The organism is Parendozoicomonas verongulae (assembly GCF_009711465.1).
In the GTDB taxonomy this organism is placed as follows: Bacteria; Pseudomonadota; Gammaproteobacteria; order Pseudomonadales; family Endozoicomonadaceae; genus Sansalvadorimonas; species Sansalvadorimonas verongulae.
Genome location: NZ_SMME01000844.1, coordinates 1 through 42,054, shown reverse-complemented (window position 1 = coordinate 42,054; position 42,054 = coordinate 1). Strand labels below are relative to the sequence as shown.

Genomic DNA, 42,054 nt, shown 5'->3' with positions numbered 1-42,054 from the left:
CATTTGCTCTACCAACTGAGCTATCGGGGATCTGTCTTGCATGTGCGTGATGCAGTCTACTGACCACGCACTCCCCGGTCAACCACCAGATTGAAAAGAACCCTGTTTTTTAAGGCTATTTCGCAAGAAAAGCCTCCAGACGATCCAGAGCCTTGTTCAGATTCTCCATGCTCGTGGCAAAAGAGAGACGCATATGTCCTGGCGCACCAAAAGCCGAACCCGGCACCAGGGCCACCCCCGCCTCCAGAACAGCCTCTGCATAGTCAACATCCGTCTTATACCCTGCGTCCGCAATCGCTTCACTGAAATCAGGGAAGCTATAGAAGGTGCCATCTGCAGGTAAAGCCTTCACTCCCGGCAGCGTATTCAGGCGATTGAGCACATAATCATGGCGTTTTTTAAATTCCACAACCATCTCACGTACACATTCCTGAGGACCTGCCAGTGCTTCTTCCGCAGCCGCCTGTGCAATAGAACAGGGGTTGGATGTACTCTGGGACTGAATCTTCTTCATATTTTTCACCAGCCATTCAGGCCCGCCGATATAACCAATTCGCCAGCCGGTCATGGAGTACGCCTTGGAGACACCATTCATCACAATGGTGTGTTCATAGAGTTCAGGGCACACATTCAGGATATTCACGAAACTCCCCTCATCCCAAAGAGTGTGTTCGTACATATCATCCGTGGCAACCAGCACATCAGGATGCTCCAACAATACCTCACCCAGAGCCTTCAGCTCGTCGCGGGAATAGGCTGTACCGGTTGGATTGGAAGGACTGTTAATGACCACAAGGCGGGTTTTATCGGTTATCGCTGCACGCAGCTGGCCGGCAGTCATTTTAAAATTCTGATCTGCGCCTGCCTCCACTATCACCGGCACACCTTCCGCAATGCGCACCATATCCGGGTAAGACACCCAATAAGGTGCAGGGATTATCACTTCATCCCCTTCATCCAGAAGGGCAAGAGAGAGATTAAAGAAGCTGTGCTTTCCTCCGGCGGACACAAGAATCTGGGAAGCCGTGTAAGTCAGACCATTGTCCCGTTGGAACTTATCAATAATGGCTTTTTTCAGGGAAGGTGTTCCATCAACCGCTGTGTATTTTGTCTGACCATTGTCAATGGCTTTTATGCCGGCTTTTTTAATATGTTCGGGAGTATCAAAATCAGGCTCCCCAGCCCCCAGCCCGATAATATCTTTTCCGGACGCTCGCAGCTCTGCGGCTCGATTCGTCACGGCTAATGTAGGAGAAGGCTTTACGGCCTGTACTCTACGGGAAAGTCGCTGATCCACATCTCTCTCCTCTTTATTTCCCACGCCACCCCATGCAAACTGCTGTCATCATAACCCACCACGATGACAGCAGGAACCCGATGATTCAGAACTCACCACCTCTGAAGGTGATTTCCCCCTTTCAACCCGCAGGCGATCAGCCCACAGCCATCAAACAGCTGGTTATGGGCGCCAAAAGCGGACTGGCCTGCCAGACCCTGCTGGGGGTGACCGGCTCCGGTAAAACCTTTACCTCAGCTCATGTCATTGCCGAGCTGCAGCGCCCTACCATGATTATGGCGCCCAACAAAACGTTGGCCGCCCAGCTTTATGGGGAATTCAAAGAGTTCTTCCCGAACAACGCGGTTGAGTATTTTGTTTCTTACTACGACTACTACCAGCCGGAAGCTTACGTGCCCGCTTCCGATACATTTATTGAGAAAGATGCATCCATCAATGAGCACATTGAACAGATGCGCCTCTCGGCAACCAAGGCCCTGCTAGAGCGGAAAGACGCCATCATCATCGCCACAGTCTCTGCTATTTATGGTCTGGGAGATCCGAAGTCTTATCTGGAAATGATGATGCACCTGGATCGCGGCGACCGCATTGACCAGCGAGCCGTACTGCGCAAACTGGCGGAGCTTCAATACACGCGCAACGACATGGAATTAAAACGCGCCACCTACCGCGTACGTGGCGATGTTATTGATGTATTCCCCGCTGAATCCGAGAAAGAAGCCATTCGCCTGGAGCTCTTCGATGACGAGCTGGAAAACATCAGCTGGTTCGATCCACTCACCGGTGAAGTGCTGCGCAAAGTGCCTCGCGTAACTGTTTACCCTAAATCTCATTACGTGACACCACGGCAAACCATTCTTGATGCCGTTGAAGCGATCAAGGTGGAGCTGGAAGAGCGACTGAAGTTTCTGCGAGACAATAATAAACTGGTAGAGGCTCAGCGTCTTGAACAGCGCACACGCTTTGATGTTGAAATGATGCTGGAGCTGGGTTACTGCACAGGCATCGAAAACTACTCCCGTTACCTGTCGGGCGGCAAACCGGGTGAACCACCTCCCACCTTGTTTGATTACCTGCCAGACGACGCTCTGCTTCTTATTGATGAATCACACGTCACCGTTCCCCAAATCGGTGCTATGTACAAAGGCGACCGCTCCCGAAAAGAGACACTGGTGAACTTCGGTTTCCGCCTGCCATCAGCACTGGATAACCGCCCCATGATGTTTGAAGAGTGGGAAAGTAAACGACCACAAACCATTTTTATTTCAGCGACACCCGGTAACTACGAGAAAGAGAACCAGGACCATGTCGTCGAACAGGTGGTTCGCCCAACCGGGCTGGTTGATCCTGAAATCGAGGTACGCCCAGCGACTACTCAGGTCGATGACCTGCTCGGCGAGATTCAGGATCGCACCCGCCGTGGCGACCGTGTTCTTGTGACCACTCTGACCAAACGTATGTCAGAAGACCTGACCGAATACTTGGGTGAGAATGGTGTCAGGGTTCGTTACCTTCACTCCGATATCGACACAGTAGAGCGTGTGGAGATTATTCGTGATCTTCGCCTGGGGGCTTTCGATGTACTGGTAGGCATTAACTTACTGCGGGAAGGTCTGGATATGCCGGAGGTTTCACTGGTCGCCATCCTTGATGCCGACAAGGAAGGCTTCCTGCGCAGTGATCGCTCACTGATCCAGACCATTGGTCGTGCGGCTCGCAATCTGAATGGCAAAGCCATTCTCTATGGCGACAATATCACCGGCTCCATGCAGCGTGCCATCGATGAAACAGAACGGCGCCGCAAGAAGCAGCAAGAGTTCAACGAGACGCACAACATCACTCCAAAAAGCGTACGCAAAAACGTTATAGATATTATGGAAGGGGCTGTGCCCGGCGGTCGTGGACGACAGCGGCAGAAGGTTGCTGAGAAGAAAGCGGCATACAGCACCCAGAAAAACGCACACCACACACCTCAGGACATTGCCAAACTCATCAAATCACTGGAAGAGAAGATGCATACCCATGCACGGAATCTGGAATTTGAAGAAGCCGCTCAGGCACGGGATGAGATCACAAAGCTAAGGGAGGAGCTCAAAAGCTTATAGGCTGGACGGTTGGGTTATACCACTTGCTGGCTAACCCAACCTGAAAATCAGACCACTTATGCCGTGATATCCAACAGCCTGGCTTCCACCTCGCGCTGGCTATTCAAAATACTCAGCAAGACCATACAGCGGTCTTCCCCACGACTGGACAAATAAACGGCCGGCAAGTTTTTATAGGCCCCTTCGGTAAACACAACAGGCTGACCAGCCTTAAAGAGCTCTTCCACACTGCCCACTTTTTCATTGTCCCGAAAGCCTTCAACCAGCTCATCAGATACCCGCGCATACATAGTGCCAAACCGGATAAACCCGGTTACCCCACGGGTCGAACGCACCTTATCCCAGCGCACACCACCTACATGACTTTCATCAAGAAGGAATATATAGCCGGGAAACAGAGCCCCAAGCTTACAGCTTTCACGTCTTCCTGGCTGCTTGCGTTTATGCAGCATCACCGGACAATAGGCTGCAAAGCCTTGATTCTCAAGATTTTCAACAGCTCGCTGTTCTTGTCGAGGCTTGGTTTTCACCACAAACCACTCTTCCATAAGTCTCCACCAACAGCACTAACATAAAGCTGTTATTATATCTTGTAGTTTCAAACTCGGATTATCGGATTGGGTGACAGGACGCCCCACTACCAGATAATCACTACCATTCTGCATGGCTTGCGCTGGCGTTACAATACGTCGCTGGTCACCTTTATCGTCCCCTGCCGGGCGGATACCTGGTGTTACCAATACAAACTCCTGCCCAATTTCACGCTTAAGCAGGTTTGCCTCCTGAGCAGAACAGACAACGCCATCCATACCACTCTTGTGAGCCAGGTTTGCGAGGCTCAAAGCCTGTAGCTCTGGAGAAGAGAGCCCTAACTCAGCCATATCTTCAGGAGCCATACTTGTGAGCACAGTCACTGCAATCAACAGCGGCTGATGACTGGCTTGATCCAGCACTTCCCGGCAAGCTTCCATCATACGACGACCACCAGATGCATGAACATTCACCATCCATACACCTAAATCCGCTGCAGCTTTTACAGCCTTACTGGTGGTATTGGGAATATCGTGAAACTTGAGATCAAGAAAAACATCAAAACCCTTCTTTTGCAGGGCTTCGACAACAGCAGGCCCAGCAGAGGTAAATAATTCCTTTCCAACTTTTACCCGACACAATTCAGGGGCGAGCCTGTCAGCCATAGCCAGAGCTTGATCTGCAAAGGGATAATCAAGAGCAATAACAAGTGGGCTTGTACAGGTCATGACATTTTCCTTTTTAATGTAAAGAGATCTGTAGGGGCGCGACGATTCTAATGATTACAATCAGAAATACAACTTCGTCTGACTTACGAAAGGACTACTCTCCCTCAAGCCCCATAATAGGTTTGATCGTGCTCCACTCATGGCACTTCGGGCAACTCCAATGCAGTTCTTTCCCTTCAAAACCACATTGGCCACAGCGATACACGGGCTTGGAACGTTCCAGTCGCCCTGTGAGACCTCGCAGCATCGACAGGTTCTGTTTCGCCCGCCCTTCCGACATTTGTAAATGAAGGTCAATCAGCGCATTCAAACCTTTTAGGGAGGGGCGCCTAACAATCTGTTCCGCCACAAATCGGCCTGCTTCTTTATCTCCCTGCTGCATGGCCACCATTCGGGCAGAAGCCATCACCACGGCAGAGGACGGCATCTCCTTCAAGCAACGGCCAAGGTAAGCGCTTAAACCGCGAAGAGAGCGAAGATGGGAATAGGCTTCTTCCAGCAGAGGGATACTTTCGGAAATATAGTTTTTATCCTGCTCAGCAATTTTTTCAAAAGCACGTACAGCATCACGATAATTACCAGCCGCCATTTCCAGACGCCCGGAGAGTAGAGAAACACGGGCATTGGAACGATAGCAGCTACTGGCCTGCCTCAGATATTTTCGCGCGACCAGCACATCGGACTGCCCCATAGCCATCTCAGCACGCTCACAATAATAATGCGAAAGCCGCAAGGCATAACTATCGGCTACCTGTCCCCGTAACTGTCCGACAAGTTCAATCGCCCGCTTCCACTCTTTCTCTTTTTCATAGATAGACAACAGAGTATTGAAGCTTTCCCGCCAGCCACGCCAACTCTGTCGTACAATATCCTTAAGCAGAGCTTCGGCACGATCAAACAAGCCCGCCATCATATAATCTTTGGCCAGCTCCAGTTGAACGTCGAGCATCTGTTCGCGAGTCAGGCTCGGACGAGCCAGTAAATCCTGATGTGCCTGAATGGCTTTATCCAATTCACCCCGCTGTCGAAACAGTCGCCCCAGAACCACAAAAGTTTCAACCGTATCGCCATTCACTTCCAGGGCCCGGATAAAACTCTCAATGGCTTCATCCGTCTGCTCATTAAGGAGGTAGTTCAGACCAACGAAATACTCGCTGCTCAGGGTATCTGTGCTTTCAGCAATTCGACGGCGACGTTTATCCCTGCGTCCTGAGAGATACCCAATACCCAGCGCAATAATAATCAGGAGAAGTAGAGCAAAATCAGGCATTCAGGATGATAGCCCCCGCAGCGAGTTCACTCTCAGTTTTTGAAGCTCTGCATCTCGGCGTTTCAGCTTGCGCTGTAAACTCTGATTTTTCAAAGTCAAGCGAAATATATAGAAAATACTCAGCACTACACCCAAAGCACAGCCAAGAAAAAAGGCAAGAAACAGAATAAAAGACACTGACAGGGGAGGAGTTGTCCAGTTCCAGAAACCGATAACAAGACTCTCGTTATTAGCCAGCATCAGACCAGCAAAAACAACGAGAAAAAAACCGGAAGCCAGCAAATATCCCAAGAAACGGAGAAACTTTTGAAGCCTGATCAACATGAAAGTCAGCCAAATTAGAGAGGCCAGCCTTTATAGCTGCCCGACACGAGTGTAAATCAACGATTCCGCAGTCGCATCTCTGCCAGCAATGAATCATTCACCCTCTCCTTCAGCTCTTTACCAGGCTTGAAGTGGGGAACATGTTTGCCCGAAAGGTCAACGGCATCACCAGTTTTTGGGTTGCGTCCAACCCGTGGAGCTCGAAAGTGCAGAGAAAAGCTGCCAAAACCTCTGATCTCGACACGATTTCCAGAGGCTAGCGCCCCGGACAATTCATCAATAATCACTTTCACAGCAAGCTCAACATCTTTAACAACGAGCTGGCCTTGCCTTTCTGCCATTCGCTCAATCAATTCTGACCGGGTCATCGCTTATCCCCCTTCTGTCTGCACAGAAAAAGCATCCTTTTTAAATATCTCCCCAATGCTGCATAACTGATACAGACTTTATTATTCTCGACAACTTTCCACTAAAGGGTTTTGATAATCAGCCTGTAAAACGAATTCATACACAGCTGCTCCAAATTAGCTAATCCTGCCACAGGAATCAAGCGCCGCAAGGACAAGAGTCCTAAGCAATCCTTTGAAAGTATTGAGAAAAACACAGACAAACGCGAGCCATAAAAAAACCGCAGAGGCTCTACCTTACGGCTTTGCGTCTGCGGTTTTTCAGAACACCACCCGCTTACACAGGTGGTGAGAAAGCAATATTACTTGCCTTCCATCTGCGCCTTGATCAGGTCGCCGATGGTGGTAGGACCACCAACTTCAACGTCCTGCTTAGTGCGCAGTTCTTTCATAGCAACTTTCTCGTCAGCTTCGTCCTTCGCTTTGATAGACAGGCTGATAACGCGGTTCTTACGATCAACGCTTACGATCTTAGCTTCCAGCTCTTCGCCAGCTTTCAGCAGAGTGGTTGCATCTTCAACGCGGTCACGGCTGACTTCAGAAGCTTTCAGAGTACCTTCAACTTCGTCGGCCAGAGTCACGGTAGCAGCCTTAGCGGTGACTTCCTTGATAACACCCTTAACGATGGTACCTTTCTGGTTTGCGTCAACGTAGTTGGCGAAAGGATCGTTTTGCAGCTGCTTGATGCCCAGGGAGATGCGCTCACGCTCTGCATCAATGGACAGAATAACAGCTTCAACTTCGTCACCCTTCTTGAAGTTGCGTACAGCTTCTTCGCCAGGCTCATTCCAGCTGATGTCGGACAGGTGAACCAGACCGTCGATGCCGCCAGGCAGACCGATGAAGATACCGAAGTCAGTGATGGACTTGATAGTACCCTTCAGAACGTCGTTCTTGTTGCTCTGAGTAGCAAACTCTTCCCATGGGTTTTGCTTGCACTGCTTAACACCCAGAGAAATACGACGACGCTCTTCGTCGATATCCAGAACCATAACTTCAACTTCATCACCCTGGTTAACAACCTTGGATGGATGAATGTTCTTGTTGGTCCAGTCCATTTCGGAAACGTGTACCAGACCTTCAACACCTTCTTCCAGCTCAACGAAGCAGCCGTAGTCAGTCAGGTTGGTTACGTGGCCAGTGACCTTGGAACCTTCTGGGAAGCGTGCCTTGATAGCAACCCATGGATCTTCACCCAGTTGCTTCAGACCCAGGGATACACGGTTACGCTCACGGTCAAACTTCAGAACCTTAACGTTGATTTCGTCACCAACGTTAACGATTTCGCTAGGATGCTTGATGCGCTTCCAGGCCATATCGGTGATGTGCAGCAGGCCGTCAACACCGCCCAGATCTACGAACGCGCCGTAGTCGGTCAGGTTCTTAACGATACCCTTAACTTCCAAACCTTCCTGCAGGGATTCCAGCAGCTGCTCACGCTCAGCGGAGTTTTCAGCTTCCAGAACGGCACGACGGGAAACAACAACGTTGTTACGCTTCTGATCCAGCTTGATAACCTTGAAGTCCAGCTCTTTGCCTTCCAGGTGCGCGGTGTCGCGTACTGGACGAACGTCAACCAGAGAACCAGGCAGGAACGCACGGATAGTGTTAACGTCAACGGTGAAACCACCCTTAACCTTACCACTGATAACACCCTTAACGATTTCTTCGGATGCGAAGGCAGCTTCCAGACCTTTCCAGGACTCGGCGCGCTTGGCCTTTTCACGGGACAGCTTGGTTTCACCGAAGCCATCTTCTACTGCATCCAGAGCAACCTGTACAGTGTCGCCAATCTGAATGGTGATCTCGCCGCTTTCGTCACGGAACTGATCTGCAGGGATAACACCTTCAGATTTCAGGCCAGCGTGAACGATAACCCAGTCACCGTCGATATCAACCACGATACCATCAATGATGGAACCTGGTTTCATTTCAATTTCTTTCAGACTCTCTTCAAAGAGTTCGGCAAAGCTGTCAGTCATTATAAATCCTGTTAAATACGACAAAAGAGCACCTGCGCCATCCTCCTGCTGGAGGATCACAAAGGTGAAAGTAGTGCCGTAATTTGCTCCACACCACCAGCCTGTGTGGTCAAACAATATACTGATCAGTAACCCGCTGCTGGCTTAAAAAGCTACTGACCACCTAAACACCCCTCCAGTGCACCACAAGGGAAAACCAGAGAGCTATTTCTCATTTGCAGCCCCCTGCTAAAAAGCAGAAAGCTGCGGCATTCTTTACATAAGGCCTTTAGATGATGCCACGCTCACGCATAACATCCATCACCTGCCCCAGCACTTCCTGAATGGTTAGTTTAGTGCTGTCCAGCACAATTGCATCATCAGCAGGCTTCAATGGGGCAACGGCACGACTCATGTCTCGCTCATCGCGAGCACGGATATCTGCCAAAAGGCGCTCGATGCTAACATCCGCTCCCTTGGCTTGCAACTGCCCCTTTGCCTTCAACTGAAAGTACCGACGTTTTGCCCGCTCTTCTGCGCCCGCTGTCAGGTAGATTTTCACAGGCGCATCGGCAAATACCACCGTACCCATGTCACGACCATCTGCCACCAGCCCGGGAGCTTCGGCAAATGCACGCTGACGGGACATCAGTGCATCACGCACAGCAGGCAGGGCTGCAATACGGGAAGCGCTGATACCTACGTCTTCCTGACGAATCGCCGCCTCTACATGCTCGCCTTCCAGAATAATGCCGGACTCATCGCCGTCGGTTTCCGCGGCAATAAACTGCACATCCAGATGGGCAGCCAGCACGTCCAGAGAGGCTTCATCATCAAGGGCAACACCGTGGTTCATGGCGGCCAGAGCCGTCAGGCGATACAGCGCGCCGCTGTCCAGCAGGTGCCAGCCCAATTCCCGAGCCAGCAGGCCTGCTATTGTTCCTTTGCCGGAACCGCCCGGACCATCAATGGTTACAACCGGGATAGTATTCTCAATCACAATCTTTCTAGCTTTCCGTTTCACTCAGATTCAGCCCGACAGAATGGGCCAGATCAATAAAATTAGGGAAGGATGTTGCGACATTCGCACAATCCAGAATACGGATTTCATCGCGGGCACGCAGGGATGCCACCGCAAAGGCCATAGCAATACGATGGTCGCCATGACTGTGAACCACACCACCGGCAAATACGTCTTGCGCTCCAGCAGCACAGCCGGGGATTTTCATACCATCGGGCAGAGCCACGGCATCCACACCCAGAGCGTTCAAACCATCGGCCATGGACTGAATACGGTCACTCTCTTTCACCCGCAGCTCTTCTGCACCTTTGAGTACAGTTTCGCCCTCAGCACAGGAGGCTGCGACAAACAGAACCGGAAACTCATCAATTGCGAGGGGCACCAGGTCTTCAGGAATCTCTATGCCTTTCAGCTGGGCAGATTTTACTCTGATATCCGCCACAGGCTCACCACCCACTTCCCGCTCATTTTCAAGGGTAATGTTCGCCCCCATAAGGCGGAGAATATCGAGAACGCCGGTACGAGTCGGGTTAATACCCACATGGGTCAGCAGCAGTTCGGCATCCTTTGCGATAGATGCCGCCACCAGGAAGAAAGCTGCAGAGGAAATATCCGCAGGCACCTCAATCAGGCTGGCACTGGTGAGTGTACCACCGCCCTGCACAGACACCCGGTTACCGTCTGTTTTTACTGGATACCCCAGACCTGTCAGCATCCGCTCGGTGTGATCACGAGTAACGCCCGGTTCAACCACAGCGGTTTCCCCCTCTGCATACAACCCCGCCAAAAGCAGGCAGGATTTTACCTGAGCCGAAGCCATAGGCATATTGTAATCAACACCAGACAGTGAACGTCCACCACGAATCACCAGCGGCGGCTTGCCTCCTTCGGAGGTTTCAATGTCAGCACCCATATCCAGCAGGGGTTTTACAACGCGGTTCATGGGGCGGTTGGAGAGGGACTCATCACCGGTCAAAGTCACATCAAACTTCTGCGCGGCCATCAAACCTGCCATCAGGCGCATGGCTGTACCGGCATTACCGAGATACAGCGGGCCGGGAGGCTGTTGCAGACCATTCAGACCCACACCATAAATGGTGACACGGCCATCGTGGGGGCCTTCAATCACAACCCCCATATCCCGGAAAGCCTGTAAGGTAGCCAGGGCATCCTCACCTTCCAGAAAGCCTGTCACTTCTGTGACACCATCCGCCAGAGCACCCAGCATAATGGAACGGTGGGAAATGGATTTATCGCCGGGTACTCGCAGCGTACCCGTAGCTGTGCCGCCGGAGCGGGCAAGAAAAGTATGGGAAGACTGATGACTCATAGCTTTCAGATAAGACTGGCTTTCCAGCATGCGGGTAAAATGTTCACGGGCTGATTTGGCACGGGTAATAATGCCCGTCATCGCCCGACTGTCGCCCTGCTCCACGGCTGCATACATCTGCTGCAGGCCCTCAGAGAATTCATCCAGAGCTTCAAGCAAAGCATTACGATTGGCCACAAAAACATCGTGCCACATCGTAGGATCGCTGGCCGCGATCCGGGTAAAGTCCCGAAATCCGCCGGCAGCATAGCGGAAAATATCCTGACTGTCGCGATCACCGGCCAGAGTATCCACGAGAGAAAAGGCAAGGAGATGGGGAAGGTGACTGGTGCGGGCCAACACCTGATCGTGGTGCTCAACGTCCATTTCCAATACCAGTGCGCCCACCCCCTCCCAGAGGCTTCTTACCAACTGGGACGCAGCAAGAGTATTTTCCGGAAGCGGCGTAACAATCACCTTGTGAGCTTCGTACAAATCCGCTTTCGCAGCAGTGATACCGCTTTTTTCGGAACCGGCAATGGGGTGACCGGGAACAAATCCGGAGAGGCTATCTCCGAGACACTCTCTGGCTACTTCAACGACATCGCTCTTGCAACTGCCTACGTCGGTGACCACCTTTCCGGCAAGATCTAACCGGGCAACGTCCCGCACCATGGCCGACATAGCCAGTACCGGCACCGCCAGCACCACAATGTCTGCATCAGCCACACCGTCTTCAAGGGAGCAGGCAGCCCGGTCAATCACATCCCGCTCTCTGGCAAGAATCAGGGACTGCGGGTCGCGATCCCAGGCCAGCACTTCGCGGCAACCATTACGGGCTTTCAGGGCAGCAGCCAGAGAGCCACCAATCAACCCCAGCCCAACAATGAGAACACGACAACTGTCGAGTTTTTTTACACCACTCATGTTGCACAGCCCGCTTCTGCAAGAGCATCAGGCAGCGCATCGAGAAACGTCTGATTTTCTTCTTTGGTGCCAATAGAAACACGAAGATGGTCAGGCAGGCCATATCCTGTAATCGGACGGATAATCACACCCCGTTTCAGCAGCGCTTTATCCACAGCTTCCCCGCTCATTCCGGTATCAAAGGTAATAAAGTTGCCAAGAGAAGGAATAAAGCGAAGATTCAGCCTGGTCAGCCCCGCTTCAATCTGTGCCATACCTTCACGGTTCACAGTGCGGCTGCGCTCAATGTAATCCTCATCACCCAGCGCCGCTTCAGCCGCTGCCAGCGCAATGCTGTTTACATTGAACGGGTGTCGTACACGATTCAAGATATCCGCAATAGCCGGGCTGGAAACGCTGTACCCCACCCGCAGGCTGGCCAGGCCATAAATCTTGGAGAAGGTACGGGTTATGATCACATTCGGGTACTGACTGAGATACTCAAGACCATCAGGATAGTCCGGCTCTTCAATATATTCGCAATAGGCTTCATCAAGCACCACCAGCACATCGTCGGGTACTTTCTTGAGGAAACTGTCTACCGCTTCACGCCCCAGCCAGGTGCCTGTGGGGTTATTAGGGTTGGCAATGAAAATGATACGGGTTCTGTCTGTCACAGCCGCAGCCATGGCATCCAGATCGTGGCCATAGTCTTTGGCAGGAACTTTGACTGGCTTGCCACTGGAAGCCAGTGTCGCGATGGGGTACACCGCAAAGGCATGCTCCGAGAACACCACCTCATCACCGGGGTTGATCCAGCCACGTACAATCAAATCCAAAACATCGTTGGAGCCATTACCGAGAGTAATCGCCTCAACGTTCACACTCAGTTTTTCAGCAAGTGCCTGCTTGAGGCTATAACCGCTGCCATCGGGATAACGGGTCAGCTCAGCCAGCTCTTTATCAATCGCCTTGAGCACAACCGGCGAAGGCCCCAGTGGGTTTTCATTACTTGCCAGCTTTACAATATTCTTTTCATCCAGCCCCAGCTCTCTTGCCAGTTCCGACACAGGCTTGCCGGGCTGATAAGGCTGCAGGGTTTGCACACCATCTACAGCCTTTTTAATAAAGTCACATGCCATTTCTGCCCACTCCTTCTTCTCATTCTGCTCGGGCACTTACAGCACACCTTTGGGGTAAGAGCCTAACACCTTTAACTCTGCTGCTAAATCTTCCACTTCCCGAAGCACATACCTTACCCTGGGGTCATCCTGATGGCCGGAGAAGTCAATAAAGAACACATAGTTCCAGGTTCCGCTGCGGGCCGGGCGGGTTTCGATACGGGTGAGATCAATATCATGACAGTGGAACGGTGCCAGCAGTCGATGAAGACTGCCGGGTTTGTTGCGCATAGAAACAACAACCGACGTTTTATCTGCACCACTCGCCGGCACTTTCTGGTTACCGATAATCAGAAAACGGGTAGAGTTATCCGGCTCGTCTTCGATTTTCTCCGCCACTATTTCCAGATCATAAAGGTCTGCAGCCATATCACCGGCAATAGCCGCAGAGTTCCACTCGCCCCGAACACGCCGGGCAGCTTCTGCGTTACTGCTCACCGCCACCTTCTCCACCATGGGAAGGTGTGCATCCAGCCACTTACGACACTGGGCCAGTGACTGGGCATGGGAATACACCCGGGTAATTTTGTCTTTACGGGTATTTTCGCCACACAGCAGGTGATGATGGATACGCAGTACCACTTCCCCGCAAATATTCAAAGAGGAATTCACAAAAGTATCCAGCGTGTGGTTGACCACTCCTTCTGACGAGTTCTCAACGGGTACCACACCATAATTCACCGCACCCGCTTCCACTTCCCGAAAGACTTCATCAATAGCGCTCATAGGTACACTCACGGCAGAGTGACCAAAGTGCTTGAGCGCCGCCTGCTGGGTAAAGGTGCCTTCAGGCCCGAGGTAGGCCACCCGCACTGGCTGCTCAATGGCGAGACAGGCCGACATAATTTCCCTAAACAGCCGGGCCATTTCTTCATCATCCAGTGGCCCGTTATTTTTTTCCATAATGGCTCGCAGCACCTGAGCCTCGCGCTCAGGGCGATAAAACAATGCGCCACCACCTTCGGCAGCCTGCTTCACTTCTGCAACCTTCTGAGCCACGCTGGCCCGCTCACTGATCAACTGCAGAATCGAGGTATCCAGCTGATCGATGCGTTGGCGCAACCCGTCGAGGGGGTTTCCCTGATCCTTATCCTGTGTACTCATGGTTCGCGACACCCCATCACTTCATTTTGCATGCTGCTGTTCGAAATCCGCCATAAAGCTGATCAGCGCATCCACAGATTCTTCCTGAACCGCATTGTAAATACTGGCCCGCATACCACCCACAACCCGGTGGCCCTTCAAATTCAACAACTCATTGGCTTTTGCCTGTTTGAGGAACTCGGCATTCAGAGCGTCGTCCGCTAAACGGAAAGGTACATTCATAATGGAACGGTAACGAACATCTACCGGGTTACTGTAGAGGTCACTGTTGTCAATCGCCCCATACAGCTTGCTGGCTTTGCGCAGATTGATCGTTTCCATGGCCTTCAGGCCGCCCTGCTGTTTCAGCCATTTGAACACCAGCCCGGCCAGATAAATGCCAAAGGTAGGCGGCGTATTCAGCATGGAATCGTTATCCGCAACATTCTGATAGTTCATCAGGGTTGGGCAGGCATCAACGGCCTGACCTAGAAGATCATCACGAACAATCACAAGGGTGAGGCCTGCAGGGCCAATGTTTTTCTGGGCACCGGCATAGATCAGACCAAACCGGCTCACATCCAGCGGACGGGAAAGAATATTGGAGGACATATCCGCCACCAGGGGCACATTGCCAACCTCGGGAATGGCATCAAACTCCAGACCACCAATAGTTTCATTGGGGGTGTAGTGGACGTAGGAGGCTTCTGGGTCGAGGTTCCAGGTGGCACGGTCTGGAACGGTCATGAACAGGCTGTCTTCACTGCTGGCAGCCACATTCACATGACCAAAGCGATGACCTTCCTTTATTGCCTTGGTAGACCAGTGTCCGGTATTGATATAGTCGGCCCGGCCGTTAGTGCCAATCAGGTTCAGGGGCACCATGGCAAACTGGGCGGTGGCACCGCCCTGCATAAACAGCACCCGATAGTTATCGGGGATAGACAGCAAATCCCGCAAGTCCTGCTCTGCTGCTACAGCAACAGCCATAAACTCAGGGCTGCGATGGCTGATTTCCATCACAGATGTACCCATTCCCTGCCAGTCCAGCAAGTCTGCTTGCGCCTGTTCGAGAACAGCCTGAGGCAGAGCAGCTGGCCCTGCGCAAAAATTATGTGCTCTAGCCATGTTAGAGTGGCACCACCTTTTCATTCGTTATTGCGCCCCACCACCTGCGGTGACAGATCGATTGTAGCGAAAACCATAAGGGGGGGATACGACCCATGTACGCTCAAAAGGGCATTTTTTAAGCAAAAATTCATAAAAAATGCTTTTCTGCAAGCGCCTCGGGAGAAATTGGCAAAAAATTACCTTTTCTGATAAATAGACTGAACCTCAAAAGACAGCACTTATACACCTCTTTCATAGCAATGGTTTTGCTTTCATTCTGCTTAAAGCACTAACCCAAAGCCCACCGTAAACTCACTCAGCCTTCCCTGCATACAGACACACCATTCACATGCTGCTCACACTTTGCCGGGCGCGCTGATCAACTTATAACTCGCCAACTCACATATGTATTCTCCGCAATATCACTGAGACAAGCCGCACAATACATTCATAGGCGAGACCTTCCCTCTCACTCACGAGGCATAACAATGAAAACCGTGATAAAAGTCGCCGCAACCGGCGCAATGGCTCTCGCACTGGCTGCCTGTGGTGGCCCGGAACAAAACACCGGCGTCAAAGACTCTCTGGTGGTCGCCCAAGGTGCCGACGCCAAAACCCTTGATCCTCACCGCACCAACGACCAGCCCTCTTCCCGTATCGCTGCACAAATCTATAACCAACTGGTTGAAACTGACCAGGATATGAACATCATTCCGGGGCTGGCAGAGTCCTGGACGAACGTTGATGCACTCACCACCGACTTCAAACTCCGTGAAGGGGTCATGTTCCATAACGGTGAGGAAATGAAGGCATCTGATGTCAAGTTCACCTTCGACCGCATGATCGCCTCCCCAACCGTGGCCCACATCACCAATGCCATTGATACGGTTGAAATTCTGGATGAATACACCATCCGCATAACCACCAAGGCTCCCTTCGCACCACTGCTTTACCACCTGACACATACAGCGTCGTCCATCCTGAGTGAAAAGGCGGTAACGGAGTTCGGCAGCGATTACGGGCAAAACCCTGTTGGCACAGGCCCTTACAAGTTTATTGACTGGGCCGCTGGCGATCGCATCAACCTGCGCGCCTTTGGTGACTTCTATGAAGGCAAACAGGTCATCGAGAACGTCACCTTCCGCAACATTGTCGAAGGCACCAACCGTGCTATTGCCCTGGAAACCGGTGAAGTGGATATCTCCTACGATATTTCTCCCATCGACAAGGACAATATCGCCAACAAGGCGGGCCTGAAGCTGATTGAAGAAGAGGCGCTATCCACCTCTTATTACGGCATCAACGTCACCAAGGCTCCGTTCGACAACCTCAAGGTGCGTCAGGCGGTTGCCTATGCCATCAACACCGACGACATCATTGATGCTGTAGCCATGGGTGCTGGCCGGGCATCCAACTCCCCCATTGGCCCTAAAGTGTTCGGCTACAGCCCCGATGCGAAGCTGTATAAGCAGAACATTGAGAAGGCGAAGCAGTTAATGGCTGAATCTGGTGTAGCGACACCTATCAATACCACCATCTGGACCAACGACAACCCCGGACGTATTCAGATTGCCCAGATCATGCAGGCGCAGCTGCGTGAGATCGGCATCAATATGTCTATTGAAGTGCTCGAATGGGGAGCATTCCTGGACGGTATCTCCCGTGGCGACCACGACACCTTTATGTTTGGCTGGGTAACTGTAACGGGTGATGCAGACTACGGTCTGTACGCCCTGTTCCACTCTGATACCCACGGTGGCGCAGGTAACCGCTCCTTTTACAGCAACCCCCACGTTGATAAGCTGCTGGAGCTGGGCCGCACGTCTACCGACAGCGAGCAACGTCTGGCAGCCTACAGTGAGCTGCAGGCCCTGCTGCAGGAAGAGGTTCCTACCGTATCCCTGTATAGCCAGTTCCATAACGTGGGCATGAAAGACAACATTGGTGGCTTCCAGCTGGCTCCTGCTGGTCACCATAAACTGAAGGGTGTGTATTTCGTAGAAGGTTAATCTTTAAGCGTTTGCAAAGCTTGTTAAACCCCACAAAGCCCCGAAAACCTTCGGGGCTTTTGTTAATTTGAACACAGAGTATCCAGTTATTCTTGTTAAGCACAGAGTGCCTGATCAAAGTTCATGCAAGCCATATTGGCAAAGAGATCGTTTTTTAGGCAGAAATCCACAGAAAAGGTTTTTCTGCAACCCTCTCAACAGTGAGAATCAAATATTTACCAACTGCAAACGATAACCCGGCATCCAATACCAATTCATTACATATACCTTTCATAAAGCATTTTTGTTGACGTATCCCTAAACAAACTGACACTCCCTAAGCCAGATGCATGCACACATTTTCCTACAAATAGACACACTACAAACAAAAACAACACACTTCCATACGCACAGTGAGCACTTTATAACCCGCTGATTTATATGAGTATTTTCCGCAATACAGTAAGAGCCAGCCGTAGCATACATTCACTACCGAGCTATCCCCTCTCACTCACGAGGCATAAAAATGAAAACCGTGACTAAGATTGCCATGACCAGTGTTATGGCCATTGCTTTAAGCGCCTGCTCGGGTACACCAGAACAAGATACTAATACCCTTGTTGTGGCACAGAACTCTGATGCCAAGACTCTGGACCCACACACAACCAACGACAACGCCTCCTCCCGGGTTGCAGCACAGATCTACAGCCAGCTGGTTGAAGCCGATGAGGACATGAATATTGTTCCCGGCCTTGCCGCCTCCTGGACTATCGTTGATGAGAAAACCACCGACTTCAAACTGCGCCAAGGCGTGAAGTTCCACAACGGCGAAGAGCTCAAAGCCTCTGATGTGAAATTCACTCTGGAGCGCATGATCGCCTCTCCAACCGTGGCACACATCACCAACGCCATTGACACCATAGAAGTGCTGGACGACTACAACGTTCGTATCACCACCAAAGAGCCTTTCGGCCCACTGCTGCACCACCTCACCCACACCGCCTCTTCCATCCTGAATGAAAAGGCCGTACTGGAAGCCGGTGCGAACTATGGTCAGAACCCTATTGGCACTGGCCCCTACAAGTTCACCGACTGGGCTGCAGGTGATCGTATTAACCTGACCGCCTTTGGTGATTACTACGATGGTAAACAGTCCATCGAAAATGTTGTGTTCCGCAACATTGTTGAAGGCACCAACCGTGCCATCGCACTGGAAACCGGCGAAGTGGATATCTCCTACGATATCGAGCCCATCGACAAGCAAAACATCGCCACCAAAGATGGCCTGCGTCTACTGGAAGATGAAGCTCTGTCCAACGGCTACTTCGGCATGAACGTCAACAAGGCACCGTTCAACGATCAGCGCGTACGTCAGGCGGTTGCCTACGCCATTAACTCCCAGGACATCATTGATGCGGTTATCCTGGGTGCTGGTCGTCCATCCAACTCTCCAATCGGCCCTAAGGTCTTTGGCTACAACCCTGATGCCAAGCAGTATGCTCAGAACCTGGAGAAAGCCAGGCAGCTGATGGCAGAGGCCGGTTACACCAGCCCGATCAACACCAGCATCTGGACCAACGACAACCCTGTCCGTGTACAGATCGCCCAGATCCTGCAGGCGCAACTGCGTGAGATCGGCATCAACATGTCTATCGAAGTGGTTGAATGGGGCGCGTTCCTGGATGGCACCGGCCGTGGCGATCACGACACCTACATCCTGAGCTGGACCACTGTAACCGGCGACGCTGACTACGGCATGTATGCCCTGTTCAGCTCCGACACCCACGGTGGCGCAGGTAACCGTTCCTTCTACAGCAACCCCCGTGTTGATGAGCTGCTGAACCAGGGCCGTACCTCTACTGATCCAGACGTTCGTCACGCGGCCTACAGCGAGCTGCAGGCGCTGATTCAGGAAGAAGTACCCACTATCACCCTGTACAACTCTTTCCAGAACGCGGGTATGCAGGACAACATCACCAACTTCAAACTCTCTCCAACGGGTCACCACAAGTTGAGAGGCGTTGAGTTCGTCGAAGGTTAACTTTTACGCCCTCTTTGCTCAGTGATGGGTGGAGAGGGCCACCTCCTCAGGCTATCCACTCAGGTTTATCATGCATAAATTTATATTCAAAAGATTGATATTGCTTGTACCGGTACTGTTAGGTGTTTCTCTGCTGGTATTCGCCATCATGTCCTTCACCCCCGGTGATCCAGCCCAGCTGATCCTCGGGGAAAACGCTCCGGCTCCCGCTGTTGAAGCTCTGCGGGAAGAGATGGGGCTTAACGATCCATTTATTATGCGTTATGCCAACTTTGTTGGTAACGCGGTAACAGGCGACATGGGTCGTTCTTATACCACCGGCCGTGAAGTGGCTACCGAGATCTTCGACCGCTTCCCCAACACCCTGATTCTGGCAGCACTGGGTACCATTATCGCCATCGTGATCGGTGTACCGGTGGGCATCCTCTCTGCGACCCGTCAGTACTCCTGGATCGACAGCAGCTCCATGATCATGGCCCTGCTCGGTGTGTCCATGCCGAACTTCTGGCTGGGCTTGATGTTGATACTGGTGTTCTCCGTAACGCTGGGCTGGTTGCCTTCCGGTGGCTTCATGGGCTGGAGCTCACTGATCCTCCCGGCTCTGACACTGGGCACAGGCTCTGCCGCCATCATCACCCGTATGACCCGTTCCTCCATGCTGGAAGTGATTCGTCAGGATTACATCCGCACAGCACGAGCTAAAGGTGTTGCCGAGAACGTGGTGATCAACAAGCACGCCCTCAAGAACGCACTGATTCCGGTTATCACCGTCGTTGGTCTGCAGTTCGGCTACCTGCTGGGCGGCGCGGTACTGACCGAGACTGTGTACTCCTGGCCCGGCGTTGGCCGCATGATGGTGGACGCGATTCGTCAGAAGGACAGCCCAACCGTTCTGGCAACGGTTGTGTTCCTGGCCACCACCTTCAGTCTGGTGAACCTGTCTGTCGACATCCTCTACGGTTTTGTCGATCCCCGTATCAAGTCTCAGTACGCATAAAGGGGTGATAAGAATATGTCTAATGAAATGACTCTTGATAAGGCTCAGACATCTGAAACTGAAGTCTCAGCCGTACGCGCTGCACCGAAAAAACGTAGTCAATGGGCTGAAGTCTGGCACCGTCTGAAGCGGGATAAGATGGCCCTGTGTGGTCTGGCTATCCTGACTGTCGTAGTGTTCGCAGCGGTTTTTGCTGACTTTATCGCCGACTACGAGACCGTTGTTATCGCCCAGAATCTGGGTGACCGCCTGCAGGGCCCCAGTGCCCAGTACTGGCTGGGTACTGATGAGTTTGGCCGGGATATATTCGCCCGTATGATTCACGGCTCCCGTGTCTCCTTGCTGGTGGGTGTATTGTCCGTGAGCATCTCCATCGTACTTGGTGGTTCTCTGGGTGCAGTAGCTGGCTACTATGGCGGCAAGCTGGATAACGTGATCATGCGTGTGATGGACGTGTTCCTGGCTGTTCCCAGCATCCTGCTGGCGATTGCTATCGTATCCGCGCTCGGGGCAAACCTTATTAACCTGATGTTTGCCATCTCGATTTCCTCTATCCCCAGCTATGCCCGTGTGGTTCGCGCATCGGTGCTGTCTATCCGGGATCAGGAATTTATCGAAGCAGCTCGCGCCATCGGGGCCAGCGACTTCCGTATCATCCTGCGTCACATCATCCCTAACTCTCTGGCTCCTGTTATCGTTCAGGGCGCACTGGGTGTAGCTGGTGCGATTCTGGCTACTGCAGGCCTGAGCTTTATCGGTCTGGGTATCCAGCCTCCAGAGCCTGAGTGGGGCGCAATGCTGGCCGGTGGTCGTCAATACCTCCGTCATGCATGGCACGTAACCACCTTCCCGGGTCTGGCCATCATGATCACCATTCTGGCCCTGAACCTGCTGGGTGATGGCCTGCGTGATGCTCTCGACCCACGTCTGAAGCACTAATCAGTTAAGGATGACGACCATGAATAAGACACACGACACAGATAATCTGTTAACCGTAGAAGACCTGAACATTGTCTATGAAGCCGACGGTGAAGTGACCAAAGCCGTAAGCGGCCTGAGCCTCAGCCTGAAAAAGGGTGAAACCCTCGGCCTGATCGGTGAAACCGGCGCTGGCAAAACCACGACTGCACTGGGCCTGATGCGCCTGGTACCGAACCCTCCGGGTCGGGTTGTGAGCGGCAAGGTGATGTACGAAGGTCAGGATCTGATGCAGGCCACCGAAGACGAGATGCGTGGCATCCGTGGTAACAAGATCTCCATGATCTTCCAGGACCCCATGACCTCTCTGAACCCGGTTATGACCGTGGGCGACCAGATTTCCGAAGTGATTATGATCCACCAGGACGTGACCAAAGCGGAGTCTGTAGAAAAGTCTAAGGAAATGCTGGAGCTGGTGGGTATTCCCGGCGCCCGTGCCGGTGACTTCCCCCACCAGTTCTCCGGTGGCATGAAGCAGCGTGTGGTTATCGCCATTGCACTGGCCTGTAACCCCAACCTGCTGATTGCTGACGAACCGACAACCGCATTGGACGTAACCATTCAGGCTCAGGTTCTCGACCTGATGAAGGAGCTGAAGGACAAGTACAACACCGCCATGATCATGATCACCCACGACCTCGGCGTTGTGGCACAGGTCTGTGACAAGGTGGCGATTATGTACGCCGGTGAAATCGTAGAAAGCGGTGCCATCCGCGATGTCTACGAAAACACCCAGCACCCTTACACCAAGGGTCTGTTTGGCTCCATCCCGAACCTTGACAGTGACGAGGACCGCCTCAACCCTATCAAGGGCCTGATGCCTGACCCCACAAACCTGCCATCCGGCTGCCGCTTCCACCCTCGCTGCCCGGATGCTACTGCCATCTGTGCGAAGGTGAAGCCAGAGCCTGTGATCACTGAATCTGGTCACATGTCCCGCTGCCTGAACTCTCTTCCCGCTGCACTTGATGAGAGGCAGGACGACGTGCAAGAACTGAAAATGGTTGCAGGAGCCTAAGCCATGACAGATACCATTCTTGAAGTACGCAACCTCAAAAAGCACTTTCAAACCCCAAAAGGTCTGCTGCACGCGGTTGATGACGTCACCTTCAAAATCGAAAAGGGTCATACTCTCGGCATCGTAGGAGAATCCGGTTGCGGTAAGTCCACCACCGGTCGGGTTATCCTGCGCCTGCTGGAAGCCACCGACGGCGACATTCTGTTCGAAGGCAAAAACATCCGTGAGTTCGATAAGAAGCAGATGCGCAAACTCCGTGAAGATATGCAAATCATCTTCCAGGATCCGTTTGCCTCCCTGAACCCACGGATGACCGCCAGTGAAATCATCGGTGAGCCGCTGATCATTCACAAAATGGTCAAAAGCAAGCAAGAACTGGCGGAACGCGTTCGTGAACTGATGGACCTCGTAGGTCTGAGTGAGCGTCTGGTCAACACCTACCCTCACGAACTGGACGGCGGCCGTCGTCAGCGTATCGGTATCGCCCGCGCACTGGCCCTGAACCCCAAGTTCATTATCTGCGACGAACCGGTATCCGCTCTGGATGTATCCATCCAGGCGCAGGTACTGAACCTGATGCAGGACCTGCAGGACAAACTCGGCCTGACCTATATCTTCATCACCCACGATCTCTCGGTGGTTAAACACTTCTCCGATGAAATCGCGGTCATGTATCTGGGGCAGCTGGTAGAAAAAGCACCTGCCAACAAACTGTTCAAGAATCCAACACACCCTTACACCAAGGCACTGCTGTCTGCGATTCCAAGCACCAACCTGGATCAGCTGATGAACCGGGAGAAACTGGAAGGGGAAATCACCTCCCCTATCAATCCAAAGCCAGGCTGCCGTTTTGCCAAGCGTTGCCGGTTTGCGACGGAAGGTTGCTCCAACCATGAACTGTCTCTGACAGAGATTGATGAAGGGCACTTTGTATCTTGTCTGCTGGTTGAAGACTCTACCAGGCACTGATGTGTTTGATTGAGTTTTAAGCTCAACAAAAGCCCCGAACATTCGGGGCTTTTGTTTATCTGCATTTCATGTGCCACAGCAGTTTATTTCCATGCACTTCATAAAAAACCAATATCAAACCAAAAACTCACAAAAAACACATCCACTCAAGAGAAGTACTACCAAAAACAGAAAAATTACATTCCCACCAACATTTCCTGAAAATTAAAAGCAAATCACAACATTATGTTTTTACTAATTACATCTATTTACACCCAATTAAAATAACCACCAATTCCTGAACAAAAATAAACAAACACTTCTCAAAAAAAAGACATATAAAAAACACAAAAAACACGAATTCCTACACAGAAAAAACAAAGTTTAACTTACTGATTTCTATGCGTATTTTCCGCAATTCGATAAGTACCTCCCGTTGTGTACATTCAACACCGAGGCATACCCTCTCACTCACGAGGAATAACAATGAAAACCGTGACTAAAGCCGCCGCAACAGGCGTAATGGCAATTGCCCTGGCAGCCTGTGGTGGCCCTGAACAAAGTGCCGATGCGACGGACTCCCTGATTATTGCCCAGGGCTCTGACGCCAAAACTCTCGACCCACACACAACCAACGACCAGCCCTCCTCTCGCGTTGCTGCGCAAATCTACAGCCAGCTGGTTGAAACCGACGAGAACATGAACATCGTTCCCGGCCTGGCAGAGTCCTGGACCATCGTTGATGAGCGCACCACCGACTTCAAACTTCGCGAAGGGGTGAAGTTCCACAACGGCGAAGAACTGAAGGCATCTGACGTTAAATTCTCCTTCGAGCGCATGATCGCCTCCCCAACCGTGGCGCACATCACTAACGCTATCGAAAGCGTAGAAGTTTTGGATGATTACAACGTCCGCATCGTCACTGCCGACCCATTCGGCCCACTGCTGTACCACCTCACCCACACCGCCTCTTCCATTTTAAATGAGAAGGCTGTGACCGCAGGCGGCAGCGACTATGGCCAGAACCCTATCGGCACCGGCCCTTACAAATTTGTTGACTGGGCAGCGGGCGACCGTATCAACCTGCGGGCCTTCGGTGATTTCTACGACGGCAAACAGGCCATCGAGAACGTCACCTTCCGCAACATTGTTGAAGGCACCAACCGCGCCATCGCTCTGGAAACTGGTGAGGTGGATATCTCCTACGATATCGAGCCTATCGACAAAGACACCGTACGCAGCAAAACCGGCCTGACGCTGATTGAAGATGAGGCACTGGCCACCGCCTACTACGGTATGAACGTGAACAAAGCTCCGTTCGATAACGTGAAAGTGCGTCAGGCAGTGGCCTATGCCATCAACTCAGACGACATCATTCAGGCTGTGGTTATGGGCGCTGGTCGCCCTTCCAATTCCCCCATTGGACCTAAAGTCTTTGGCTACAACCCTGATGCAAAGCTGTATCAGCAAAACATCGAGAAAGCCAAACAACTGATGGCAGAGGCCGGTCACACCAGCCCAATCCAAACCACCATCTGGACCAACGACAACCCTGTCCGTGTACAGATCGCCCAGATCCTGCAGGCGCAGCTGCGTGAGATCGGCATCAACATGTCTATCGAAGTGGTGGAATGGGGCGCGTTCCTGGACGGCACCTCCCGTGGCGATCACGACACCTTTATTCTGGGCTGGACCACTGTAACCGGTGATGCAGACTACGGCCTGTATGCCCTGTTCAACTCCGAAACACACGGTGGTGCAGGGAACCGTTCTTTCTACTCCAATCCACGTGTTGACGATCTGCTTGAACTGGGCCGCACTTCTACTACAGCAGAACAGCGTCGTATGGCTTACAGAGAACTGCAAGACCTGCTGCAGGAAGAAGTACCAACCGTGTCCCTTTACAGCCAGTTCCAGAATGTTGGCATGAAGGACAACATCGGCGGCTTCAAGCTATCCCCGGCGGGTCATCACAAACTGAAAGGTGTGTACTTTGTAGAAGGCTAATCCCTACGTCCGGCTCTGCTGTTCTATAGAGCAGCAGAGCGGGCTTTCACTTAAGAAGGGAGAATCCACCCTGTCTGCGATCTTTTAAAGCCTGATAAGCATCGCTTAGTTCACCACGGTGATGCTTACGGTGCTTACCCAGCTTAACCGAGTGATTCATTTCATAGGGAAAGAACTGGAACGGAATCGTTTTGTGGGTCTGCATCATGGCCGCGATCATCTCATCCCGCCCCACGCTACCACCACCAAAGGCCATCATGCTGTCTATTACGCCAACCATGGCACGGGAGGTAGGGCTGAGTTGAAGGGATGTTTTATTAAAGCCACCCCAGCCCTTGTCAGCCACTATCACGACCTTGTCCACATAAGGAAACTCCTCAACCAAAGGCCGGTCTGGATTCTCACGCTCCACAACAACCTGCTGAGAGACAATCCCTGTTGTGCGGTATCCAAGGTTTTTCAACAGCGGATATAAACCACCAATACCATCCGGTGTACCACCGATGTTCACAATCCACTCTGAAGGTGGATAGTGCTCCATAATTTCAACCACCTCAGCCTTAACCCCTTCAAAGTCCTGATAACCTTTTCCGGAAAATCCAACAAAGGTTAAAACCTTTTTACCGGGAAACCACACCTTGAATTGCTGAATTGCTTCTTGGGCCGTAGCGGCTTCAATAATGTCGGCTTTCAGGGGAACAGAAAACAGTATGAGCGCTGTCAGCAGCGCAGATGGAAGCAAACGATGCAAAACCATTTTTCCCTCGTCTTGTTATCGTGAGATACAGCTGTAATCCATTTACAGCCCAGAATTTTCCTCAGTGTAGTGTGAAGCTGGATTCAAGCAATGCTGGATTCAAGCGATAAGTGCAAACAGCCCTCCTCCCTATAAAACATCTTGTCAGTAAAACCTGTGGGGTACTGGCTTACATTTTAACAAGCATAACCACGGGATAATCCAATCGCGCCAAATAGTCAAATACCAAAAAATACCTCTTACTTAAGGCAGCTGCTTTGACACCTAAAGCTGTTTCAAACTCCAATGTCGGCCTTTTTTTCAGTGCCTCTCCGTACTTTTTACAGTGTGACCGGAATAAAGGCATATATCTTTGTCGTTGATGTCGTTCGCACTGCAACTGCCATTTATCGAAATTATCTGAATTCTGGCCATATTTTAAACTCATTAAAAGATACTCAAGTATCTCAGGGGAGAAGACTGACACAAACGCTTTTCCTGATGTCGCCGAATGTTTTATTGTCTGCATCTGCAGTGCCTGTTCAACCCATTGAAAAGAATCCCCGTTGAATAGCGGTACATCTGCCGTAATGGCATCAATAGTGCTCCCTGATTCATCCAGCCACTCCAGGCAAAGCGTGAGTGCATTGCCAGAAGAATCAGCCGTCATCAATGAAAAAGGGTTATTGTAAGTACCAATCTCCGATGCTGGCGTTGTCATAGGCCATATATTGATTCCATAGCAACGATTTGCTTTACATTGCATCATCAAATTCAGGAGTTGTTGTTCAAGGGTGTCTGAAATATAAGGCTCAGTCTCTGGCTCGGGAAATTTTTTAAAATTTATTTTTACATGAGGGTCAACAGCCTGACCATACTCATTTGTTTCGCCTACGTGGGTCATCAAGGAAATATCGATATACTCATTGATAAATGTCTCTCCCACAACATGGACATTATGAGTATATTCAAACGCTTTGATAGCGCGCATTTCTTCAAGACGGTGAGTAAGATATCTCATCGAATCAGACAGCGTACGAGAAAGAGCACCCGTATACTCATAGAAACGTTTCTGAATGTGTAAATATTTTTCCTGATAGGCCTTCAGCTCATAGCCAGAACGAAAAGCCCCCAGCGAATCCCGCATTGCTTCCGGCATCGAGAGAGCAACTGTACCTTCGGTTGTTCTTTCAGCAATAGCAGTAGTAGTAGAATGATCACTATCTTGAGTATTTTGTTCTGCTTCCCGTCTTAACCGACGCTCCCTCTTCAGGCCTTTTCGAGATGTCTGGAAGACAGGGGGACTTTCATCAGAGTATTCCTTTTCAGTGAACCGACTCTTTCGCAGGTATTTCCATTTCTGACACTGATCAGAATCCCTCCGATGTAAACGTCTCTGGCCAGACCTTCCTCCCTTTTTTGACTTGAAATCTTTGATATCTTTAGGTTTTTCTACAGCCTCGGCCATACTGGACGCAAACTTGGATGCTCTCCCTTTGCACTTCTTACTTTGAGACTTCCCGGCAGAGCGTGTTGAATAGGGTGCGTAGCACTTTTTTGCTCCTGAAAAAGGTTTTTGTAACCACGCCTGATTTACACAGAAGGAAGAGTGCTTTCCTCTTTGCTCTGACCCTGCCCTTACCCCTGATTTCGTTATCGTTGCAGTAGAGTTTAAACGCATGAGAGAAAACGTTGCAGACATGTGACACAAGTTAAGTACAGTTGAATTTCCTTTAAACTCTTCTTGGGCTTGCACGACACTGCTCTTCAAAACAGTCAGCAAGGCAGCGCACACAGCTAACTGTATACACCAGGAAATACTATCTCTTGAATCGCCTTGCATGGGTATATGATCTGACCAGAGTCGTGTAAAAGTAGTTGGCCAGAGAAAAAATGCATAGTTCTAAAACTCACCCCATAGCAGAGCTGATCATAAGTCCTGGCGAAGTGGATTCCTGCATATGGAGCTTATCAATAGCAGTTTAAGTACCCGGCCCATTGTTTTCCCATAAAGACACCGCCAGACTATGCGAAAATAATGATTGGAGTACTTATAGGTTTTATAATTAACGGACTTCAAAGGGTCTAATTACGGCAGGAAATGTGAAATTTCCAAAATGCATTAATTCAAAGGGAAATCTAGAAATGTTGTTATTTCTTCAAAACATCATGATAGCGTAAGGCAGACGTAAAGAGATTATATTTCTTACGAAAGCTCCGAGATTCCCCGTTTTATTCACACCTTCAAAAATCGCTCATATTCTTGGCGCAAATCAATAAAACCACTGATCTCAAACGTTTTTATTACTGCACATTTTGGTCTGTCGAAAAGTCACAGTATGATCATCTCATTCATCTACCTCCTCGCATTAAGGAATCACTGTGACCGATATCAATCGCGACCGCATGGTTGAGCACTTCTGTGACCTCGTAAGAATCGACAGCGAATCTGGCAACGAACAGCGCATTGCCCAGACCTTGACTGAGCAGTTGGGCATGATGGGCTTCACTGTACACGCCCTGCCTGTTCCTGAACACATCTCCAACGGCTTTAACGTTTATGCCCGTCTGGAAGGTACTCTGGACGACAGTGTTGTTTTCAGCAGCCACATGGACACCGTGACCCCAGGAAATGGTATCGAACCTGTGATTGGTGAAGACGGCATCATCCGTTCCAAGGGCAATACCATTCTGGGAGGTGACGACAAGTCTGGCATTGCTGCGGTTATGGAAGCTGTTCGCTGCATCAAGGAAGAGAACCTGGAACACAAAACCATTGAACTGGCCTTCACCGTATACGAAGAAGGCGGTCTGTTCGGTTCTCAGTACTTTGATATGTCCTACATCACGTCTGACAAGGCTGTGATTCTGGACACTGGCGGCCCTATCGGAACTATCATCACGTCCGCTCCTGGCCAGCAGAAGATTGTCTGCAACATCAAAGGCAAGCCTGCCCACGCTGGTCTGGCACCTGAGCAGGGCATCAGTGCAATCCAGGTTGCTGCTGATGCTATCACCCAGATGAAGCTGTTGCGTATCGACGAAGAAACCACTGCCAACATTGGTGTTATCAACGGTGGTAACGCCACCAATATCGTTATGCCTGAGCTGAAGATCGTTGCTGAAGCCCGCTCCCTGAACGAAGACAAGCTGCAGGAGCAGGTAGCTCATATGATCAGCACCTTTGAAGCTGCAGCTGAAAAGCACGGTGCCGAAGTTGAAATCGAATCCAGCCGCGCTTACGACTCTTTCGTTATCGATAACAACCACCCACACGTTGAAAGCCTGAAGGCTTCTTTCGCCGCACTGGGTCACGAGCCTGTCACCAAAGGCACTGGCGGTGGCTCCGATGCCAACAACTTCAACAAGAAGGGTCTGACTGCCGTAAACATGTCCACTGGCATGTCCAAGGTTCACACCACTGAAGAGTTCATCGCTATCGATGATATGGTGAAGATCACTGAAGTTGTTAAGCACTTTATGACTCATTAATGCCTGGCATGTTCTTTTAATCAAGCTGGAGTCATGCCAATGACTCCAGCTTTCTTATACTAAGCTTTCCCTTTGTTTGCACTGGGGGAGCAATGAAACTCGGTATAAGTACGTTATTAGTGGTATGTCTGACAGGCAGCACTGGTTCCCATGGAACTGAAGAGTCCAAGTTTCATATTGCCCCCATCCGACCTCAGGCAGTTGCTGTAGAACCTTCTACTCTCAAGCAAAGCACTCTCCCCTCTGTTGGTCCTGCGGGGGGTAGCCCGACTCCCTTGTCCATGAAACAACGTACAGTAAAACGCTACGATAGTTCTAGCAGCCTGGATAGCGGTTATCGTTCCGAAGACGGGGAAACAAACTCCGGCAGGCGTCCGTCGGAATCTCTCGAGAAAGATACATTCAATATTTATCCCGATACCGGCCGCAGTCACTCCTGGCAGCCTCTTCTTATCCCGAAAGTACAAGCTGCAGTACCCGATAAAAAAAAAGGTAACTCGCGGGGTCTTACCCTAGATCAAGTACGTATAATTCCAGAGACCTCTTACGATGATCCTGAGGATGATGATCAAAGCCTTACTTCTTCTCTTCCCTCCCTCAGAGATCACCCCGATCTAATTGAATTCAAGCGTTCCTTAAGTCTGGAACATATCGATAAAGAACTTGAGAACATCACAGAAAGCCTTCAGAACATCTCTCTTCGCCCTGAAAGCGTCACATCTACTCCCGGACCCATACCAGCCCCTCCTCCCCTCCCTCCGGAACCAGCCTTGCCAAAAAGAAAAGACCAAGAATCAGTAAGTATCGAGAAAGCCGAGGAGGAAGGGACAGAGGAAGAAGAAGGAACAGAGAAAGTCAGTGTTAATGAAAGCAACGAGTTACCACTGGATGTCAATAAAATGGTGTATCTTTTTTCAGAGCTTTCCGCTGCAGAAAAAAAACTCGCTGGAGACGTTATTGATGCTTTATTGAAACATGCAGGCAAAAACCCTGCACAGGTGATAAGGATTAGACAACAGGAAGAGGCCAGAAAAAAGAAGAGTCGTAAGCCGGGCCGAATTGTTGCCAAAAACATCTACGAATGGGGAAGTGCTTCCGCCGGGTGGACTATCTTCATTGGGGCAAACATTATTCTCTATGTCTATCCGGAACAGGCGCTTACAGCCAGAATTCTTATTGAGCCGAAGGGATGTAATGCTCTGCAGATGGTCGGACAGGTTATCAGCTATGAAGTGGACCGATACCGTTATCTATCTTCTATGGTCAGAGCCTGCATGATAATTGTACCCGGCCTGATTGATTCTACTATGAGGGTGACTCATGAAAAGGTATCTTCAAAATGCCTCTCGGACAGGAACCATATTTGTGACGGCGAAAATTGTATAAAGACACCTCTATTCAATGAAAGCAAGCCTGCTTGTCTGCTGACAGATAATGAAAATTTCGATTTCATCATAAAAATCAGCGAGCTTGATGAAGAAAGCAGAACATTCATTTACCAGAAAATCCTGAGAGTTGATCCCCGTACAGAAGATGTCTGGGAGGACAAGGAAAAAAAAGATTCTTTGGATATGGTTGTGATTGCAGATAAGCTGGCCATTCACAGAGATAAGGGATACTTAACCAACCTCTTATTCGCAGCCATGAAATACAGCCTGATCTTTGGGTACTTTTATGCCGTTCCTTTTTTGGAAACAACTATAAAAATAAGCCTTGGGGAGGTTGAGTTGTCAACAAACAAAACGCTCCCCTATAACTGCACAGCCAACAGCAGCTCTTTTATGATGGCGGATGGTGAGATTTCCAACTATACGCCTATTCACTTGGCCATTGGTACAACGATTTTCGCCTCCTGGAGTGCCTTCTTTCTTGCACCGAAAGTGGCAACCTCCTGCGCACAACGATCCATGCAACTTTTCAGAAGAGCCAAAAACTACTACAACAATCGCACCAGTTAAGCACCCGGACCATTGCTTTTGCATAGTCTGGTGGCAAAGCCATGGTCGGGGTACTTAAGTGAATCAGTGTTGATTCAGGTAATCCAGAACAACTTCGTGGTGAGTCTTGGTCTTAAACTTATTAAAAACATGCTCAACCACACCCTCTTCATTCACCAGAAAACTGATGCGATGAATACCATCGAACACACGCCCCATAAACTTCTTCTCACCCCAAACACCAAACTGATCAGCAACAGCATGATCTTCATCGGATAAGAGAGTGATATTCAGCTCTTTCTTTTCTTCAAAGCTTTTCAGCTTTTTGACTGGATCCGGGCTGATACCCAGAACATGAACACCCAGATCATCCAGTTGAGGACGCACGTCTGTCAGACTGCAGGCCTGAGTGATACAACCGGGTGTGAGGGCCTTAGGGTAGAAATAAACCAATACCTTGCTACCAGCGAAATCCGCAAGATTCACGGTTTCACCATTTTGATTCTGAAGGGAGAAAGCTGGCGCCTTATCGCCAGCCTGAAGTGTTTCGATCATAACAACTCCTGCGCAATCGTCTATGAAAGATGAATCGCGCTGGAGTATATCAATATTGAGGGTTGTGCAGCATCTTCAAACTATTCATTCTGCGTTCAACGTCGATCATCGCAAACGCAGCATTCATGGCTACCGGCATTTGCATGCCTGCAACAAAAAGCAGAGCCTTCAAGGTAAACTTGTAGCTGTTATAAATAGCCTGTTTTCTTACCGCTGTGGTTGCAGTAAATTCCCAATTGCGGATACGATCAATCCACCCCTGACGCTGCTCAGGTGTCATATTGCCCACCCAGTTACACACCATCTTGCCGATATAGTGGAACGGATTCCAGGATGAGGATGCTTCCTCCTCGGTGTCCACCAGAGAGGACTCCGAGATATCGCTGGCCATAGAGAGTTGTATACTGACACTGCCCTCCTGCGCCTCATCATCGTTCAGGGCAGGCTCTCCCAGACTTGCCAGGGAGTCCACATCCCGGTCACCCAGAGGAGGATGCTGCATTCTATGGAGTGGCAGAGCCTCATCAACGGAAATAGTGCTCAGGCTGCTCTCCCTGTTATCGCTGACAAGAGATGCATGAGCGGATTTGAACAACCCGGAGTTCAAGGACTGCAGACTACTGTCCCCGCGCAGCCACTCACAACTGTTATAAGCTGATGACAATAACAAACTACCCATTGAACAATCCATAATATCCCCCTTCAAAGCAACCCTTAATATTGAGAAACACGCTGAAGGGTGCAGGGACAGGCTTTGACATGCACTAACAGCCTGGTTAGTTTTCCTGACAAGCTAAAAAACAGCCATAAAAAACGGGCAACCTGATGATCAGATTGCCCGTTTTGTCTTTTAAAAAGGAAAGATCAGGACTCCTGATCGCCCCCTTCGTCACTACTGTTTTCAACGTCCGAAGCGGTTACATCATCAAAATCAGAGGAGGATTCAGTGCCTTCTGCTTCCACAGTAGCGCCAACCACATCTTCTTCATCAGGTTCTGCCACCCGCTCAAGGCCTACCAGCTGCTCGCCATCTGCCACACGGATCAGACGCACACCCTGAGTGTTACGGCCCACCATGGAAACTTCGGAAGCACGGGTCCGCACCAGCGTACCCATATCAGAGATCAGGATAATATCGTCCTCATCATCCACCTGTACTGCACCCACAACAGGGCCATTGCGATCGGTGACCTTGATGGATACAACCCCCTGATTACCACGCCCTTTGATGGGGTACTCTTCCAGTGCGGTACGCTTACCAAAACCGTTAGCGGTTGCCGTAAGAACCGGTGCATCGCTGGTTGGGCAGATCAGGGATACAACCTTCTGGCCATCCTGCAGCTTGATGCCACGGACACCCGTTGCAGTACGACCCATTGGGCGAACAAGATCCTGCGGGAAGCGCACAACCTTACCGGCATCGCTGAACAGCATGATGCGACGATCCGGATCACACAGAGATACACCAATCAGCTCATCGCCTTCCACCAGGTTGATCGCACGAATACCGGAAGACAGCGGACGGGAGTAGGCTGTCAGAGGCGTCTTCTTCACTGTACCGTGGGCAGTAGCGAATACGACAAATTTGTCTTCACTGTATTCTGCAACCGGCAGCATAGCGGTGATACGCTCACCTTCATCCAGCGGCAGGATATTGATAATCGGACGGCCACGGGCAGTACGGGATGCCACAGGAATCTCGTACACCTTGCGCCAGTAAACCTTACCTTTGCTGGAGAACAGCAACAGCTGGGTGTGGGTATTGGCCACCAGCATGTGTTCAACGTAGTCTTCGTCTTTCAGAGAGCCGGAGCTCTTGCCTTTACCACCGCGTTTCTGAGCCTGATACTCCGTCAGAGGAACAGTCTTGGCATAACCACTGTGAGACAGGGTGACCACCATGTCCTCTTCGGTGATCAGATCTTCAACGGTGAGGTCACGGCGGGAAGAGATGATTTCGGTACGACGTTCGTCGCCATACTCTTCCACCACCTTTTCCAGCTCTTCGCGAATCACTTCCATCAAACGGGCAGGGTCAGAAAGAATCAGTACCAGCTCGGCAATTCTGTCCAGCAGCTCACGGTATTCTGTCAGCAGCTTTTCGTGTTCCAGACCGGTCAGCTTCTGCAGACGCATCTCCAGAATCGCCTGAGCCTGCTGTGGAGACAGACGGTACTTGTCACCATCAATACCAAACGCGGAAGGCAGATCATCTGGACGACAGGAATCGCTTCCCGCTTTTTCCAGCATGTTCAGTACCAGACCGGCATCCCATGCCTGAGCCATCAGCGCGTCTTTCGCTTCTGCTGCATTCTGGGATTTCTTGATGGTTTCGATCATGGGATCGATATTGGACAGGGCAACTGCCAGACCTTCCAGAGTATGACCACGCTCACGGGCTTTACGCAGCTCATAAACGGTACGGCGGGTCACAACTTCACGACGATGACGAACAAACGCTTCCAGCATCTGCTTCAGGTCGAGGGTCTGAGGACGACCATTCACCAGCGCAACCATGTTGATACCGAACACGGTTTCCAGCTGGGTCTGGGCATAGAGGTTGTTCAGAACAACTTCACCCACTTCGCCACGGCGCAGCTCGATAACAACCCGCAAGCCGTCCTTGTCGGACTCATCACGGATTTCGCTGATGCCTTCAATCTTCTTGTCTTTTACCAGCTCGGCGATTTTCTCGATCAGGCGAGCCTTGTTTACCTGATAAGGCAGCTCGTGAATGATGATAATTTCACGATTTTTCTTCGGATCTGGTACCACTTCCGCACGGGAGCGAATCCAGATACGACCCCGGCCAGTACGGTAAGCCTGCAGGATACCGGCCTTGCCGTTGATGATGGCGGAGGTTGGGAAGTCCGGGCCGGGAATAAACTCCATCAGGTCGTCAACAGTGGCTTCCGGGTTATCCAGAAGGTGCAGACAACCTCTCACAACCTCAGTGAGGTTATGGGGAGGAATGTTGGTGGCCATACCCACCGCGATACCTGCACCGCCGTTCACCAGCAAGTTAGGGATTCGGGTTGGCAGAACCTCGGGAATCTGTTCGGTGCCGTCGTAGTTTGGCACGTAATCAACGGTTTCTTTATCCAGATCAGCCAACAGCTCGTGGCTGAGTTTATCCATGCGAATTTCCGTGTAACGCATGGCAGCGGCAGAGTCGCCATCGATAGAACCGAAATTACCCTGACCATCTACCAGCGGATAGCGCAGGGAGAAATCTTGTGCCATACGCACAATGGTGTCGTAAACCGCAGAGTCACCGTGAGGGTGGTATTTACCGATTACATCACCAACAACACGAGCAGACTTTTTATAGGGCTTGTTCCAGTCGTTGGAGAGTTCGTTCATGGCGAACAGCACCCGCCTGTGAACGGGCTTGAGTCCGTCGCGAACATCCGGCAACGCCCGGCCAACGATGACACTCATCGCGTAGTCCAGATAGGACTGCTTGAGTTCATCTTCAATGTTGACCGGTAGAATTTCGTTTGCAGTGTCTACCATAAATGCCAAAAGATCCTTAAAAGCCTGTCATCAACCGGCACGTCTCTGTTACCAGTTATTTACCATGAAATACCTGCGCATAACTGCTTTGAGGCAGGTATTTTCCGCTCATGGCTGCGTGATGCCGGTTCATCCAGTCATCTGTCAGCGGCTGCCAAAGCCCTAAGGGGCGAAATGGCAGCCGGAAATCGGTAAATCATACCATAACCCGTACGACTGGTCGCATCTAATACAAATTAAAATCACCCATTCGATTTATCAGTTGCCCCGTTAGAGTTCACTTACACATCCTGCCAAGCTCTACAGGAAATAAGGGCTGTTTCAGTTGCTATTTCAGGTATAATTCGAGCAATTCGACTGTGGATATAATCATGACCAACACCACGCCATCCGGACAGCAACATGCTGACACACTGATCCACGCCCGCTGGATTATTCCTGTGGACGGTTCCAGAACTATCCTTGAGGATCACTCTCTCGCGATCACTGATGGCAAAATTACGGCCCTGCTTCCTACTGCAGATGCCAAGGCTCACTGGTCAGCAGATATTATCCAGAATCTCGCTGAACACACACTGATTCCCGGTTTTATCAACACCCATGGTCATGCTGCCATGAGCCTGTTCCGGGGGCTGTCCGACGATTTGCCCGTTATAGAGTGGCTCAACAATCATATCTGGCCAGCCGAAGGTCAGTTTGTGAATGAAGACTTTGTTCACGACGGCACTCGTCTGGCCATGGCAGAAATGATCCGTGGCGGCACTACCACATTCAGCGACAACTACTTCTTTCCGGAAGCTGCCGGTCATGCAGCACTGGAAGGTGGCATGCGCTGCCAGTTGGTATTCCCGGTGCTGGACTTCCCCACCGGCTGGGCAAAAGACGCCGCCAATTACATCTCCAAAGGTCTGGATACCATTGACCTGTTCCGCAATCAGGACAGCATCCTCGTAGGTTTTGGCCCCCATGCACCCTATTCAGTCAGCGATGCGCCCCTGAAAGAGATCATCACCCTCTCCGAACAACTGGACGTCAATGTGCAGATGCACATTCACGAAAGCGCTCAGGAAATCAAAGAATCCATTGAGAAAACCGGCATGCGCCCACTGCGCCGTCTGGCCGAACTGGGCTTCCTTTCCCCTCGATTGCAGTGCACCCATATGACTCAGCTGAACGAAGCGGAAATTCAGCTGATTGCTCAGAACGGCTGCAGTGTTATCCACTGTCCGGAATCCAACCTGAAACTGGCCAGTGGTTTTTCTCCGGTTGCCCGGTTGCAGCAGGCCGGGGTCAACGTCGCCATCGGTACTGACGGCTGCGCCAGCAACAACGATCTGGATATGCTCGGTGAAACCCGTACTGCTTCGTTGATTGCTAAGGCCGTGGGACAGGATGCCACTGCGCTAAGTGCCTGGGGGGCACTTGAAGCGGCCACAATCAACGGCGCCCGCGCTATGGGCATAGACACGCAAACCGGTAGTCTGGAAATTGGCAAACAGGCGGATATAGCCGCTATTGCCATGAACGAGTTGGAAAACCTGCCGGTATATAACCCGGTATCCCAACTGATCTATACCGCCAGCCGTAACCAGTTCACTCATGTTTGGGTGAACGGTAAAGCTCTGATGGAGGATCGCCACCTCACCACTCTGGATGAGGCCTGGTTGAAACAGAGAGCGAACTACTGGCAAAAACGCATATCTGCAAGCCGTCAGGGATAAGTTGTACCCATGAATAAAGGACATAACAATAAAAGCGATAACGTTGATCGCGAGGAAGTGGCCAAGTTTGAAGCCTTGGCCAGCAGGTGGTGGGATCAAAACAGTGAGTTCCGCCCCCTGCATCAGATCAACCCGCTAAGACTGGACTATATCGATCAGCGTGCCAGCCTTGCCGGTAAAACCGTGTTAGACGTTGGCTGTGGCGGCGGAATTCTCAGTGAGTCCATGGCCCGTCGTGGCGCCAAAGTGACCGGTATTGATATGGGGGAAGCCCCTCTGGCCGTGGCACGTTTGCACGGTCTGGAAAGCGGTGTGGAAGTGACTTACCAGCAAGTCACCGCTGAGCAGATGGCGGAGGACACCCCTGCCAGCTTCGATATCGTGACCTGCCTGGAAATGCTGGAGCATGTACCCGACCCCTCCAAGGTTATCGCCGCCTGTGCCAAGCTGGTGAAGCCCGGTGGTCATGTCTTCTTTTCCACTATCAATCGCAACCCTAAAGCCTGGTTATTTGCCATTGCTGGTGCAGAGTATGTGCTGAACCTGTTACCTAAAGGAACTCATGACTTCAAGAAGTTTATCAAGCCCCATGAGCTAACCGGCTGGTGTCGCCAGTCTCAGCTGGATATTCATCACTCCACCGGTTTACTGTACAACCCGCTGACTCAACGCTACTGGCTGCAGGAGCGGGATCTGGATGTGAACTATATGATTCACACCACTCGCCCGGATAAACTGGACTAATAAACACACCACAGGATGGACGACAATGGAAGGCTGCCTGACGAATGGGATACAAGCCATATTATTCGACCTTGACGGCACACTTCTGGATACATCAGAGGACTTCATACATGTTCTCAACACCATGCTGCGAGAAGATGACTACCAGCCTCTGCCTGCGAATGAGATTCGCGCCACCGTGTCTCAGGGCTCTAGAGGCCTGGTCGCCCTGGGTTATGCCCTGCAACCTGACGAACCGGGCTTCGACACCCTGCGCAACCGTCTGCTGGCAAATTATAAAACCCACACAGCCAATCCTGAGCGGAATAATCCCGCCAAACTCTTTGAGGGTATTGAACCATTGCTGGCAGCTATTGAAGCGCGCGGTATTCCCTGGGGCATTGTCACCAACAAACCAAAGGGGTTAACTCTGCCCCTGCTCGATCAGCTGGATTTGAACGAACGCTGCAGTGTGCTGGTGTGTCCCGACGATGTCAAAAACAGCAAGCCTGACCCGGAGTCACTCTGGAAAGCCTCCGACACGCTGTCCTGCGATCCGGCCGCCTGTGTTTACATTGGTGATCACGAGCGGGACATTCTGGCTGGTCAGCGAGCAGGCATGAAAACCATCACGGCACTGTATGGTTTTATCCCACTAGGTATCGACCCGGATACCTGGCAGGCTGACTATAATAGCGAGTCTCCTCAGGGGATTCTCGAATGGCTGGATGAGTGTAACTGGAACCTGCCAGCCTAACCACTTTGCCGCCATATACCAACACCACCATGGGCGGCTCTTTGTAGTAAAGAAAGGAAAATGACCATGTTTGACTATCAGGCGCCAGGCAACCTTCTGGAAAACAAGGTAATTCTGGTGACAGGTGCCGGTGACGGTATTGGTCGTACTGCGGCGCTCACCTATGCCAGACATGGTGCCACCGTCATTCTTCTGGGCCGCACTACGGAAAAGCTGGAAAAGGTATACGATGAAATAGAGAAAGCAGGTCATCCTCAACCCGCTATTGTTCCCCTGAATCTCGAAACAGCCACTTTTCATGACTATCAGGAGCTGGCCAATACCATTGGAAAAGAGTTTGGCCGTCTGGATGGTCTGCTCCACAACGCTGGCCTTCTAGGTCGCCTTGGACCACTGTTTCAGTATGACCCGGATACCTGGCAGCGGGTTATGCAGGTGAATGTCAATGCGGAGTTTATGCTCACCCGAGAGTTAATTCCCCTTTTGCGGGAAGCACCAGAAGCTTCCGTGGTATTCACCAGCTCCTCTGTTGGCAGCAAAGGCCGGGCGCACTGGGGCGCTTATAGTGTCTCCAAGTTTGCCACCGAGGGTTTGATGCAGGTGCTGGCAGATGAGGAAGACGGTTTGAGCCGTGTGCGCTCCAATGCTATCAATCCTGGTGCTACCCGTACATCCATGCGCGCTGGTGCTTACCCGGCAGAAAATCCGGAAACCCTGCCAACACCGGAGGATATTATGCCCCTGTATCTTTACCTGATGGGCAGCGACAGCCATGATATCAACGGCCAAACATTGAAAGCACAATAGCAACCCGGGGTTCGCCTCCTGTTCCACGGAGGCGAGATAGGCTTTGTAGAGCCTCCAACAGAAAGAAAGAGAGTCGTAGATCACCCTTTTCCCTATGTTCATGTTTATTTCACATCTCATTGGCGATACTGTCGCCACTCGACCTCCAATGAGCCTGTTGTAATGAAATCGCTTCCCCGCCCCCTCCAAAAATATTTGTTTTCCCGGCCCGCAAAATTGGCTGCGACCCTTGGCTTGATCGCCTATGTCGGTCACATTGCCAACCTGGACGATATCCTTTATCGCGTCTATCTGAATGTCACAACATCAGAAGAAAGCAAAGCAGCTGCCGTCTGGTTAAACGATTACCGCATGGATATCAAAGGGCTGGTGGTACAGGGTATTCCTGACAACCTTTCAGGCCTCACCTGGAATGACGACACCAAAATGCTGATCGGTGTAACGAACAGCAACCTGCTGGCCGAAATCAGTCGCGATGGAGAACTCATACGCTCTCTGGACATGGAAGGGTTTGAGGATGTAGAAGCCATCGCCTGGATGGGACATGATAAGTATCTGGTAGCCGACGAGCGCCGACATACGATTGCCCAGATCACCCTGAATGAAACAACTCAGAAGATCGTTTTTGATGACAGCCCTAAAGTCACTATTGGTATTGGCAGTGGTCGCAACAAAGGCTTTGAAGGTCTGGCCTGGGATTCCAACCAGAACAGCGCCTGGGTAGCCAAAGAACGGGACCCAATGGCTATTTACAATATAAAAGGATTTTCCCTGAATGGTTTAACGAATCATATAGAAATCAATCAGGATCCCAGAATCAATAAAGCGATTATCTCTGAGAGCAGTGATCTGTCAGGACTGCACTACGACCAACGCTCTGGCAACCTGCTTGTTCTTAGCGATGAGTCACGCCAACTTATTGAGGTCACAATGGACGGTAAGGTCGTCAGCACTCTCGGTTTAGGCATTATCCCTCACTTGCGTAACTTCTTACCTCAGCCAGAAGGCATAACTATGGACGACAAGGGTGACATTTACATTGTCAGTGAACCCAATTTGTTCTACAGATTCACCAAAAAGGCAAATAACGAGGCCACTGCAACAGGGGTATGATCTAGCCGTTCTGAGCCCTGACAGAAAAATCCGTAAAGAATGCTCACTTTAAACCTTACCCCTTTAAATCCTTGTATTTAAGGGGGTAAATCACTGGCAGTTCCACCCTTAAGCCACTGCGCCTTAGAACGATGTCCAAGAAAACAACCCAGCTGCACCCTCGCAATCCTCATCAAGGGCGCTACGACCTTGATGCATTGTGCACCACACTTCCAGCTCTTAAGACTTTCATCCGCACCAATCCGGCTGGAGAAAAGACCGTCGATTTCAGTTCAAAGCAAGCCGTTCTCCACCTGAACAAGGCTCTGTTAGCCCATCATTATCAGGTAACCCATTGGCAAATCCCTGAAGGCTACCTTTGCCCGCCCATTCCGGGGCGTGCAGATATGATTCACTATCTGGCAGATCTGCTGGCTGAAGAACATGATGGTAAACCGCCCACAGGGAAAGGCGTTCGTTGTCTGGATATCGGAACAGGTGCAAATTGCATCTATCCCATCATCGGCGCTCGCAGTTATGGCTGGCAATTTGTCGCTTCGGATATTGATCCCGTATCAGTAAAAACCGCCCACCTGATTAGCCAGGGAAACCCAGGGCTGGATAAGCTGATTCGCGTAGTTCACCAAAAGAGTGTCAAAAATATTTTCCATGGCATCATCAAACCGACAGACCGTTTTGATCTTACCCTCTGCAACCCACCGTTCCACAGTTCACTGGAAGAGGCACAGACAGGCAGTTTGCGAAAGTGGAATAACCTGAATGCAGGCAAAAAGAAAAGCTCTTCAAAAGAGCTGAAAGACAAACGCAACTTCGGTGGGCAGAAAACCGAATTGTGGTGTGAAGGAGGGGAAGTCGCATTCCTGAAACGTATGATCAAGGAAAGTGAAGACTTTGCAGATCAGGTTCACTGGTTCACAAGTCTTGTTTCAAAGAAAGATAATCTACCTACCCTCAAACGTATTCTACACACACAAAAGGCTCGGCAGGTACGGGTAATCAAAATGAGTCAGGGACAAAAAACCAGCCACCTTCTTGCCTGGCGCTATCAGTAGGAGCCAGACCTCACGCTTCTACTCCTCACCTGACATCTGATTGCTGACCCATTCAGCAATCAGATCACTCATTTCCTGACGTGTCCCACCTTGTTTTGCATGGGCTGACACAATGAGCTCCCCCAAAGGCTGCTGCTGAATATGACCGAGGGCACCGCTCAAATCAGAACCCTCAATAGCCTTTTCCAGTTCCTGATTCAAATGTCCATGTCTGCCAGGATTCAGGTCACCGTTCGAATCATAGAAGAAGTCATCAAGAACAGAGCCAAGATCTTCTACCAGGGCATTGAGCATATCATTCCGATCTGTCAATTTTTCACTCTTGATCGCGCGATTGAGTGCCCCCGCAATTCCCTCACCATCCCCACTCACCTTCTCTCTGGCAAGCTTGTTCCTGTCGACAGACTTGAGTTTTTTCCCTGCAATAATGTCAGC

The 42,054-nt window shown here is 50.9% G+C and carries 34 protein-coding genes; 16 read left to right on the top strand and 18 right to left on the bottom strand.

Annotated features, from left to right (window positions below; all coding sequences use genetic code 11):
• Positions 1 to 115: 115 nt before the first annotated feature.
• Entirely contained in the window at positions 116 to 1,297 is a 1,182-nt protein-coding gene (locus tag E1189_RS13845) for a pyridoxal phosphate-dependent aminotransferase (protein ID WP_329602041.1), read from the bottom strand.
• Between the two features lie 80 nt (positions 1,298 to 1,377).
• Between E1189_RS13845 and uvrB the strand changes: the two genes are divergently transcribed.
• The gene (uvrB, locus tag E1189_RS13840) at positions 1,378 to 3,402 is read left to right on the top strand and encodes an excinuclease ABC subunit UvrB (protein WP_155160915.1); all 2,025 of its coding nucleotides are present in this window, start codon (positions 1,378 to 1,380) and stop codon (positions 3,400 to 3,402) included.
• 56 nt (positions 3,403 to 3,458) lie between these two features.
• On the opposite strand, the gene E1189_RS13835 is transcribed toward uvrB, so the two are convergent.
• The 11 genes from E1189_RS13835 to serC all read right to left on the bottom strand — a co-directional run bounded on the left by E1189_RS13835 (position 3,459) and on the right by serC (position 15,251).
• Entirely contained in the window at positions 3,459 to 3,950 is a 492-nt protein-coding gene (locus tag E1189_RS13835; protein WP_155160914.1) for a transcription termination/antitermination NusG family protein, read from the bottom strand.
• 18 nt (positions 3,951 to 3,968) lie between these two features.
• Positions 3,969 to 4,661 (bottom strand): orotidine-5'-phosphate decarboxylase, encoded by a 693-nt coding sequence (pyrF, locus tag E1189_RS13830; RefSeq protein WP_155160913.1) that lies wholly within the window; start codon positions 4,659 to 4,661, stop codon positions 3,969 to 3,971.
• Positions 4,662 to 4,755: 94 nt separating this feature from the next.
• The gene (gene lapB, locus E1189_RS13825; protein ID WP_155160912.1) at positions 4,756 to 5,931 is read right to left on the bottom strand and encodes a lipopolysaccharide assembly protein LapB; all 1,176 of its coding nucleotides are present in this window, start codon (positions 5,929 to 5,931) and stop codon (positions 4,756 to 4,758) included.
• Complete coding sequence (locus E1189_RS26265; protein WP_408014739.1) at positions 5,932 to 6,171, bottom strand: LapA family protein; 240 nt, start codon at positions 6,169 to 6,171, stop codon at positions 5,932 to 5,934.
• A 140-nt stretch (positions 6,172 to 6,311) separates the two neighbouring features.
• Complete coding sequence (locus E1189_RS13815; RefSeq protein WP_155160910.1) at positions 6,312 to 6,623, bottom strand: integration host factor subunit beta; 312 nt, start codon at positions 6,621 to 6,623, stop codon at positions 6,312 to 6,314.
• A 341-nt stretch (positions 6,624 to 6,964) separates the two neighbouring features.
• Entirely contained in the window at positions 6,965 to 8,644 is a 1,680-nt protein-coding gene (gene rpsA, locus E1189_RS13810) for a 30S ribosomal protein S1 (RefSeq protein WP_155160909.1), read from the bottom strand.
• 268 nt (positions 8,645 to 8,912) lie between these two features.
• Positions 8,913 to 9,647 carry a (d)CMP kinase gene (gene cmk, locus E1189_RS13805; protein ID WP_329602039.1) on the bottom strand — a complete coding sequence of 245 codons (735 nt, stop codon included), beginning with the start codon at positions 9,645 to 9,647 and terminating at the stop codon, positions 8,913 to 8,915.
• Entirely contained in the window at positions 9,631 to 11,880 is a 2,250-nt protein-coding gene (locus tag E1189_RS13800) for a bifunctional prephenate dehydrogenase/3-phosphoshikimate 1-carboxyvinyltransferase (RefSeq protein ID WP_155160908.1), read from the bottom strand. Before E1189_RS13800 ends, cmk begins: the two co-directional genes overlap by 17 nt.
• Entirely contained in the window at positions 11,877 to 13,037 is a 1,161-nt protein-coding gene (gene hisC, locus E1189_RS13795; protein WP_408014738.1) for a histidinol-phosphate transaminase, read from the bottom strand. Before hisC ends, E1189_RS13800 begins: the two co-directional genes overlap by 4 nt.
• Complete coding sequence (pheA, locus tag E1189_RS13790; RefSeq protein WP_155160907.1) at positions 13,038 to 14,144, bottom strand: prephenate dehydratase; 1,107 nt, start codon at positions 14,142 to 14,144, stop codon at positions 13,038 to 13,040.
• 21 nt (positions 14,145 to 14,165) lie between these two features.
• Positions 14,166 to 15,251: a 3-phosphoserine/phosphohydroxythreonine transaminase gene (gene serC / locus E1189_RS13785; protein ID WP_155160906.1), complete on the bottom strand. Its 1,086-nt coding sequence runs from the start codon at positions 15,249 to 15,251 to the stop codon at positions 14,166 to 14,168.
• A gap of 470 nt (positions 15,252 to 15,721) precedes the next feature.
• Here serC and E1189_RS13780 point away from each other — a divergent pair, with 470 nt between their 5' ends.
• From E1189_RS13780 to E1189_RS13750, 7 genes are all read left to right on the top strand, one after another.
• Positions 15,722 to 17,242 (top strand): glutathione ABC transporter substrate-binding protein, encoded by a 1,521-nt coding sequence (locus E1189_RS13780; protein WP_155160905.1) that lies wholly within the window; start codon positions 15,722 to 15,724, stop codon positions 17,240 to 17,242.
• 505 nt (positions 17,243 to 17,747) lie between these two features.
• Positions 17,748 to 19,262 carry a glutathione ABC transporter substrate-binding protein gene (locus E1189_RS13775; protein ID WP_155160904.1) on the top strand — a complete coding sequence of 505 codons (1,515 nt, stop codon included), beginning with the start codon at positions 17,748 to 17,750 and terminating at the stop codon, positions 19,260 to 19,262.
• Positions 19,263 to 19,332: 70 nt separating this feature from the next.
• Entirely contained in the window at positions 19,333 to 20,259 is a 927-nt protein-coding gene (gene nikB, locus E1189_RS13770) for a nickel ABC transporter permease (protein WP_155160903.1), read from the top strand.
• Between the two features lie 15 nt (positions 20,260 to 20,274).
• Complete coding sequence (locus E1189_RS13765) at positions 20,275 to 21,198, top strand: ABC transporter permease (protein WP_230460396.1); 924 nt, start codon at positions 20,275 to 20,277, stop codon at positions 21,196 to 21,198.
• 19 nt (positions 21,199 to 21,217) lie between these two features.
• Positions 21,218 to 22,255, top strand: coding sequence for an ABC transporter ATP-binding protein (locus tag E1189_RS13760; RefSeq protein WP_155160902.1), 1,038 nt, complete (start codon positions 21,218 to 21,220; stop codon positions 22,253 to 22,255).
• Positions 22,256 to 22,258: 3 nt separating this feature from the next.
• On the top strand, positions 22,259 to 23,224 hold the full coding sequence (locus tag E1189_RS13755) for an ABC transporter ATP-binding protein (RefSeq protein ID WP_155160901.1): 966 nt from the start codon (positions 22,259 to 22,261) through the stop codon (positions 23,222 to 23,224).
• A 465-nt stretch (positions 23,225 to 23,689) separates the two neighbouring features.
• Positions 23,690 to 25,210 (top strand): glutathione ABC transporter substrate-binding protein, encoded by a 1,521-nt coding sequence (locus E1189_RS13750; RefSeq protein ID WP_155160900.1) that lies wholly within the window; start codon positions 23,690 to 23,692, stop codon positions 25,208 to 25,210.
• Between the two features lie 46 nt (positions 25,211 to 25,256).
• Here E1189_RS13750 and E1189_RS13745 read toward each other — a convergent pair whose 3' ends face one another.
• Entirely contained in the window at positions 25,257 to 25,961 is a 705-nt protein-coding gene (locus tag E1189_RS13745) for a hypothetical protein (protein WP_155160899.1), read from the bottom strand.
• A 175-nt stretch (positions 25,962 to 26,136) separates the two neighbouring features.
• On the bottom strand, positions 26,137 to 27,702 hold the full coding sequence (locus E1189_RS13740) for a hypothetical protein (RefSeq protein WP_155160898.1): 1,566 nt from the start codon (positions 27,700 to 27,702) through the stop codon (positions 26,137 to 26,139).
• 626 nt (positions 27,703 to 28,328) lie between these two features.
• On the opposite strand from E1189_RS13740, the gene E1189_RS13735 reads away from it, so the two are divergent.
• Complete coding sequence (locus E1189_RS13735) at positions 28,329 to 29,438, top strand: M20/M25/M40 family metallo-hydrolase (protein WP_329602037.1); 1,110 nt, start codon at positions 28,329 to 28,331, stop codon at positions 29,436 to 29,438.
• 281 nt (positions 29,439 to 29,719) lie between these two features.
• A complete protein-coding gene (locus E1189_RS13730) occupies positions 29,720 to 31,396 on the top strand; it encodes a hypothetical protein (protein WP_155160897.1) in 1,677 nt (558 codons plus the stop codon).
• 63 nt (positions 31,397 to 31,459) lie between these two features.
• Here the strand turns inward: E1189_RS13730 and bcp are convergent, their stop codons facing one another.
• The 3 genes from bcp to gyrA all read right to left on the bottom strand — a co-directional run bounded on the left by bcp (position 31,460) and on the right by gyrA (position 35,446).
• Positions 31,460 to 31,930: a thioredoxin-dependent thiol peroxidase gene (bcp, locus tag E1189_RS13725; protein ID WP_155160896.1), complete on the bottom strand. Its 471-nt coding sequence runs from the start codon at positions 31,928 to 31,930 to the stop codon at positions 31,460 to 31,462.
• A gap of 49 nt (positions 31,931 to 31,979) precedes the next feature.
• The gene (locus E1189_RS13720; protein ID WP_155160895.1) at positions 31,980 to 32,621 is read right to left on the bottom strand and encodes a hypothetical protein; all 642 of its coding nucleotides are present in this window, start codon (positions 32,619 to 32,621) and stop codon (positions 31,980 to 31,982) included.
• Positions 32,622 to 32,794: 173 nt separating this feature from the next.
• Positions 32,795 to 35,446, bottom strand: coding sequence for a DNA gyrase subunit A (gyrA, locus tag E1189_RS13715; protein ID WP_155160894.1), 2,652 nt, complete (start codon positions 35,444 to 35,446; stop codon positions 32,795 to 32,797).
• Positions 35,447 to 35,817: 371 nt separating this feature from the next.
• Here gyrA and E1189_RS13710 point away from each other — a divergent pair, with 371 nt between their 5' ends.
• The 6 genes from E1189_RS13710 to rlmF all read left to right on the top strand — a co-directional run bounded on the left by E1189_RS13710 (position 35,818) and on the right by rlmF (position 41,619).
• Positions 35,818 to 37,167 (top strand): TRZ/ATZ family hydrolase, encoded by a 1,350-nt coding sequence (locus tag E1189_RS13710; RefSeq protein ID WP_155160893.1) that lies wholly within the window; start codon positions 35,818 to 35,820, stop codon positions 37,165 to 37,167.
• A gap of 9 nt (positions 37,168 to 37,176) precedes the next feature.
• Positions 37,177 to 37,911 (top strand): bifunctional 2-polyprenyl-6-hydroxyphenol methylase/3-demethylubiquinol 3-O-methyltransferase UbiG, encoded by a 735-nt coding sequence (ubiG, locus tag E1189_RS13705; protein WP_155160892.1) that lies wholly within the window; start codon positions 37,177 to 37,179, stop codon positions 37,909 to 37,911.
• A 25-nt stretch (positions 37,912 to 37,936) separates the two neighbouring features.
• Positions 37,937 to 38,647, top strand: a complete 711-nt coding sequence (locus E1189_RS13700) for an HAD family hydrolase (RefSeq protein ID WP_155160891.1) — start codon at positions 37,937 to 37,939, stop codon at positions 38,645 to 38,647.
• Between the two features lie 66 nt (positions 38,648 to 38,713).
• Positions 38,714 to 39,454, top strand: coding sequence for a YciK family oxidoreductase (locus E1189_RS13695; RefSeq protein ID WP_155160890.1), 741 nt, complete (start codon positions 38,714 to 38,716; stop codon positions 39,452 to 39,454).
• A 216-nt stretch (positions 39,455 to 39,670) separates the two neighbouring features.
• Positions 39,671 to 40,567 carry an SdiA-regulated domain-containing protein gene (locus E1189_RS13690; RefSeq protein ID WP_196221427.1) on the top strand — a complete coding sequence of 299 codons (897 nt, stop codon included), beginning with the start codon at positions 39,671 to 39,673 and terminating at the stop codon, positions 40,565 to 40,567.
• A gap of 131 nt (positions 40,568 to 40,698) precedes the next feature.
• Entirely contained in the window at positions 40,699 to 41,619 is a 921-nt protein-coding gene (gene rlmF / locus E1189_RS13685) for a 23S rRNA (adenine(1618)-N(6))-methyltransferase RlmF (protein ID WP_155160888.1), read from the top strand.
• Positions 41,620 to 41,637: 18 nt separating this feature from the next.
• On the opposite strand, the gene E1189_RS23935 is transcribed toward rlmF, so the two are convergent.
• Positions 41,638 to 42,054, bottom strand: a 417-nt coding sequence (locus E1189_RS23935) for a hypothetical protein (RefSeq protein ID WP_196221426.1), incomplete at its 5' end; no start/stop codon positions are given.

Bases quoted from the DNA above. Each gene is read 5' to 3' on its own strand.
- uvrB (WP_155160915.1), top strand. From the start codon at position 1,378: ATGATTCAGAACTCACCACCTCTGAAGGTGATTTCCCCCTTTCAACCC.
- E1189_RS13835 (WP_155160914.1), bottom strand. From the start codon at position 3,950: ATGGAAGAGTGGTTTGTGGTGAAAACCAAGCCTCGACAAGAACAGCGA.
- pyrF (WP_155160913.1), bottom strand. From the start codon at position 4,661: ATGACCTGTACAAGCCCACTTGTTATTGCTCTTGATTATCCCTTTGCA.
- lapB (WP_155160912.1), bottom strand. From the start codon at position 5,931: ATGCCTGATTTTGCTCTACTTCTCCTGATTATTATTGCGCTGGGTATT.
- E1189_RS26265 (WP_408014739.1), bottom strand. From the start codon at position 6,171: ATGCTGGCTAATAACGAGAGTCTTGTTATCGGTTTCTGGAACTGGACA.
- E1189_RS13815 (WP_155160910.1), bottom strand. From the start codon at position 6,623: ATGACCCGGTCAGAATTGATTGAGCGAATGGCAGAAAGGCAAGGCCAG.
- rpsA (WP_155160909.1), bottom strand. From the start codon at position 8,644: ATGACTGACAGCTTTGCCGAACTCTTTGAAGAGAGTCTGAAAGAAATT.
- E1189_RS13800 (WP_155160908.1), bottom strand. From the start codon at position 11,880: ATGAGTGGTGTAAAAAAACTCGACAGTTGTCGTGTTCTCATTGTTGGG.
- pheA (WP_155160907.1), bottom strand. From the start codon at position 14,144: ATGAGTACACAGGATAAGGATCAGGGAAACCCCCTCGACGGGTTGCGC.
- serC (WP_155160906.1), bottom strand. From the start codon at position 15,251: ATGGCTAGAGCACATAATTTTTGCGCAGGGCCAGCTGCTCTGCCTCAG.
- E1189_RS13780 (WP_155160905.1), top strand. From the start codon at position 15,722: ATGAAAACCGTGATAAAAGTCGCCGCAACCGGCGCAATGGCTCTCGCA.
- E1189_RS13775 (WP_155160904.1), top strand. From the start codon at position 17,748: ATGAAAACCGTGACTAAGATTGCCATGACCAGTGTTATGGCCATTGCT.
- nikB (WP_155160903.1), top strand. From the start codon at position 19,333: ATGCATAAATTTATATTCAAAAGATTGATATTGCTTGTACCGGTACTG.
- E1189_RS13765 (WP_230460396.1), top strand. From the start codon at position 20,275: ATGTCTAATGAAATGACTCTTGATAAGGCTCAGACATCTGAAACTGAA.
- E1189_RS13760 (WP_155160902.1), top strand. From the start codon at position 21,218: ATGAATAAGACACACGACACAGATAATCTGTTAACCGTAGAAGACCTG.
- E1189_RS13755 (WP_155160901.1), top strand. From the start codon at position 22,259: ATGACAGATACCATTCTTGAAGTACGCAACCTCAAAAAGCACTTTCAA.
- E1189_RS13750 (WP_155160900.1), top strand. From the start codon at position 23,690: ATGAAAACCGTGACTAAAGCCGCCGCAACAGGCGTAATGGCAATTGCC.
- E1189_RS13730 (WP_155160897.1), top strand. From the start codon at position 29,720: ATGAAACAACGTACAGTAAAACGCTACGATAGTTCTAGCAGCCTGGAT.
- bcp (WP_155160896.1), bottom strand. From the start codon at position 31,930: ATGATCGAAACACTTCAGGCTGGCGATAAGGCGCCAGCTTTCTCCCTT.
- E1189_RS13720 (WP_155160895.1), bottom strand. From the start codon at position 32,621: ATGGATTGTTCAATGGGTAGTTTGTTATTGTCATCAGCTTATAACAGT.
- gyrA (WP_155160894.1), bottom strand. From the start codon at position 35,446: ATGGTAGACACTGCAAACGAAATTCTACCGGTCAACATTGAAGATGAA.
- E1189_RS13710 (WP_155160893.1), top strand. From the start codon at position 35,818: ATGACCAACACCACGCCATCCGGACAGCAACATGCTGACACACTGATC.
- ubiG (WP_155160892.1), top strand. From the start codon at position 37,177: ATGAATAAAGGACATAACAATAAAAGCGATAACGTTGATCGCGAGGAA.
- E1189_RS13700 (WP_155160891.1), top strand. From the start codon at position 37,937: ATGGAAGGCTGCCTGACGAATGGGATACAAGCCATATTATTCGACCTT.
- E1189_RS13695 (WP_155160890.1), top strand. From the start codon at position 38,714: ATGTTTGACTATCAGGCGCCAGGCAACCTTCTGGAAAACAAGGTAATT.
- rlmF (WP_155160888.1), top strand. From the start codon at position 40,699: ATGTCCAAGAAAACAACCCAGCTGCACCCTCGCAATCCTCATCAAGGG.